48 protein-coding genes and 2 pseudogenes (2 of these 50 running past the window's edge) are annotated in these 57,671 nt (G+C 72.2%); 26 read left to right on the top strand and 24 right to left on the bottom strand.

Going from position 1 to position 57,671, the window contains the following annotated elements; genetic code table 11:
- The 7 genes from ACGFI8_RS06640 to ACGFI8_RS06610 all read right to left on the bottom strand — a co-directional run.
- Window positions 1-1,112, bottom strand: partial view of a biotin carboxylase N-terminal domain-containing protein gene (locus ACGFI8_RS06640; protein WP_392800856.1) — the 5' portion only. 919 nt of this gene lie to the left of the window's left edge; only the first 1,112 of its 2,031 coding nucleotides appear in the window; its start codon is at window positions 1,110-1,112; its stop codon lies beyond the left edge, outside the window.
- Window positions 1,113-1,122: 10 nt separating this feature from the next.
- Window positions 1,123-2,703, bottom strand: a complete 1,581-nt coding sequence (locus ACGFI8_RS06635) for an acyl-CoA carboxylase subunit beta (RefSeq protein ID WP_392800853.1) — start codon at window positions 2,701-2,703, stop codon at window positions 1,123-1,125.
- 3 nt (window positions 2,704-2,706) lie between these two features.
- Window positions 2,707-3,816, bottom strand: coding sequence for an acyl-CoA dehydrogenase family protein (locus ACGFI8_RS06630; protein WP_392800851.1), 1,110 nt, complete (start codon window positions 3,814-3,816; stop codon window positions 2,707-2,709).
- Window positions 3,813-5,540: an acyclic terpene utilization AtuA family protein gene (locus tag ACGFI8_RS06625; protein ID WP_392800849.1), complete on the bottom strand. Its 1,728-nt coding sequence runs from the start codon at window positions 5,538-5,540 to the stop codon at window positions 3,813-3,815. The genes ACGFI8_RS06630 and ACGFI8_RS06625 overlap by 4 nt, the downstream gene beginning before the upstream one ends.
- Window positions 5,537-6,343, bottom strand: a complete 807-nt coding sequence (locus ACGFI8_RS06620; protein WP_392800846.1) for a TIGR03084 family metal-binding protein — start codon at window positions 6,341-6,343, stop codon at window positions 5,537-5,539. The genes ACGFI8_RS06625 and ACGFI8_RS06620 overlap by 4 nt, the downstream gene beginning before the upstream one ends.
- Before the next feature lie 21 nt (window positions 6,344-6,364).
- Window positions 6,365-6,949: a TetR/AcrR family transcriptional regulator gene (locus tag ACGFI8_RS06615; protein WP_392800844.1), complete on the bottom strand. Its 585-nt coding sequence runs from the start codon at window positions 6,947-6,949 to the stop codon at window positions 6,365-6,367.
- A gap of 119 nt (window positions 6,950-7,068) precedes the next feature.
- Window positions 7,069-7,746 carry a Crp/Fnr family transcriptional regulator gene (locus tag ACGFI8_RS06610; RefSeq protein WP_392800841.1) on the bottom strand — a complete coding sequence of 226 codons (678 nt, stop codon included), beginning with the start codon at window positions 7,744-7,746 and terminating at the stop codon, window positions 7,069-7,071.
- 727 nt (window positions 7,747-8,473) lie between these two features.
- On the opposite strand from ACGFI8_RS06610, the gene ACGFI8_RS06605 reads away from it, so the two are divergent.
- The 5 genes from ACGFI8_RS06605 to ACGFI8_RS06585 all read left to right on the top strand — a co-directional run bounded on the left by ACGFI8_RS06605 (window position 8,474) and on the right by ACGFI8_RS06585 (window position 12,926).
- Window positions 8,474-9,673: a CapA family protein gene (locus ACGFI8_RS06605; protein WP_392801262.1), complete on the top strand. Its 1,200-nt coding sequence runs from the start codon at window positions 8,474-8,476 to the stop codon at window positions 9,671-9,673.
- A gap of 110 nt (window positions 9,674-9,783) precedes the next feature.
- A complete protein-coding gene (nth, locus tag ACGFI8_RS06600; protein ID WP_392801261.1) occupies window positions 9,784-10,461 on the top strand; it encodes an endonuclease III in 678 nt (225 codons plus the stop codon).
- The gene (locus ACGFI8_RS06595; RefSeq protein WP_392800838.1) at window positions 10,458-11,078 is read left to right on the top strand and encodes a TlpA family protein disulfide reductase; all 621 of its coding nucleotides are present in this window, start codon (window positions 10,458-10,460) and stop codon (window positions 11,076-11,078) included. Before nth ends, ACGFI8_RS06595 begins: the two co-directional genes overlap by 4 nt.
- Window positions 11,075-11,728, top strand: coding sequence for an NUDIX hydrolase (locus ACGFI8_RS06590; protein ID WP_392800835.1), 654 nt, complete (start codon window positions 11,075-11,077; stop codon window positions 11,726-11,728). Before ACGFI8_RS06595 ends, ACGFI8_RS06590 begins: the two co-directional genes overlap by 4 nt.
- Window positions 11,729-11,732: 4 nt before the next feature.
- Window positions 11,733-12,926 (top strand): MarP family serine protease, encoded by a 1,194-nt coding sequence (locus ACGFI8_RS06585; protein WP_392800832.1) that lies wholly within the window; start codon window positions 11,733-11,735, stop codon window positions 12,924-12,926.
- Between the two features lie 55 nt (window positions 12,927-12,981).
- On the opposite strand, the gene mycP is transcribed toward ACGFI8_RS06585, so the two are convergent.
- Both mycP and eccCa read right to left on the bottom strand, forming a co-directional pair.
- Window positions 12,982-14,292 carry a type VII secretion-associated serine protease mycosin gene (gene mycP / locus ACGFI8_RS06580; protein ID WP_392800829.1) on the bottom strand — a complete coding sequence of 437 codons (1,311 nt, stop codon included), beginning with the start codon at window positions 14,290-14,292 and terminating at the stop codon, window positions 12,982-12,984.
- A 492-nt stretch (window positions 14,293-14,784) separates the two neighbouring features.
- Window positions 14,785-18,801 (bottom strand): type VII secretion protein EccCa, encoded by a 4,017-nt coding sequence (gene eccCa, locus ACGFI8_RS06575; RefSeq protein ID WP_392800827.1) that lies wholly within the window; start codon window positions 18,799-18,801, stop codon window positions 14,785-14,787.
- A 132-nt stretch (window positions 18,802-18,933) separates the two neighbouring features.
- Here eccCa and eccD point away from each other — a divergent pair, with 132 nt between their 5' ends.
- Window positions 18,934-20,271, top strand: coding sequence for a type VII secretion integral membrane protein EccD (eccD, locus tag ACGFI8_RS06570; RefSeq protein WP_392800825.1), 1,338 nt, complete (start codon window positions 18,934-18,936; stop codon window positions 20,269-20,271).
- Between the two features lie 129 nt (window positions 20,272-20,400).
- Here eccD and ACGFI8_RS06565 read toward each other — a convergent pair whose 3' ends face one another.
- Window positions 20,401-20,940: an inorganic diphosphatase gene (locus tag ACGFI8_RS06565; protein WP_345123715.1), complete on the bottom strand. Its 540-nt coding sequence runs from the start codon at window positions 20,938-20,940 to the stop codon at window positions 20,401-20,403.
- A gap of 81 nt (window positions 20,941-21,021) precedes the next feature.
- Between ACGFI8_RS06565 and dacB the strand changes: the two genes are divergently transcribed.
- From dacB to folE, 6 genes and pseudogenes are all read left to right on the top strand, one after another.
- On the top strand, window positions 21,022-22,419 hold the full coding sequence (gene dacB / locus ACGFI8_RS06560; protein ID WP_392800822.1) for a D-alanyl-D-alanine carboxypeptidase/D-alanyl-D-alanine-endopeptidase: 1,398 nt from the start codon (window positions 21,022-21,024) through the stop codon (window positions 22,417-22,419).
- 88 nt (window positions 22,420-22,507) lie between these two features.
- Window positions 22,508-23,548: pseudogene (locus ACGFI8_RS06555) on the top strand (zinc-dependent metalloprotease); the annotation flags it as partial.
- Window positions 23,549-24,524: 976 nt separating this feature from the next.
- Window positions 24,525-25,463: a tRNA lysidine(34) synthetase TilS gene (tilS, locus tag ACGFI8_RS06550; protein ID WP_392800819.1), complete on the top strand. Its 939-nt coding sequence runs from the start codon at window positions 24,525-24,527 to the stop codon at window positions 25,461-25,463.
- 192 nt (window positions 25,464-25,655) lie between these two features.
- Window positions 25,656-26,231, top strand: a complete 576-nt coding sequence (gene hpt, locus ACGFI8_RS06545; RefSeq protein WP_392800816.1) for a hypoxanthine phosphoribosyltransferase — start codon at window positions 25,656-25,658, stop codon at window positions 26,229-26,231.
- 214 nt (window positions 26,232-26,445) lie between these two features.
- Window positions 26,446-28,350 (top strand): annotated as a pseudogene (gene ftsH / locus ACGFI8_RS06540) (ATP-dependent zinc metalloprotease FtsH); the annotation flags it as partial.
- 104 nt (window positions 28,351-28,454) lie between these two features.
- Window positions 28,455-29,138: a GTP cyclohydrolase I FolE gene (gene folE, locus ACGFI8_RS06535; RefSeq protein WP_392801258.1), complete on the top strand. Its 684-nt coding sequence runs from the start codon at window positions 28,455-28,457 to the stop codon at window positions 29,136-29,138.
- Between the two features lie 75 nt (window positions 29,139-29,213).
- Here the strand turns inward: folE and ACGFI8_RS06530 are convergent, their stop codons facing one another.
- Window positions 29,214-31,310 (bottom strand): hypothetical protein, encoded by a 2,097-nt coding sequence (locus ACGFI8_RS06530; RefSeq protein WP_392800813.1) that lies wholly within the window; start codon window positions 31,308-31,310, stop codon window positions 29,214-29,216.
- Window positions 31,311-31,486: 176 nt separating this feature from the next.
- Between ACGFI8_RS06530 and ACGFI8_RS06525 the strand changes: the two genes are divergently transcribed.
- Window positions 31,487-32,116, top strand: coding sequence for a hypothetical protein (locus ACGFI8_RS06525; protein ID WP_392800810.1), 630 nt, complete (start codon window positions 31,487-31,489; stop codon window positions 32,114-32,116).
- Window position 32,117: 1 nt separating this feature from the next.
- Here ACGFI8_RS06525 and ACGFI8_RS06520 read toward each other — a convergent pair whose 3' ends face one another.
- The 7 genes from ACGFI8_RS06520 to ACGFI8_RS06490 all read right to left on the bottom strand — a co-directional run bounded on the left by ACGFI8_RS06520 (window position 32,118) and on the right by ACGFI8_RS06490 (window position 40,507).
- Window positions 32,118-32,741, bottom strand: a complete 624-nt coding sequence (locus tag ACGFI8_RS06520; protein WP_392800808.1) for a hypothetical protein — start codon at window positions 32,739-32,741, stop codon at window positions 32,118-32,120.
- Window positions 32,738-33,883 carry a M23 family metallopeptidase gene (locus ACGFI8_RS06515; RefSeq protein ID WP_392800805.1) on the bottom strand — a complete coding sequence of 382 codons (1,146 nt, stop codon included), beginning with the start codon at window positions 33,881-33,883 and terminating at the stop codon, window positions 32,738-32,740. The genes ACGFI8_RS06520 and ACGFI8_RS06515 overlap by 4 nt, the downstream gene beginning before the upstream one ends.
- Entirely contained in the window at window positions 33,880-34,422 is a 543-nt protein-coding gene (locus ACGFI8_RS06510) for a hypothetical protein (RefSeq protein WP_392800803.1), read from the bottom strand. The genes ACGFI8_RS06515 and ACGFI8_RS06510 overlap by 4 nt, the downstream gene beginning before the upstream one ends.
- 6 nt (window positions 34,423-34,428) lie before the next feature.
- On the bottom strand, window positions 34,429-36,390 hold the full coding sequence (locus tag ACGFI8_RS06505; protein WP_392800800.1) for an MFS transporter: 1,962 nt from the start codon (window positions 36,388-36,390) through the stop codon (window positions 34,429-34,431).
- Window positions 36,387-39,686: an ATP-binding protein gene (locus tag ACGFI8_RS06500; protein WP_392801255.1), complete on the bottom strand. Its 3,300-nt coding sequence runs from the start codon at window positions 39,684-39,686 to the stop codon at window positions 36,387-36,389. Before ACGFI8_RS06500 ends, ACGFI8_RS06505 begins: the two co-directional genes overlap by 4 nt.
- Window positions 39,687-39,808: 122 nt before the next feature.
- Window positions 39,809-40,183, bottom strand: a complete 375-nt coding sequence (locus tag ACGFI8_RS06495) for a hypothetical protein (protein ID WP_350544567.1) — start codon at window positions 40,181-40,183, stop codon at window positions 39,809-39,811.
- A gap of 12 nt (window positions 40,184-40,195) precedes the next feature.
- Window positions 40,196-40,507 (bottom strand): hypothetical protein, encoded by a 312-nt coding sequence (locus tag ACGFI8_RS06490; protein ID WP_392801252.1) that lies wholly within the window; start codon window positions 40,505-40,507, stop codon window positions 40,196-40,198.
- A 330-nt stretch (window positions 40,508-40,837) separates the two neighbouring features.
- Here ACGFI8_RS06490 and folP point away from each other — a divergent pair, with 330 nt between their 5' ends.
- From folP to ACGFI8_RS06455, 7 genes are all read left to right on the top strand, one after another.
- Entirely contained in the window at window positions 40,838-41,665 is an 828-nt protein-coding gene (gene folP / locus ACGFI8_RS06485) for a dihydropteroate synthase (protein ID WP_392801249.1), read from the top strand.
- Entirely contained in the window at window positions 41,662-42,033 is a 372-nt protein-coding gene (folB, locus tag ACGFI8_RS06480) for a dihydroneopterin aldolase (RefSeq protein WP_392800797.1), read from the top strand. Before folP ends, folB begins: the two co-directional genes overlap by 4 nt.
- Before the next feature lie 136 nt (window positions 42,034-42,169).
- Complete coding sequence (gene folK, locus ACGFI8_RS06475) at window positions 42,170-42,691, top strand: 2-amino-4-hydroxy-6-hydroxymethyldihydropteridine diphosphokinase (protein WP_392800794.1); 522 nt, start codon at window positions 42,170-42,172, stop codon at window positions 42,689-42,691.
- A 76-nt stretch (window positions 42,692-42,767) separates the two neighbouring features.
- Window positions 42,768-43,277, top strand: a complete 510-nt coding sequence (locus tag ACGFI8_RS06470; protein WP_392800791.1) for a DUF3180 domain-containing protein — start codon at window positions 42,768-42,770, stop codon at window positions 43,275-43,277.
- A gap of 150 nt (window positions 43,278-43,427) precedes the next feature.
- Window positions 43,428-44,792: an ABC transporter permease gene (locus tag ACGFI8_RS06465; protein WP_392800788.1), complete on the top strand. Its 1,365-nt coding sequence runs from the start codon at window positions 43,428-43,430 to the stop codon at window positions 44,790-44,792.
- A gap of 10 nt (window positions 44,793-44,802) precedes the next feature.
- Window positions 44,803-45,090, top strand: coding sequence for a hypothetical protein (locus ACGFI8_RS06460; protein ID WP_392800785.1), 288 nt, complete (start codon window positions 44,803-44,805; stop codon window positions 45,088-45,090).
- An 81-nt stretch (window positions 45,091-45,171) separates the two neighbouring features.
- A complete protein-coding gene (locus ACGFI8_RS06455) occupies window positions 45,172-45,645 on the top strand; it encodes a hypothetical protein (protein WP_392800782.1) in 474 nt (157 codons plus the stop codon).
- Window positions 45,646-45,710: 65 nt separating this feature from the next.
- On the opposite strand, the gene ACGFI8_RS06450 is transcribed toward ACGFI8_RS06455, so the two are convergent.
- Window positions 45,711-46,706: an ABC transporter ATP-binding protein gene (locus ACGFI8_RS06450; RefSeq protein WP_392800780.1), complete on the bottom strand. Its 996-nt coding sequence runs from the start codon at window positions 46,704-46,706 to the stop codon at window positions 45,711-45,713.
- A 2-nt stretch (window positions 46,707-46,708) separates the two neighbouring features.
- Here ACGFI8_RS06450 and ACGFI8_RS06445 point away from each other — a divergent pair, with 2 nt between their 5' ends.
- The 4 genes from ACGFI8_RS06445 (at window position 46,709) to ACGFI8_RS06430 (ending at window position 51,136) form a co-directional block, all read left to right on the top strand.
- A complete protein-coding gene (locus ACGFI8_RS06445; RefSeq protein WP_392800777.1) occupies window positions 46,709-47,392 on the top strand; it encodes an ABC transporter permease in 684 nt (227 codons plus the stop codon).
- Window positions 47,389-48,075: an ABC transporter permease gene (locus ACGFI8_RS06440; protein WP_392800775.1), complete on the top strand. Its 687-nt coding sequence runs from the start codon at window positions 47,389-47,391 to the stop codon at window positions 48,073-48,075. The genes ACGFI8_RS06445 and ACGFI8_RS06440 overlap by 4 nt, the downstream gene beginning before the upstream one ends.
- A gap of 190 nt (window positions 48,076-48,265) precedes the next feature.
- Window positions 48,266-49,246, top strand: a complete 981-nt coding sequence (locus ACGFI8_RS06435; protein ID WP_392800772.1) for a glycine betaine ABC transporter substrate-binding protein — start codon at window positions 48,266-48,268, stop codon at window positions 49,244-49,246.
- 87 nt (window positions 49,247-49,333) lie between these two features.
- Window positions 49,334-51,136, top strand: coding sequence for a hypothetical protein (locus ACGFI8_RS06430; RefSeq protein WP_392800770.1), 1,803 nt, complete (start codon window positions 49,334-49,336; stop codon window positions 51,134-51,136).
- A 10-nt stretch (window positions 51,137-51,146) separates the two neighbouring features.
- On the opposite strand, the gene ACGFI8_RS06425 is transcribed toward ACGFI8_RS06430, so the two are convergent.
- Genes ACGFI8_RS06425 through ACGFI8_RS06405 form a run of 5 tightly spaced genes read right to left on the bottom strand, consistent with a single transcriptional unit; the run spans window position 51,147 to window position 55,029 of the window.
- Entirely contained in the window at window positions 51,147-52,283 is a 1,137-nt protein-coding gene (locus ACGFI8_RS06425) for an NADH-quinone oxidoreductase subunit D (RefSeq protein WP_392800767.1), read from the bottom strand.
- A gap of 22 nt (window positions 52,284-52,305) precedes the next feature.
- The gene (locus ACGFI8_RS06420) at window positions 52,306-52,596 is read right to left on the bottom strand and encodes a type II toxin-antitoxin system PemK/MazF family toxin (protein ID WP_392800765.1); all 291 of its coding nucleotides are present in this window, start codon (window positions 52,594-52,596) and stop codon (window positions 52,306-52,308) included.
- Complete coding sequence (locus tag ACGFI8_RS06415) at window positions 52,583-52,840, bottom strand: DUF6364 family protein (protein WP_392800762.1); 258 nt, start codon at window positions 52,838-52,840, stop codon at window positions 52,583-52,585. Before ACGFI8_RS06415 ends, ACGFI8_RS06420 begins: the two co-directional genes overlap by 14 nt.
- Window positions 52,841-52,885: 45 nt before the next feature.
- The gene (locus ACGFI8_RS06410; RefSeq protein WP_392801248.1) at window positions 52,886-53,803 is read right to left on the bottom strand and encodes an SAM-dependent methyltransferase; all 918 of its coding nucleotides are present in this window, start codon (window positions 53,801-53,803) and stop codon (window positions 52,886-52,888) included.
- 17 nt (window positions 53,804-53,820) lie between these two features.
- On the bottom strand, window positions 53,821-55,029 hold the full coding sequence (locus ACGFI8_RS06405; RefSeq protein WP_392800759.1) for an amino acid deaminase/aldolase: 1,209 nt from the start codon (window positions 55,027-55,029) through the stop codon (window positions 53,821-53,823).
- A 191-nt stretch (window positions 55,030-55,220) separates the two neighbouring features.
- On the opposite strand from ACGFI8_RS06405, the gene tmk reads away from it, so the two are divergent.
- Both tmk and ACGFI8_RS06395 read left to right on the top strand, forming a co-directional pair.
- Entirely contained in the window at window positions 55,221-57,338 is a 2,118-nt protein-coding gene (tmk, locus tag ACGFI8_RS06400; protein WP_392801245.1) for a dTMP kinase, read from the top strand.
- Window positions 57,335-57,671, top strand: partial view of a DNA polymerase III subunit delta' gene (locus ACGFI8_RS06395; protein WP_392800756.1) — the start only. It continues 863 nt past the right edge of the window; only the first 337 of its 1,200 coding nucleotides appear in the window; the start codon lies at window positions 57,335-57,337; its stop codon lies beyond the right edge, outside the window. Before tmk ends, ACGFI8_RS06395 begins: the two co-directional genes overlap by 4 nt.

The raw sequence follows: 57,671 nt of genomic DNA, 5'->3' as shown, positions 1-57,671 counted from the left end.
GCGACGCCGGAGTCCAGCCGCAGGCCGGGCGCGGGCAGCGGGCCGAACGCGTGCTCGACCCCGGGGACGTCGAAGCGGTGCAGCGTGCCGGTGGAGGGCATCCAGGCGTACGCGGGATCCTCGGCGTACAGGCGGACCTCGATCGCGTGGCCGCGCAGCGGCGGCGGGCCGTTGAACGGCAGCGCGCCGCCCTCGGCCACGACCAGCTGCAGCCGGACCATGTCGACGCCGACCACGCACTCGGTCACCGGGTGCTCGACCTGCAGCCGGGTGTTCATCTCCAGGAAGAAGAACTCACCGCTGGGCGCGAGCAGGAACTCGACGGTCCCGACGCCGACGTAGGAGACCGCGCGGGCGGCCGCGATCGCCGCCTGGCAGAGCCGCTCACGCAGCGCCGCGTCGACCGCCGGCGACGGGGTCTCCTCGACGATCTTCTGGTGCCGCCGCTGGATCGAGCACTCGCGCTCGCCGAGCGGGACCACGTTGCCGTGCGAGTCCGCCATGATCTGGACCTCGATGTGGCGGGCGCGTTCGACGTACCGCTCGCAGAAGACCGTCCCGTCGCCGAACGCCGACGCGGCCTCGCGGCGCGCCGCCGCCACGGCCTCGGCCAGCGACTCCCGGTCGCGCACGATCCGCATGCCCCGGCCGCCGCCGCCTGCGGAGGCCTTGACCAGCACCGGGAAGGTGTCGACGTCCTCGGGCTCGACGGCGGTCGGCAGCATCGGCACCCCGGCCTCGGCCAGCAGCGCCTTGGCCTCCAGCTTCGAGCCCATGATCGCGATCGCCTTCGGCGACGGGCCGACCCAGGTCAGGCCCGCGTCGATCACCGCCCGCGCGAAGTCGGCGTTCTCCGAGAGAAACCCATATCCCGGGTGTACCGCGTCGGCGCCGCACTTGCGGGCCGCCGCGATCAGCAGATCGCCGCGCAGGTAGGTCGCCGCCGGCGAGTTGCCGGGCAGATGCACGGCGTAGTCGGCCTCGGCGACGTGCGGGGAGTCGGCGTCCGCGTCGGAGTGGACGGCGACCGTCTCGACCCCCATCGCCCGGCAGGTGGCGAACACCCGGCGGGCGATCTCGCCGCGGTTGGCTACCAGCAGCCTTCTGATCACTATCGCTCCCCTAGTGCCGGAATACGCCGAATTGGGCGGTTTCGCCGGTGCCCACGAGCGCCAGGCACATGCCCAGCACGGTGCGGGTGTCGCGCGGGTCGATCACGCCGTCGTCGTAGAGGCGGCCGGACAGGAACAGCGCCGCCGACTCCTGCTCCACCTTGTGCTCGACCATGAACCGCATGGTGCGGTCCTGCTCCTCGTCGTAGACCTGCCCCTTGGCCTCGGCCGCCTGCCGGGCCACGATCGACAGCACGCCGGCCAGCTGCTGCGGCCCCATGACCGCGGACTTGGCGTTGGGCCAGGTGAAGAGGAACCGCGGCTCGAAGGCGCGGCCGCACATGCCGTAGTTGCCGGCGCCGTACGACGCGCCGATGTTGATCGTCAGGTGCGGCACCCGCGAGTTCGCCACCGCGTTGATCATCAGTGCGCCGTGCTTGATGATGCCGCCCTGCTCGTACTCGCTGCCGACCATGTACCCGGTGGTGTTCTGCAGGAAGACCAGCGGGGTGCCGCTGCTGTTGGCCAGCTGGATGAACTGGGCGGCCTTCTGCGCCTCGGCGGAGAACAGCACGCCGCGGACATTGGCCAGCACGCCGACGCGGTGGCCGTGGATCGCGCCCCAGCCGGTGCACAACGCCGCACCGTAGGCCGGTTTGAACTCGTCGAACTCGCTGCCGTCGAGGATCCGGGCGAGGATCTCGCGCGGGTCGAACGGCACGCGCAGGTCCGCGCTCGGGATGCCCAGCAGGTCGTCGGCGCCGAACTTCGGTTCGGGGCCATAGGTGCGGCCCGGTCCGAAATTTCGGAAATTTCGGATACAGCCGCGCGCCAGGCGCAGGGCGTCGCGCTCGTCCTCGGCCACGAAGTCGGCCAGGCCCGAGCGCGTCGCGTGCATCGCCGCGCCGCCGAGCGTCTCGTCGTCCACCGTCTCGCCGGTCGCCATCTTCACCAGCGGCGGCCCGGCCAGGAACACCTTCGCCCGGTCGCGCACGAAGATCGTGTAGTCCGACATGCCCGGCACGTACGCGCCGCCCGCCGTCGCGTTGCCGAACACCACCGCGACCGTCGGGATCGCCGCCGCCGACAGCCGGGTCAGGTCCCGGAACGCGGCCCCGCCCGGGATGAAGATCTCCGCCTGCTGCGGCAGGTCCGCGCCGCCCGACTCGACCAGGTTGATCAGCGGCAGCCGGTTCTCCCGGGCGATCTGCCCGGCCCGCTGGGTCTTCTTGAGCGAGAACGGGTTGACCGCGCCACCCCGCACGGTCGGGTCGTTGGCCACGATCACGCAGGGAATGCCCTCGACGACGCCGATGCCGGTCACGACGCTCGCACCGACCGGGTAGTCGGTGCCCCACGCGGCGACCGGGCACAGCTCCAGGAACGGCGAGTCGCGGTCGACCAGCAGCTCGATGCGCTCGCGCGGCAGCAGCTTGCCGCGCGCGTGGTGGCGGGCCACATACTTCTCGCCCCCGCCGCCGCGCGCCTGCCGCAGCGCCGACTCCAGCTCGGTCAGCCGTTCGAGCATCGCCTGGCGATTTTCCTGATAGGCGCTTCCGCGCGGGTCGAGGTTGCTCGTCAACACCGGCATGCCTCAGACCCCCAACTGCTTCGCGATGATCTCGTTCATGATCTCCGTGGTCCCGCCGCCGATGCCCATGATCCGAGCGTCGCGGTAGTGGCGCTCGACCTCGGCGTCGCGCAGGTACCCCAGGCCGCCGTGCAACTGCACGGCCTGGTCGACGACGTGATCGCACGCCGCGACCGCGGTGTTCTTCGCCATCGCCACCTCCGTAACGAGCCGCTCGCCGCTTGCGACACGCATCGCGACGTGGCGGACGTATGCGCGCGCCACGTCGACCTGCCGCGCCATCTCTGCCAGCCGGTGCCGCACGAGCTGCCGGCTCGCCAGCGGACGGCCGAACGTGTGCCGGTCGCGCACCCACGCCAGCGTGAGGTCCAGGCAGCGCTGCGCGGTCGCGTACGCCTGGACCGCCAGCGAGATCCGCTCGGTCGCGAAGTGCGTCATGAGCTCGGCGAACCCGCCCACGACGTGACCCTTCGGCACCCGTACGCCGACGAACGCGAGCTCGGCGGTGTCCGAGCAGTGCCAGCCCATCTTGTCCAGGCGGCGGGTGACGGAGAACCCGCCGTCGACCACGAGCAGCCGGAACCCGGCCTCGGTCCGCACCGCCGTGGTGGCGAAGTCGGCGCGCGCCCCGCTGGTGATGAACGTCTTCGTGCCGTCGACGACGTACTGGTCCCCGTCGAGCACCGCCCGCGTGCGCACGCCGGCCACGTCGGACCCGCCGTCCGGCTCGGTGATCGCCAGGCAGCCGATGCGCTCGCCGCGCAGCGTCGGGCGCACGAACCGCTCGATCAGCGCCGGGTCGCTGGTCGCGACGATGTGCGGCAGCGCGATACCGTGCGTGAACAGCGCCGCGACCAGCCCCGACGACCCGCCGGCCCGGATCAGCTCCTCGGTGACCACGACGCTGTCGAGCAGGTCCCCACCGGACCCGCCGACCTCCTCGGCGAAGCCGATCCCGAGGAGGCCGATCTCCGCGGCGGTACGGTGAAGCTCGCGGGGCACCTCGCCGGCGCGCTCCCACTCGTCGAGATTCGGGCGCACCTCGCGCGTCACGAACGCCCTCGTCAGCTCGCGGAGTCGGCGCCGCTCCTCGGTCTCGAACGGATCGTTCATGGCAGCAGCTCTTCGGGCAGGTCGACCACCCGGGAACGCAGCCACTCGCCGAGCGCCTTGCCCTGCGGATCGAACCGCGTGCTGGCCGCGACCCCCTCGCCGAGGATCCCGTGGATCACGAAGTTGACCGCGCGCAGGTTGGGCAGCTCGTGTCGCTCGGTCCGCAGCGGGCCGGTCTCGGGCAGCAGCTCCTTGAGCCGCTCGACGGTGAGCTCGGCGCGCAGCCACTCGTACGCCCGGTCGGTGCGCGCCCAGACGCCGATGTTGGCGTCACCGCCCTTGTCCCCGGATCTGGCCCCGAACAGCACCCCGAGCGGGGCGCGAATCGTATCTTGCCGGATAAATCCGGACACGTCAGTGTCCGGATCGCTCGCGGGGCCGCTCGTGAGGCCGCTCGTAGCGCTGCTCGCGGCGCCGCTCTCGGGTGGAGGGATGTGCCGCCGGGTCCCGTCCGGTAGCACGGCCACGTGGTCGACCGCGCCCTGCGGGATCGCGTGGCCGGTGAAGACGCCGAACGGGGTGGCGTCGCCCGGCGGAGCGGTCAGCGCCAGCCCCGGGTACGAGGCCAGCGCCAGCTCCACGGCGGCCTGCGAGAACGTCCGCCCGGCGCGCTTGGGGTCGTGGTCCTTCACATGCACCGTGAGCAGGGCGCTCGCGGAAGGCTCGTCGGCGGCGTCGGGGCGGTCGGTGCGGGCCAGCGCGAACTCCAGGCCCTCCGGGCCGAGCGCGTCCTCGAGCTGGGCGCGCACCAGGGCAGCCTTCTCCTCGATCCGCAGGCCGCACAGCACGAACGTCATGGCGTTGCGGAAGCCGCCCAGCGCGTTGACGCCCACCTTGACCGCCTGCGGGGGCGGGGCGCCGCGGACGCCGTCGATGCGGACGCGGTCGGGGCCGTCGGGGGCGAGGCGGATCGTGGCGAAGTCGGCGACGACGTCGGGGCCGGCGTAGGCGGGGGCGCCGATCTCGTACAGCAGCTGCGCCGTCACCGTCTCGACCGTGACCGCGCCGCCGGTGCCGGGGTGCTTGGTGATCACGGCGCTGCCGTCGGCGTGCAGCTCGGCGAGCGGGAAGCCGGGGCGGCGGGCGCCGTCGGGCAGCTCGGTGAAGAACGCGAAGTTGCCGCCGGTGGCCTGTGCCCCGCACTCGAGGACGTGGCCCGCGACCGTGGCGCCGGCCAAGGCGTCGAGGTCGTCGCGGGTCCAGCCGAACCGGGCGATGCCGGGGCCGACGACCAGCGACGCGTCCGTGACCCGGCCGGTGACGACGACGTCTGCGCCGGCGGAGAGGCACTCGGCGATGCCGAACGCGCCGAGGTACGCGTTGGCGGTCAGCGGCAGCCCCAGGCCCAGCTCGGCGGCGCGGTCCTTGACGTCGTCGCCCTCGACGTGGGCGACCGCGACCCGCAGGCCGAGGCGGGCGGCGAGCGCCCGGATCGCGTCGGCCAGCCCGGCCGGGTTGAGCCCGCCGGCGTTGCTCACGAGGCGGACGCCGCGCTCCTGGGCGGTGCCGAGGACGGTCTCGAGCTGGCGCAGGAACGTCTTGGCGTAGCCGGTCGCCGGGTCCTTCACGCGGTCGCGGCCCAGGATGAGCATGGTCAGCTCGGCGAGGTAGTCGCCGGTCAGCACGTCCAGCTCGCCGCCGTCGAGCATCTCGCGCCAGGCCGGGAGGCGGTCGCCGTAGAAGCCGGAGGCGTTGCCGATCCGCAGCGCGGCGCCGGTGCTCATCGCGCCGCCCGGGGCTCGCGGCCGGCGCCGGGCGGGCCGGCGAACGCCTGGGCCAGCGTCAGCCACTCGGCGGCGTCGTCGCCGGTCGCCCGCAGGCCCAGGTCGGCGGGGTGCCGGCGCTGCGTGACCAGCAGGCAGAAGTCCAGGGCCGGACCGGTCACCCGGTTGGGCGCGTCCGGTGGACCGTACACCCAAAGCGCCCCGCCGACCGTGGACAGCTCGACCCGGAACGGCGCGCCCGGGGCCCGCCGGCCGCGGCTCTCGAAGCCGTGGCCGATCGTGCGGTACCCGATATGGGCCACGTGCCGGAGCCGCTGCGTGGGGCGCAGGTGCTCCCGCGCCCGCTCGTCGTCGGGGAACGTCTCGGCGATGTCCCGCCCGTGCGCCCAGGTCTCCATCATCCGGCCGGTCGCGCTGGACAGCGGCGACATCGCGGTACCGAACCAGGGGCGCCTTTCGCCGGGCGGAACGCCCGTCAACGCCCGGGCGAGCGCCGCGCGGCCGGCGCGCCAGCGGGGGAGCAGCTCGTCGGGCGGGGCCACGCCGGCCGCGGCGGCCCGGTCGACGAAGGTGGAGGGGTCCTCGAGCGTCTCGCTGAGCCGGGCGATGAACCCGGCGGGGTCGGCGTTGGCGAGCGTGGCGGCCTCGTCGGTCCAGTGCAGGTGCGAGATCTGGTGCGCGACGGTCCAGCCGGGCGCGGGGGTCGGCCGGCTCCAGTCGTCCGGGCTCAGGCCGCTGACCAGCCGGTCGAGTGCCTCGGACTCCGCGTGCAGGTCGCGTAGTACCTCGTCGAGCAGCACCATCGCTATCTCCCGGTCGATCTGCTAGATGAGCCTTGCCAGCTGCTGCTTCCAGGCCGCGAGGAGCTGGGTGCGGCGCGGGGTGTCGTCGGTGAGCAGGTTGGCGACGCCGAGCCCGCGCAGCAGGTCGAGCGTCGCCTGGACGGCCTCGCGCACGCCCGGCCGCGACTCGTCGGCGCCGAGCAGCTCGACGGTCAGGCGGTGCATCTCGCGGCCGACCCGGGCCTCGATCGGCACGAGCGCGTCGCGCAGCTCGGCGTCGGTGCGCGCGGCGACCCAGACCTCGAGCGCGGCGACGAACAGCGGGCCGGTGAACGCCGACGCGAGCAGCTCGATCACGTGGTCGAGGCGCCGCTCGCGGTCGCCGGTGAGCGCTGCGGCCTCGGTGCGGATCTCCTCCGCCCGCCGCTCGGCGAGGTGCTGCACGACGGCGAGCACCAGGGCGGCGCGCGTCGGGTAGTGGTGCAGCTGGGCGCCCCGGGAGACGCCGGCCCGCTCGGCGATGACCGTGGTGGTCGCGCCGGACCAGCCGAACTCGTAGAGGCACTCGACGGTGGCCTCCAGCAGGCGCCGCTGGGTGACGCGGCTGCGCTCCTGCTGTGCGGTCATTCCTTCAGGGTGTACCGCCGGAAACAAACAGTCAAGACTGATTGTTTTTTGCCGGAAAACTAAGCCGCCCGGTTGGCGGGCGGCTCAGGGGTGTCTGTTGCTGCCGACTGTGCTGGTAACTACACGCGCGCGCGGCGGGCGAGGCGCTCCGGGTCCATGATGATCACGCTCTTGCCGTCGAGCCGCAGCCAGCCGCGCGAGGCGAAGTCGGCGAGGGCCTTGTTCACCGTCTCGCGCGAGGCGCCGACGAGCTGGGCCATCTCCTCCTGCGTGAGGTCGTGGTTGACCCGCAGGACGCCGCCGTCGCGGGTGCCGAAACGACCGGCCATCTGCAGCAGCGTCTTGGCCACGCGGCCGGGCACGTCGGTGAAGATCAGGTCGGCCAGCGCGTCGTTGGTCCGCCGCAGGCGCCGGGCCAGCACGCGCAGCAGCTGCTCGGCGATCTCCGGCCGGTTGTTCAGCCAGGGCCGCAGCGCCTGCTTGCGCAGCCGGGCCAGCCGGGTGTCGAGCACCGCGGTGGCGGTGGCCGTGCGCGGGCCCGGGTCGAACAGCGACAGCTCGCCGACCATGTCGCTGGGGCCCATGACCGCGATCAGGTTCTGCCGCCCGTCGGCCGCGCGGCGGCCAACCTTGATCTTGCCGGACAGCACGATGTACAGACTGTCGCCGGGCTCGCCCTCGCTGAACACGACCTCGCCCTTGCGGACGTCGATCGTCTCCATCTCCTTGGCGAGGGATTCCGCGGCCTCGGCCTCGACCCCTTGGAAAATGCCGCTGCGAGCCAGTACCTCGTCCATCGCGTCCACCTCAATCCGTCGGCGCGTCGTTCGCTTCGAAAGCGACCGCGCGAACGCCAGTTTATGCATACGGGGTCGTGTTCCGAACGATGGGCAGGAGGTCATGATACTCGCCGACCTGCGGCGCGGCTGTCGCACACAAGGGCGGCCCGGGGCTCGCCGGTGTGCGATATCTTCGCGTCGGACTACGATCCGCTCGCGCTCGTCGTGGGCGCGGGGAGTCGCCGAGCGGTGGAGTGAGGAACCCATGACGGTGTACGGCGGACCGTCTCGCTGGCCGGACGAGCAGCCGGAACGGCGCGACGACCGGACCGGGTATGGCACCTCTCCCGCGTCCCCACACGATCAACCGACCGGGCAGGCCGGAGGTTACGACCCCAGTACGGGCCGTTTTGACGGCTTTGCGGCGGGCCGCACCGGCAATGTCTACGGCGGCGGCCAGGCCGGCGGGGGTCAGGGCACCGGGCCGATTTACGGCGGTGGCCAGGGCACCGGGGGTCAGGGCACCGGGCCGATCTACGGCGGCAACCAGGGCACCGGGCCGATTTACGGCGGTGGCCAGGCCGGCGGTGGCCCGGGCACCGGGCCGGTGTACGGCGGCAACCAGGGCACCGGGCCCCTGTACGGGGGCGGCCGCGAGCCGATCCCCGGGCCGACCCGTCCGGAGGATCTGTACTCGGCCAAGGCGTACCAGCCCGAGGAGCGCGCCGGCCGGCGCAAGCTCCCGCTGCCCGGCGATCCCCCGGCCCCGCGCGGCGGCGGGCGGCGGACCGCGATCATCCTCGGCGCCGTAGCGGTGGTGGTCATCGGCGCCGGCACCGCGGGCGCGGCCACGTTCCTCAGCGGCAGCGACAAGCCCGCCGCGGGCCAGGGCCCCACCCAGCAGCAGGCGGTCGGGGGCGGCAGCTCCGGGCCCGCCGGGTCGAAGGCCGCCGCCGGCGCCGTCCCCGGCCCGGCCGACGGCATCACGCTCAGCGCGACCGGCGACATCGTCATGGGCATGGCCCCCGGCGGCCTGCCGCCGAACAACGGCAAGGGCTTCTTCGACCCGGTGAAGCAGTACCTCACCGCCGACTTCCAGATGGGCAACCTCGAGCAGGTGCTGACCGACGACACCGGCGTGGGCAAGTGCTCCGCCGAGAGCGCCGGCAAGACCTGCTTCGCCTTCCGCACCCCGCCCGCGTTCGTGCAAAACCTCAAGGACGCCGGCTTCATGATGATGAACATGGCCAACAACCACGCGTACGACTACGGCGAGGTGGGCTACCAGAACTCGCAGAAGACGCTGGACAACGCGGGGATCAAGTACACCGGCTGGCCGGGCATGATCTCCATCGGCGAGGTCAAGGGCGTGAAGATCGCCGTGGTCGGGTTCGCCTCTTACAAGTGGTCGAACCTCTGCTACGACCTCGACGCCGCCGAGAAGATCGTCAAGGAGGCCGCGACCAAGGCCGACATCGTGGTCGTCCAGGTCCACCAGGGCGCCGAGGGCGCGGACAAGACCCACGTCAAGCCCGGCACGGAGATGTTCCTCGGCGAGAACCGCTGCGACCCGATCGCCTTCGGCCACCGGGTCGTCGACGCCGGCGCCGATCTCGTCGTCGGGCACGGCCCGCACGTCATGCGCGCGATGGAGTTCTACAAGGGCCGGCTGATCGCCTACAGCCTGGGCAACTTCGGGGGATACAAGGCGCTGAGCTACAACGGCACGGTCGGCATCGGCGGCGTGCTCAAGGTCCGATTGCTCGGCGACGGCACGTGGAAGAGCGGCTCACTGACCGCCACGTACATGATCTCGCCCGGGCTGCCCCAGCCCGACCCGAAGAAGCAGGCGATCCCGATGGTGTCCAACCTCACGAAGCAGGACTTCCCGACCACCGGCGCGAAGATCGCCGGGGACGGGACCATCACGCCACCGGCCTCCTAGCCGTTCGGTGGTAGCACGGCGTGGTTGCTCGATCGGGGCCTCGGTCGCGGGCGACGTATTGTCGTTGCGTGACCGAGACCGCGCTGGCGTTGAAGCGACGGGCGCGGCGGATGGGGCGCGCGCTCGCGATCATCCACCCCGATGCGCACTGCGAGCTGGACTTCACCAACCCACTCGAGCTCGCCGTCGCCACGATCCTCTCCGCCCAGTGCACGGACGAGCGGGTCAACCAGGTGACGCCGAAGCTGTTCGCGCGCTACCCGGACGCCGTCGCCTACGCCGCAGCCGACCGCCTGGAGATGCAGGAGCTCATCCGGCCGACCGGCTTCTTCCGCAACAAGACCGACTCGCTGATCCGGCTGGGCCAGGCCCTCGTCGAGCGGCACGACGGCGAGGTGCCCGGCACGCTCGGCGAGCTCGTGGCGCTGCCCGGGGTCGGGCGCAAGACCGCGAACGTGATCCTCGGCAACGCCTTCGACGTGCCCGGGATCACCGTCGACACCCACTTCAGCCGGCTCGTCCAGCGCTGGCGCTGGACGCCCGAGACCGACGAGGTGAAGATCGAGTTCGCCGTGGCCGCCCTCTTCGCGCCGCGTGACTGGACGATGCTCTCGCACCGCGTGATCTTCCACGGCCGCCGTGTCTGCCACGCGCGCAAGCCCGCCTGCGGGGCGTGCACCCTGCGGCGGGACTGCCCGACGTACGGCCTGGGCCCGACCGACGTCGAGGAGGCGGTCAAGCTGCTCAAGGGTCCCCGAGCCGCCGAGCTCGCCGAGCTGGTCCTGTGAGGGGCCGGCTGCTCCTGGTCGGGGCGTTACTGCTCGGGCTCGCGGCCTGCACCGCCGACGTCAAGGCGCCCACCGGCGCGGGCGCCCCGACGGGTCCGCGGTGCATCGAGCGCGCCTCGCCCGCGCCGCCCGAGTCCTCAGGGCCTTCGGCGCCTTCCGGGGGTACCGGGTCCGGGCCCGTGTTGCCCGCTATGGCGCTGCCGTGCTTCTCCGGCGGCCGGTTCACGGACGTCGCCGACCTGGGCGGTCAGCCCACGATCGTCAACCTCTGGGCCTCCTGGTGCACGCCGTGCCGGGTCGAGCTGCCGACGCTGGCGCAGTTCGCCGCGGACGGCGCCGGCCGCGTCCGGGTCGTGGGCGTGGTCACGCGCGACCGCCACGACCAGGCCCAGTCCGTGATCGACGAGATGAAGCTGACCTTCCCGATGCTGGAGGACCAGGGCCAGCAGCTGGCGATCGCGGTGAGTCCGCTGGTGTCGAAGGCGCTGATGTCGGCGCTGCCGGCGACGCTGTTCATCACGCCGGATGGCCGGATCGCGTACGCCTACCAGGGCGAGCCGCTCACCGAGGCGCGGCTGAAGGAGCTGACGCAGCAGTATCTCGGGGTGTCGGTATGAGCGATCTGCCGAATTGGTTCCAACCTTTGCTCACTCGGCTGCGCTCGGCCGAGGCTTCCGACTTCACGCGGCTGCCCACCCCGGACGGCGAGGGGCACCGGCAGAGCGCGGTCCTCGTGCTGTTCGGCGAGGACCCCGCGACCGGACCCGACGTGCTCCTTCTGCAGCGTGCCGCGACCATGCGCAACCACGCCGGCCAGCCCGCCTTCCCCGGCGGGGCGGTCGACCCCGGCGACGCCGACACGATCGCCTGCGCGCTGCGCGAGGCCGAGGAAGAGGTGGGCCTGGACCCCAGCACCGTCGAGGTCGTCGCCATCCTGCCCACGATGTGGATCCCGGTGAGTAACTTCCTCGTCACGCCCGTGCTCGCCTGGTGGCGCGAGCCGCACCCGGTCGGCCCCGCCGACCCGCGCGAGGTGGCCCGCGTCGAGCGCCTGCCGATCCGCGAACTGGCCGATCCGGCGCACCGCCTGCGGCTTCGCCACCCGAGCGGATGGATCGGCCCGGCGTTTCGGATTCACGACATGTTGGTGTGGGGTTTCACCGCTGGCGTGCTGTCTACGCTGCTGGAACTCGGCGGATGGGCGGTGGACTGGCCGACCGGCCGGGTTGAGGAGCTGCCGGCATCTGGTGCGGCACCCGTACATTGAATGCGTGTCTGGCAGCGTGATCGACATCGTCCTCCTGCTCCTCATGGTGATGTTTGCCATCAACGGCTACCGCCAGGGGTTCCTTGTTGGTCTCCTGTCATTCGTCGGCTTCTTCGGCGGCGCGCTGCTCGGCCTGCAGCTCGGGCCGCTGCTCGCCGAGCGCTTCTTCACGTCCGACCCGGCCCGCGTGGTCATCTCGCTCTCCGCCGTGTTCGGCCTGGCCGTGGCCGGTCAGGCGCTGGCCGGCTTCGTGGGCAACCGGCTGCGCAACGCGATCGTGAGCCGCAACGCGCAGGCCGTGGACAACGCCGGCGGCGCCGTGGTCTCGGTGGTCGCGGTTCTGCTCGTAGTGTGGCTGGTCGCCGCACCGCTGAGCGCATCGTCGCTGCCCTGGCTGGCCCGCTCGGTGAGCAACTCGATCATCCTGAACGTGATCGACAGGGCCATGCCCGCGCAGGCCAGCGCGCTGTCGCAGGCGCTGCGCGACACGGTGGACACGCGTGGTTTCCCGAACGTGTTCGACGGCTTATCCCCGACGCGGGTCAAGGAGGTTTCCCCGCCCGACCCCGCGCTCGCCGGCTCCGAGCTCGTCAAGAACTCCAAGAAGTCGGTCGTCAAGATCCTCGGCCAGGCCCCGAGCTGCTCGCGGCGCATCGAGGGCTCCGGGTTCGTCTACGCGCCAAACCGCGTGATGACCAACGCCCACGTCGTCGCCGGCACCAAGACCGTCAACGTGCTCGTCGACGGCTCCTCGCGCCAGCTGCCCGCGACCGTGGTCGCCTACGACCCGCAGCGTGACATCGCGGTGCTGTACGTCAAGAACCTCAACGCCCCGATCATGCAGTTCGCCGCGAAGAAGTCCGAGTCCAACGCCGACGCGATCGTGCTCGGTTATCCGCTCGACGGCCCGTACGACGCACAATCGGCCCGCATCCGCGACTACCGCAACATCACCGGTCCGGACATCTACGACGACGGCAAGGTCACCCGCGAGATCTACACCATCCGAGCGCTGGTCCGCTCCGGAAACTCGGGCGGCCCGCTGCTCTCCACGGACGGCACGGTCCTGGGCGTCATCTTCGCCGCGGCGGCCGACGACCCGCAGACAGGCTTCGCGGTGACGGCGGACGAGGCGTCGGTCGTCGCGGAGGCGGGCAAGGCGCACACGGACCCGACGAGCACCGGTAAGTGCGCATAGCGGATCCGGTACCGGTCCGGCGTCCGCCCGTTCTCAGCGCCTTCTTGGCCGGCTCTTACAGCGTCGGTGGTCCTTTGGCCTGGCGGCGATGGTGCAGCAGGACGCCGGTCGCCCCGCCGACCATGATCAGCAGCATGACCACCAGCCCGGCGACCGCGCTGGCCCCGGCCCGTCCGTCGCCCGCCAGCCGCTCGAGCTCCGGGTCCTCCGTCGAGGTGGACGGCATCGGCGCCGCCCCGCCCGGCCGCATCGGCGGCGCCCCCTCGGCCTGCGCGCTCCCACTCATCACCGGCGACACCCCGGGCTGCATCGGCGCCGGCGTCAGCGGGTTCGTGGCCACCTCGCGCACGCTGTTGCGCAGCGCCGCGACGGGGTCCACCTCGCCGTACCCGAACCGGTCGTCCCGCCCTTTGGGCCCCAGATCCTTCGCCGTCCAGATCAGCCGGTTGATCACGTTGGCCGCGCTCATCCCCGGATACCGCGCCCGCACCAGCGCGGCCACCCCCGCCACCAGCGGCGCGGCGAAGCTCGTGCCCTGCACCTGCCAGTACCCGCCGCCGGGCCGCGCTCCCATGAGGTTCACGGCCGGCGCCGTCAGCACCGTCTCGGGCCCGGTGAGCGACCCCGACCACAGCGTTTCGGCGCCGTTCCCGACCGGGTTCGCCCCGCCTGTGCGCGCCGTCCCCAGCCCGGCGACGGCGACGACCCCCGGCTCCCGGGCCGGGTACCACACCTGGTGAATCGACGGATCGGTGGCGATGTTGCCGGTGCACGCCACGACGACGACGTCGTGCGCCGCCGCGTACCGCAGTGCAGCCGCGATCGCCTCACTGTGCATCGCGCCACCGAGCGACAGGTTGATCACGGTCGCCCCATGGTCCACGCCCCACCGCACGGCCTGCGCCACGACGCCCGGATCGTCGTACTTGTTCTCCTTGTCCAGGACCCGGATCGGCAGGATCTTGGCCCCCGGCGCGATCCCCGCGACCCCGGAGCCGTCCTTGCTGTTCCCCGCGATCAGCGCCGCCACGGTCGTCCCGTGCCCGACGGGATCGTACTTCCCGGCGTCGGTCGCCTCCGGGTCCACGAGATCGATCCCGGGCAGCACCTGCCCCGCAAGATCCGGATGCCCCGCGTCGACCCCGCTGTCGATGACCGCGACGATCACGCCCTTGCCGATCGAAACCTTCCAGGCGTCGCGCACATTGAGCGCCGTCAGCTGCCACTGCTCGCCCCGGACCTGATCGGCCACCGCGACACCCGGCACCGCCCCGACCGCCACCACACAACCGAGCGCCGCCGACAGCCCCATAGCGAGGAGACGACCGGCGGCGCGGGTGATGGCGGTGAGCGCGATGGACCCCATTTTGGACGGTGGTGCCCCGATCTGTCAGGCCGGTATGCCTACCTCACCGAAAGGTGGCAACGAGCAACCTACCGCCCAGCGCCGCCCCGCCCTACCGGTCGCCCATGCCATCCCACTCCCGCGGACCCACCCTCACCCCGTCGACACCTCCCCACCTCTGTCGACACCACCCCCACCCCGGCGACACCTCCCCACCCCGCCGACACAACCCCCGCGACGCAACCCGGCCCGCCTCCCGCCACCCGGCACGAACCTCCGTCGCCCCGTCCCGGCCGCCCTCGACACCGCGGCGAACCTCGCAGCGCCCGCCCCAGCCAGCTCCACCGGCGGCGTGTGTCCGGCCGCCGCGCGTCTCCGGCCTTCCGCACGGCTCGGCCCTGGCGCGTGGCCGCCCGCCGCGCGCCTCCGGCCTTCGGGGCCGGCGTGGGGCCGGTGCCCGCGGCAACGCGTAGGCCCGTCGTGTGTCCGTGCCTGCGGGGAGGTCTGGTCTTGCTACGCCGCGGGGAGGTCGGCGACCTGGATCAGAGTGCCGTTCTCCTTTCTCGTCACGAGGCGGCCGCGGCCCGGCGGAAGCGGCCCGAACTTGACGTCGCCCAGCACCACGCCGTCCTCGCGGTCGCCGGACATGATGAGGCCGGGCGATGCCAGCTCCTTGAGACGCTGGATGACCGGCTCGTAGAGGGCGCGGCCCGCGCCGCCGCTGCGCCGGGTCAGGATCAGGTGCAGGCCGATGTCGCGGGCCTGGGCCAGGTAGGGCAACAGGGGCGACAGCGGGTTGCCGGCGCCGGTCGGGATCAGGTCGTAGTCGTCGACGAGGACGAAGCACTGCGGCCCGGTCCACCAGCCACGGCTGCGCAGCTGCTCCTCGGTCACGTCGGGGCCCGGCAGTCGCCGCTCCATGTAGTCGGCGACCGAGGCGATCAGGTCCTCGGTCTGCTGCGTGCCGGTGCCGTAGCCGATCAGGTGCTCCGTGCGCACCGCGCCGAGCAGGCTCCGGCGGTGGTCGATCAGCACGATCCGCGCCTCCTCCGGCGTGAACCGCGTGCTGATCATGGTCGCGATCACCCGCAGCAGGGTCGACTTGCCCGACTCGGCCCCGCCGAACACCATGAAGTGCGGCTCGCTCGCGAAGTCGACCAGGACCGGGCGCAGGTCGGACTCCGCGATGCCGATCGGCAGGGCGAAGCGGTTCGCCGGGTCGGCGTCGTCGGCGACGGCCGAGTACGGCACGACGGCGGGCAGCAGGCGTACCGGCTGTGCCGGCGCCCCACTCCAGGACGAGGCGATCGCCTTCACCAGCTCGACCGGCTCGCCGTTGGTGAGCTGTGGCTGGACCACCAGCAGGTGCAGGCCCTCCGGCGTGATGCCCCGCCCGGGCGAGTCGGCCGGCACACCGGCGGCTGCCTTGCGGGTGGCCAGCGAGTCGGTCGCGTCTCCGAGCCGCAGCTCGACCCGCGCACCGAACAGGTCGCGGAAGTTGGCGCGGAGGTCCATCCAGCGGGAGGCGGAGACGACCATGTGGATGCCGTACGACAGGCCGCGGGCCGCGATGTCGAACAGGACGGACTCGAGCTCCTCGTAGTCCTTGCGTACGCTCTGCCAGCCGTCGACGACCAGGAACACGTCGCCCCAGCCGTCGCCGGCGCTCCCGTCGCCGCCGGCCGCCCGGCGCTGCCGGTAGGTGGCCATGCCGTCGATCCCGGCCGCCGCGAACTGCTGCTCGCGCGCGGCGAGCAGCGACGCGACCTCGCCGACGGTGCGCCGGACGAGGGCGGTGTCGAGCCGGCCCGCGACCCCGCCGACGTGCGGCATCCCGCGCAGCCCGGCCAGCTGACCGCCGCCGAAGTCCAGGCAGTACACCTGGACCTCCGCCGGCGTGTGCGTCAGCGCGAGGGCGGTGATCAGCGTGCGCAGCGCCACGGACTTGCCGCTGCGCGGGCCGCCGACGACCGCCACGTGCCCCTGCGCGCCGTCCAGCCGGAACCACAGCGCGTCGCGGCGCTGTTCCAGTGGGTTGTCGATGAGCGCGACCGGCACGTGGAGCGCGCCTTGTAGCTGTGGGTTGGTGACGGTCAGCCCCCGTGCGCTGTCGACCGTCGCCGGCCCGAGCAGGTCGTCGAGCGGGGCCGAGCTCGCCAGCGGCGGCAGCCACACCTGGTGCGCCGGAACACCCCGCCCGGCGAGCCGTTCGACGACGATGTCCAGCAGGCTCTCGCCCTCGGGCGCCTCCGCCGGCTCGACCTCGGCCCTGGGCACCGGCGGGACCGGCACGTGCCGGGTGCCGTACCGCATCACCCGCGGCCGCCCACCACCGCCGGGCACGGCCGCGGCCCGCCCGGTGCGCCGCCAGAGCCCGCCCACGTAGGCACCCTTGAACCTCGTCAGCGGCTCGGTGCCGGACTTCAGGATGCCGTGGCCGCCGGGCTTCTTCGGCAGCTCGTACGCGTCGGGCACGCCCAGCACCGTCCGCGACTCGAGCGAGGTGAACGTGCGCAGGCCGATGCGGTACGACAGGTGGGTGTCCAGGCCGCGCAGCCGGCCCTCCTCCAGCCGCTGCGAGGCGAGCAGCAGGTGCATCCCCAGCGATCGGCCGACCCGCCCGATCTGCACGAACAGGTCGATGAAGTCGGGCTTCGCCTCCAGCAACTCGCTGAACTCGTCGCAGACGATCAGCAGGCTCGGCAGCGGCGCGAGCGGTGCGCCACCGGCCCGGGCGCGCTCGTAGTCGCGGACCGAGTCGTAGTCGCCGCAGCGGCGCAGCACCTCCTGGCGGCGGATCACCTCGCCGGTGATCGCGTCGGTCATCCGGTCGACCAGCAGCAGCTCCGAGCGCAGGTTGGAGATGAAGGCGGCCACGTGCGGCAGCCGGTCCATCCGGGCGAACGTCGCGCCGCCCTTGTAGTCGATGAGGACGAAGTTGAGCGTTTCGGACGAGTGCGTGGCGGCCAGGCCGAGCACCAGCGTGCGCAGCAGCTCGGACTTGCCGGAGCCGGTCGCGCCGATGAGCAGGCCGTGCGGCCCCATTCCGTCCTCGGCGGACTCCTTCAGGTCGAGGTCGACGGGCTGGCCCTGCTGCCCGACGCCGATCGCGATCCGCAGCCGGTCGCGGTGCGGGCGCGGCGCCCAGGTCTTCCCGATGTCGAGCGTCTCCGGGTCGCCGATGCCGAGCAGCGTCGGGAAGTCCAGGTCGGCGCCGGGCTCGCGGGCGTCTCCCGCCTGTTGGTCACTGCCGGCGGCGACCGCCAGCCGCAGCGGGGCCAGGCGCCGGGCGACGGCCTCGGCCTCGGCGGGGTCGAGCGCGTCGGCGATCCCGATCGGCGGCTGCGGCTCGGCGAGGTCGCTGTCGGCCGAGATGGTGATGAGCCGGCCGCTTGACGCGTCGAGCACGATCGCGGAGCGGTCGAGCAGCCGCGGCGGCTCCCGGTCGAGGTCGATCAGGGTCACGCCGTCGATGCCGCCGTCGGTGCCCAGGTGGGCGCTGCCGGACAGGTCGCCGCCGTCGAGCACCACGACCAGGTGCGGCGCCGAAGACTTGCCCCGGCCCTGGTCGGCGTCGAACCGGCCGCGGCTGCGCAGCAGGTCGTCGAGGCGCTCCTCGAGCTCCTTCGCGGTGTCGGCGAACAGCCGGACGGGCCCGACGGCGTCGGTCCGCGTGGGGTGGAGGGCGTGCGGCAGCCACTTCGTCCACTCCCACCACTCGCGTCGCTCGGGCGACACGCACACCGCGATCAGCAGGTCGTCGGGGGCGTGGAACACGGCCAGTTGCGCGAGCACGGCCCGTGTAAGCGCCCGGGCCGGGTCGTGCACGCCGGTCAAGCCGGCGCCCGCCCCCGCGCGCGAGCCGTGCCCGCGGCCCGCCCGCAGGTGAATCCGCGCGAAGCTGCGCATCGAGATCGCCACGGGGAGGTCGGGCACCACCGAGTACGCGTCGAGGAACCGGCGCAGCGCCGCGGCGGTCATCGGCTCGAGATCCTCCAGCGGCCGGGTCATCGGCGGTACGAGCGGGGTGGCGAGCGTCTGCGGACCGACCGCGACCCGCACGATGGCGAAGTCGCCGTCGGTCGGCCGCCGCTCCCACAGCCGGAAGCTGTCCACCGCGGACCACAGCGAGTGCGGGTCCGGATGGCGGTAGTGCAGCCCGGTGCGCTGCTTGGCGGCAGTGTCGCGCACGCGGCGGCGCAGCGCCGCCAGGTGCCGCAGATACTCGCGGCGGGCCGTCATCATCTCCGCCTTCTTCGGTGCGCCGGCGCCGGCGGAGCTGAACAGCATGCCGAGCGTGGAGAAGCCGAAGATCGCGCCGATGACATAGGAATACGTGCCGCCGTCGCGCCCCGCGAACAGCAGGGCGGTCGCGATGGTGCCGGTCAGCATCGGTACCACCTGGATCATCTGCTGCCAGCGCGACGCGGGCGCCCGCGGGACCTCCGGGGGTGCCTCCACGATCAGCTCCCCGCTCGGGATCTCCGGAGCGGGGCGCCGAGGTGATCTTTTGACGACGACCGATGTCACGCCGGGGACTCTAGGGCGCGGGTACGACAGTTCGCGGACCCGGTCGATGTTTCGTGACGAGTTCGTCACTGTGTGAAGTCGGCCGCCGTCCGGGGACGACGCGGCGCGGGACAGCGTGGTACGTCTATCTCCATGTCCACCGCCTCGGCCGGTCTGGCCCGCATCACGATCAACGCACCCCAGCGGCGCGTCGATGTCGCGGTGCCCGATGCGGTACCGCTGGCTGAACTCCTGCCCGAGCTCCTGCAGCACGCGGGGACGGGCCTCGCCGACGACGGCGAGCGGCACGGCGGCTGGCTGCTGCGCCGCGCCGACGGCACGACGCTCTCGGCCGCCGCCGGGCTGGCCGGGCAGGGCGTCCACGACGGCGCGGTCCTGCACCTGGTGCCGGCTCGGACGGGCTGGCCCGAGCTCGAGTACGACGACGTGGTCGAGGCGATCGCCGCGGGCGCCCGGCGGCAGGGCGTGCCGTGGAGCCCGGCCGCGACCCGCGCGACCTCGCTGGCGGTCGCCGGCGCCGGCCTCGCGGTCGCGCTGGTGTCGATGGTCCGGGCCGGCCTGCCGCTGGCCGCCGCGGCCGTCGCCGTCGGGCTCGTCCTCATCGGGATCACGGCCTCCCGGGCATACGGTGACGCTCTGGTCGGCGCGGGCCTGGCCGCCTTCGCGCTGCCGTTCGCGGCAGCCGGCGGGTGGCTGGCCGCGCCCGAGCCAGCGACGCCGGCGGGGCGCGCGCTGCTCGGCGCCGTCGCGCTCCTACTGGCCGCGCTGCTCGCCGCGGTCGGCGTCGCGCACCTGCTGCGGGTCTTCGTGGCCGGGGTGACCGCCGGGCTGCTCGGCGCGCTCGGCGGGCTGCTCGCCACCGTCACCCGCCCGGCCGCCGCGGCCGCGGTCGTGCTCGCCGTGCTGGTCGCGGGCGTGGCCGGCGTACCGCTGCTGGCGATCCGGCTCGGGAAGCTGCCCATGCCGATCGTGACGTTGCCCAGCGACCTCGCATCGAGCGGGCGCGGGCTCACCTCGGCGGCGGACCGGTCGCGGATCTTCGCGGCCGTGGCGCGCACCGACGAGATGCTCACCGGGATGCTGCTCGGCCTTGCGATCACCGGCGCCGCCGCGTCGCTGGTGCTGGTCCGATCCGGCGATGTCTCCGGCACGGTGCTGGTCGCGGTCGCCGGCGCGGCGCTGCTGCTGCGGGCGCGGATGTTCCTGACGGTTCGGCAACGCCTGCCGCTCATCGTCGCGGGCGCGGCGGGTTTCGTCCTGATCGCGCTGTTCGTCCGGGTCGACGTTCGTTTCATTGCCGCATCGGTACCGCTGGTCGCGCTGATCGTGGCCGTCGCGGGCGCCCGGTCGGCGGTGGGGCCGGCGTCGCCGTACGCGGGGCGGGCCGCCGATCTGCTCGACACGCTATGCGTGGTCGCGGTCGTACCGCTGGCCTGTGCGGTGCTGGGGCTGTACGGGCTCTTCGCGTAGCCCTGGGCGCGAGGGCCCGAAAACTCGCGGCGCCTCGGGAAGGGGCCTGAAGCAGGCGCCGGGAGGGCCGGAAAACGGCCGAGCGCCCGGCCAAGGCGGTGGCCGGGCGCTCGTGATGCTGCTGAGCGGCTACTCGATCGGGCGAGCGATCGGGGCCACGCCCGGGTCGTGGTACGTGCCGGCGGCGATCGCCTCCTGGTAGCGGCGGCGCGACTCGACGATCTCCGCCTCCGCCTCGACCCGGCCCACCCACGTCGCGCCCTCGACGCTCTTGCCGGGCTCGAGGTCCTTGTAGACCTCGAAGAAGTGCTGGATCTCCAGGCGGTCGAACTCGCCCAGGTGGTGGATGTCCCGCAGGTGCTCGAGGCGGGGGTCGTCGGCCGGGACGCACAGGACCTTGTCGTCGCCGCCCTTCTCGTCCGTCATCCGGAACATGCCGATCGCGCGGGAGCGGATCAGGCAGCCGGGGAACGTCGGGGACTGCACGAGCACGAGCGCGTCCAGCGGGTCCTCGTCCTGGCCGAGCGTGCCCTCGATGTAGCCGTAGTCGGCCGGGTATTGCGTGGAGGTGAACAGCGTCCGGTCGAGCCGAATCCTGCCCGTGGCGTGGTCAACCTCGTACTTGTTGCGCTGACCCTTGGGGATTTCGACCGTGACGTCGAAGTCCATCTGACGACTCCTCACCCTCGCACCGCTGCGCCGACCATTAGTCTCGCGTACAGCACCGTGCAGTGAAACGGGGAGGGTCCGGTGGCGAGGGAAACACCACAGCGCGGCGGGCGCGCCGGTCTGATCGGCGCCGTCGTGGCGCTGGTGGTCGCGCTCGCCCTGGCCGCGACCACCGTGTTCGCGGGCTCGGAGATCGTGGACACGCTCTCGGGCAAACCGAAGGCGCACTGGCGCGCGGGCACGACCCCGCCGGCGCCGCCGCCGGTGCTCGCGGCGATGGACACCCAGGCGCCGCTGCCGACGCAGTCGGGCGTGTCCGCGTCGTTGGCCCCGCTGCTGTCCGCGCAGGCGCTCGGCCCGCACATCACGGCGTCGGTGGTCGACGTGTCCACCGGACAGTCGATCTTCTCGTCGGAGCAGGACGCCGCGATGACCCCGGCGTCGACCACCAAGGTGGTGACGGCGGCGGCGGTGCTGGCGACGCGTGGCCCGGCGTACCGAATCGAGACCCGAGTCGTCGCGGGAGTGCAGCCAGGGGAGGTCGTGATCGTCGCCGGCGGCGACCCGACGCTGGGGGTCTTCCCGACGTCGTACTACCCGGGCGCGGCTCGCATCGACGACCTCGCGGTGCAGGTCAAGAAGACGCTCGGCGACACAGCGCCGACGAAGGTGACCTACGACGTCTCGGTGTTCAGCGGGTCCGGCATCGGGCCGGGCTGGGACCCCGACGCGACGACCGGCGGGTCCGGGGCCGTGATCACGCCGCTGATGACCGAGGGCGGACGGACGAAGTCGACGAAGTACTCCGACCGGTACGCCCAGCCGGACCAGCAGGCCGCACAGGCGTTCGCCAAGGCGCTCGGGGTGCCCGCGAACGCGGTCGCCGCCGGCACCGCGCCGCAGGGCGCGCGGGAGCTGGGGAAGGTCGAGTCGGCGCCGCTGGCCCGGATGGTCGAGTTCATGCTGCAGGAGAGCGACAACGTGCTCGCGGACGCGCTCGCCCGGCAGGTGGCCCTGGCCAAGAACCAACCGGCCTCGTTCGAGGGCGCCACCACGGCCATGAAGACCGTGCTGCAGGACCTCGGGCTGCCGGTCGCGGGGTACGGCCTGGTCGACGGCAGCGGCTTCTCCCGCAACGACCGGCTGTCGCCCGCCCTGCTGACGGGCATCCTGGCGATGGCCGCGCGGGCCGACCGGGGCGAGCTGCACGCGATCTTCAGCGGACTGCCCGTCGCGGCCTACTCGGGCACGCTCTCCACGCGGTACGTCAAGTCGCAGGAGGGCGGATCCGCCGCCGGGCTGGTGCGGGCGAAGACGGGCACGCTCACCGGCGTCAATTCGCTCACCGGGATCGTCGTGGACGCCGACGGGCGGACGCTGGCGTTCGCGTTCATGGCCGACCAGACGACCAACGGGAGCCAGGCCGTCATCGCGCTGGACCGTGTCGCCGCAGCTCTCGCCGCGTGTGGTTGCCGCTGAGCAGGGCCGTGCTCACACAGTGTCGATCAGGGTGTACTCAGGGTTTCCACCCCCCACGCCGCTGGCCCAGCGCGGGTACGGTTGGGTCATGGCGCAGTTCGTCGATTGGGATCTGGCCGCAGCAACCGCAGCGGCGTTGGGCAAGAGCGGCCCCGCCGTGTCCTACGAGGAGGCCGCGACCGCGGTCACCGACCTGCGTGAACTGGCCGATGAGGCGGTCGGGCACGTCACGGATTTCACCGGCCTGAAGGCCATGATCCAAGGGCCCCCGGTGCGTGTCGTCGACCGCCGCGACTGGGCCGCCACCAACATCGACGGCCTCCGGCAGGTCATCCAGCCGCTGGCCGAGCGGCTCGCCGGCGGCAAGGCGCCGGGAGCGATCGTCGGGGCCATCGGCTCGCGGCTCACCGGCGTGCAGGCCGGGACCGTGCTGGCGTACCTGTCGGGCAAGGTCCTCGGTCAGTACGAGGTCTTCTCCACCGATCCGGGGCAGTTGCTGCTCGTCGCGCCCAACATCGTCGAGGCGGAACGCAAGCTCGGCGCCGAGTCCCGTGACTTCCGCCTGTGGGTCTGCCTGCACGAGGTGACCCACCGGGTGCAATTCACCGCCGTGCCCTGGATGCGGGGCTATTTCCTGGGTGAGGTCGGCGCGTTCGTCGACGCCTCCCAGCTCAACCAGGACCAGCTCGCCGAGCGCATTCGCCGCGGCATCGGCGCCCTCGCCGACGTGGTGCGCGACCCCAACAGCCGGGTCTCGGTGCTCGACCTGGTCCAGACGCCGGGGCAGAAGGCCGTGCTCGATCGGCTGACCGCGCTGATGACGGTGCTGGAGGGCCACGCCGAGTTCGTCATGGACGGCGTCGGTCCGGAGGTGATCCCCAGCGTCGAGGAGATTCGCGGCAAGTTCAACCGGCGCCGCGAGGCCGGCAACCCGCTCGACCGGGTCCTGCGCAGGCTCCTCGGCGTCGACGTCAAGCTGCGGCAGTATGCCGAGGGCCGTAAGTTCGTCCACGCCGTTGTCGAGCGGGTCGGCATGGACGGGTTCAACAAGATCTGGCAGTCGCCGCTGACCATCCCGCGCCTCGACGAGCTGACCGACCCCGACGCATGGGTCGTGCGCGTGCTCGGCGCGAGCGCGCTGCACCGCCCCGTCAACGTGCCGGCGGCCCCGATCGCCGCCCAGGCCGCGGTGACGGAGGCCCCGCCGGCCCCGGTGCCGACGGTGCCCGAGCCGGTCGACAGTTCCCCAGCTGAGGCGGGCGTCGCGGAGTCGACCGAGGTGGCCGGCCTGACCCCCGAGGAGACCGCGATCGTTGCGGCCCCGGATTCGGTACCGCACCAGCCCGCCCCAGGCGCGAACGTCACCTCGCCGGCGCAGCCCACTGCCGCGCCCGAGGAGCCGAAGGACGACCCGGCCGAGATCGAGCCCGGCGCCGCGGCATCCACGGCGGGGACCGCCGAGGGCGACCCCGCCGAGGCTCAGACTGGGGCGGCCGAGGGGGTGGCCGAGGTCGTGCACAAGGCCGGGTCCGATGAGCCCGAGGTCGTGCATGACGCGGCGGTCGAGGCGCCCGGGCCGATCGGCGCCTTCGAGCCTGCCGAAGCCGAGGCGGAAAGCGGTAAGGCTGACGGCGGTGAGGCGGACGCTGGCAAGGCAGGGAGCGATGAGGTCGGCGGCGCTGGGCCCGCCAAGCCGGCCAGCAGCAGCGGCTGATCGGGTGGCCGCGCTCGCGCCGGCCGTCGCCGCGGTTCGCAACGCGGTGCGGCGCAGTCTGAGCGGGAACGGACCCGGGTTCGCGGCCGGGCGGTCTCGGACCTCTCCGGGGGCGCCGGTTGTCTGGGTCTCGGAGAGCGCCGAGGCCTGGAAGGGGGGCTCGGTCAGGGCCGAGGCCCCAGCGGATGCCGGAGTCCCCCCGGGCTCGGATGTGTCGATGGGTGCCGAGCTCTCGCCCGGGCCGGGGGGCTCGCTCGGCGGCGGAGTCTCGCCCGAGCCAGAGGCCTTGGTGGGCGCCCGGGGCTCGGTGGGGTCGGAAGCCTCGGCGGAGTGGGGGGTTTCGGCGAGGTCGGGGGTTTCGGCGAGGTCGGGGGTTGCGGCCGGGGACACGGTGCTCGTTGCGTGTTCTGGCGGGGCGGACTCGCTGGCGCTGGCCGTCGCGGCGCGCTTTGTCACGCGGCGGGCGGGGGTGCGCTGCGGGCTGGTGACCGTGGACCACGGGCTGCAGGCCGGCTCTGGCGAGCGGGCGGCGCGACTGGCGGAGTGGGCGCGGGAGCGCGGGTTCGCGCCGGTCGACGTGCGGGCGGTGCGCGTCGACGGGGCGGGCGGGCCGGAGGCGGCTGCGCGGGAGGCGCGGTATGCGGCGCTCGAGGCGGCCGCCCGCGAGCACCGAGCCGCGATGGTGCTACTCGGGCACACCCGCGACGACCAGGCCGAGACGGTGCTGCTCGCGCTCGCGCGCGGGTCGGGGCCGCGCGGGCTGGCCGGGATGCCGGAGCGGCGGGAGCGGCACGGTGTGCTGTTCGTACGGCCGCTGCTCGACGTGAGCCGGGCCGAGACTCGGGCCGCGTGCGAGGTGGACGGGCTGGCGGTGTGGGACGATCCGCACAACGTGGACGCCGCGTACGCCCGGTCGCGCATCCGGCCGCTCGTCGAGGCGCTCGGCGCCGGGGTCGTGGACAACCTGGCGCGGACCGCCCGCCTCGTAGGGGCGGACTCGAACTACCTGGACGAACTGGCCGCCGAGGCGTTGGAGAAGGCGCTCGACGACGGCGGCGGCATCGCGAGCGACGACGGGCCGATCGGGTCCGGTGCGCCGCGGGTGCCAGGGTTGTCGGTCGATGCGCTGGTCCGGCTGCCCGGGCCGATCCGGACCCGGGTGCTGCACGCCTGGGCGCTGCGGCTCGGGGCGCCGGGTAGCGCGCTGTCGCACCGCCACGTCGCGGCGCTGGATGCGCTGGTCGTGAACTGGCACGGGCAGGGGGCGGTCGCGCTGCCGGACAGCTTGTGGGTCGCCCGGGCCGATGGCGTGCTGCGAGCCGAACGCTGACCATCAGCCACTGAGCCGTCGGGCCGCGCAAGGAAGCCACGTAAGAAGCCGCGGAAGAGGTCGTGTGTCGGGATCCGAGCCGCGCGTCGGCGGGGCGGCGCTGGGTTACCGACCGCCGCCGGGATGCGAGATTGGTCTCTCGCGGGGCCACCCGCCGTCGATCCGGGCCGGCCGATAGTGCAGGCTTGTCGCATGGCCGACGGCACCACCTGGCACTCGTCCGACATCGACCACGTGATCGTCAGCGAGGAGCAGATCCGCGACAAGACCGCGGATCTTGCGAAGCAGGTCGCGGCCGATCACGCCGACGCCGAGTCGATTCTGCTGGTCGGCGTGCTCAAGGGCGCGGTCATGTTCATGGCCGACTTCGCCCGGGCGCTGGGGCGGATCGGCCCGCCGGTCGAGATGGAGTTCATGGCCGTCTCGTCGTACGGGCAGGGCACGACCTCGTCCGGCGTGGTGCGCATCCTCAAGGATCTGGACCGGGACATCGCCGGCCGGCACGTGATCGTGGTCGAGGACATCGTCGACTCCGGGCTGACGCTGTCGTGGCTGCTGAAGTACCTGGAGAGCCGCTCGGCGGCGCGGGTCGACGTTGTTGCGCTGCTGCGCAAGCCGGACGCGCTGAAGGTCAACATTCCGGTGCGATATGTCGGATTCGACATTCCCAGCGAGTTCGTGGTCGGATACGGTTTGGACTACGCGGAGCGCTACCGCGACCTGCCGTTTGTCGGCGTGCTCAAGCCGTCGGTGTACGGACGCGGCTGACCTGCGCTTTCCTGAGAGTCTGCTGAGAGCACATCCTCCCCGGCCGACGCCGATCCGCGACTGTCGGTGCCACGGTGTACCGTCAAATGGTCGCAAGCGTCAACTGAGCCCAACCTTTTGGCGGCGCTTTCGGCACCGCGTCGGAATGTGGGTCCGGCGTGGTCGACGGCCTTACGGATGGAGGGGCCGGGCGCCGCGCGCGCCCGACGACAACATGGAACGTACCCGTTTGTTCCGCCGGCCGGTGGTCTGGATCCTTCTGGTGATCATCGGTGCCATCGTGCTCAGTTCCTTCTTCACCTCCGGCCCGAGCTACACGAAGGCGGACACCTCCGTCGTGCTCGGGGAGCTTCGCAGCGGCAACGCGAAGAGGGCTGTGATCCAGGACAAGGAGCAGACGCTGAACCTTGACCTGAAGAACAAGATCCCGGTCAAGGGCACGCAGACGAACAAGATCCAGGGTCAGTTCTCCTCGCAGAGCGCGGACGAGCTGCAGAACGAGCTCAGCACGCTGAAGTCCCAGGGCAAGCTGGACGAGTACAACGTCAACGTCACCCAGGACAACATCTTCATCAGCCTGCTGATCAACCTGCTGCCGATCGCGGTGCTCGTGGTCCTGCTGCTGTTGTTCATGTCGCAGATGCAGGGCGGCGGGTCGCGTGTGCTCAACTTCGGCAAGTCGAAGGCGAAACTGATCTCCAAGGACACCCCGAAGACGACGTTCGCCGATGTCGCGGGCTCTGATGAGGCCGTCGAGGAACTGCACGAGATCAAGGACTTCCTGCAGGCCCCGGCGAAGTACCAGGCGCTCGGCGCGAAGATCCCGAAGGGCGTGCTGCTGTACGGCCCGCCCGGCACCGGTAAGACGCTGCTGGCCCGCGCCGTCGCCGGCGAGGCCGGGGTGCCGTTCTACTCGATCTCCGGTTCGGACTTCGTCGAGATGTTCGTCGGTGTCGGTGCCTCCCGCGTCCGCGACCTGTTCGAGCAGGCCAAGGCCAACGCGCCGGCGATCGTGTTCGTCGACGAGATCGACGCCGTCGGCCGTCACCGCGGCGCCGGCATGGGCGGCGGCCACGACGAGCGCGAGCAGACGCTCAACCAGTTGCTCGTCGAGATGGACGGCTTCGACACCAAGGGCGGCGTCATCCTGATCGCCGCGACCAACCGGCCCGACATCCTCGACCCGGCCCTGCTGCGCCCCGGCCGCTTCGACCGCCAGATCGCCGTCGACCGGCCCGACATGGAGGGCCGCAAGGCGATCCTGCGGGTGCACGCCAAGGGCAAGCCGTTCACGCCCGACGTCGACCTCGACTCGGTGGCCCGGCGCACGCCCGGCTTCACCGGCGCCGACCTGGCCAACGTCATCAACGAGTCCGCGCTGCTGGCCGCCCGCAACGACAAGCGGGCGATCACCAACGACTACCTCGAAGAGGCCATCGACCGGGTCATCGCCGGCCCGGAGCGGCGCACGCGGGTGATGAGCGAGCACGAGAAGAAGGTCACCGCGTACCACGAGGGCGGTCACGCGCTCGTCGCCTGGGCGCTGCCCCACTCAGCGCCCGTGCACAAGGTGACCATCCTGTCCCGCGGCCGTTCGCTCGGTCACACGCTGGTCCTGCCGACCGAGGACAAGTACACGCAGACCCGCTCCGAGATGATCGACACGCTCGCCTACGCGCTGGGCGGCCGGGCCGCCGAGGAGCTCGTCTTCCACGAGCCGACCACCGGCGCCGGCAACGACATCGAGAAGGCCACCGCTCTGGCCCGGTCGATGATCACGGAGTACGGCATGAGCGCCAAGCTGGGCGCCGTCAAGTACGGCACCGGCGACGGCGAGCCGTTCCTCGGCCGCACCATGGGCCACGAGCGCGACTACTCCGAGAGGGTCGCCGCCGAGATCGACGCCGAGATGCGCGCGCTGATCGAGATCGCGCACGACGAGGCCTGGGAGATCCTGGTCGAGTACCGCGACGTCCTCGACAACATCGTCGAGGAGCTCATGGAGAAGGAGACCATCTCGCAGGCGGACATGGCCCGCATTTGCGCCCGGGTGGTCAAGCGGCCGCCGATGGCCCCGTACAGCGGCAACGGCCGCCGTCGGCGCGCGGTGCCCGAGCCCGGCGCCAACGGCTCCGAGGTGGTCCAGCCGGTGAGCCTCGGCGCGGACGATCACATCCGGATCGTCAGCGGTGGCGAGACCCCGGACGGCAACCGCTGAGCGAGATCAGCAGCACCGAGCCCGACACCGACGACGGTGCCGGGCTCGTTGCTGACCGGGAGCTCGACCACGTCGCCGCCCGCCTCGTCAGCGGACGGCTGGGCGGCGTCGAGGTGGAGCGCAACGTCGACCTCAAGCGCATCGAGAGCGCTGTCCGGGAGATCCTCGTCGCCATCGGCGAGGACCCGGACCGCGACGGGCTGCGCAAGACCCCGGCCCGGGTCGCCCGCGCCTACGCGGAGCTGTTCGCCGGCCTGCGGATCGACCCTGCCCAGGTGCTGCTCACCTCGTTCGAGGCCGACCACGAGGAGCTCGTGCTCGTGCGGGACATCGAGGTCATGTCCATGTGCGAGCACCACCTGCTGCCGTTCCACGGGGTGGCGCACATCGGGTACATCCCGGGCGCCGACGGCCGGATCACCGGCCTGTCGAAGCTCGCGCGGCTGGTCGAGGTGTACGCGCGGCGGCCGCAGGTGCAGGAGCGGCTCACGGCGCAGATCGCCGATCTGCTGATGTCGCAGCTCGAGCCGCGGGGCGTCATCGTGGTCGTCGAGTGCGAGCACCTGTGCATGTCGATGCGCGGGATCCAGAAGGGCGGATCGAGGACGATCACGTCCGCGGTCCGCGGGCTGCTCCGCGACGACGCGAAGTCACGGGCCGAGGCGATGTCACTGATCCTGCACGGCTGAGCTTTTTCCCATTTCGTACCCCCTGTGCCGGCTTTTCGGGACAGGGGGTTCTTGCGGCAGGGTCTGTCCGCGGGTTCAGAGCAGCAGGACGCCGCCGAAGACCAGGACCGGGATGAGCGCCAGCAGACTGATGACGAGGCCGAGCACCGGCGTGCGTGACGTGGTCTTGCGTGTCATCGCGCCGATCGTGAGCCAGCCCAGGCCGAAGGCGAAGGCGGGCAGGATCAGGGCACAGGGAAGGGCCAGAAGACCGATCCCGTCGGCCTTCGAGCCCGCGAGCAACGTCGGGATCTGCACGATCGCGGCGAGGAGCGCGAAGCCGAAGTAGATCGAGGCATTCACCCACACCCGCCGGTTCGAAGCTGCCTGCCGCCCTGGCGCCGCGAGGACCGCCTCAGACTGCTTCAGACCGACCGCGGCGATCCGCAGGGCCGTGGACACCCTTCCGGGCACCGAATCCGGTACGGGCGGACTCAGCGGGCTCACGACGCCCGTCCCGACGACGCCGGTCGCGCCGGACACCGGAATGCCGCTGACGCGGTTGGGGACGCCGCTGACCGGCATGCGCGGGATGTTCCCGGTGTGGTGGTGCACGCTGGGCGGCCCGCTGGCCGGCACCCGCGGGATCGAGCCCGTGTTGTGCATGCCCGGCGGCGCGCTGCGCGGCACGACAACCGGGTAGCCGCCGGTTTGGGGCAGGCTCGGCGGTACCGGAGGCTGGGCCGGAGCCGCCCCCGGCCGTGACGCCCCCGCGACGGCCGGTGTCCCGGGCATGGCGGGGGCCGGCGTTCCGGGCATCACCGAGGCGGGAGGGGCGCTCGTCGGGGGCCAGGGCGGGGCGCTCACCGGCGGCGGGCCGCTGCGCTGCCCCTGCTGCCAGCCGCCCGGCGCACCCCCGAACGGTGCCGGGGGAGGCGGCGGGGCCATCGGCGCGCCGCGGCGCGGGTCGGGGGGCTGCGGCCCTGCGGTCAGCGCCGCGTGCGCGGCCCGTGTCTCCTGCCACGACGGTACGAGCTCGATCGGGCGGCCGCCGGCCTCGCCGACCACTTCGTTCAGGTAAGCCTCGTGATGGGCGAGCTTCGCGCGGATCGCCGCGAGATCGTTCTGGGCGGCCTTGAGCGCGGCCTTGTGCTCCGCGACCACCGCGATCACCTCCCGGCGGACCGAGTCCAGCCGCTGGCCGGCGGCGACGTAGTCCAGCCAGGCCTTGCGGCTCGGCTCGCCGACGGGCGCGGGCGGGGCCGTCCACGGGCCGCCGAGCTGCGCGCACACGCGGCGGACGAGTTCGGCGGGCGGGTCGGGGTCGAGGTACACCGGGGCGTTGAGGCGGCTCGGGCCCGTGCCGGTGCCGGAGAACGTGGCGCCGGGCGGGTCGCCCACCCACGCATGCGGGTTGCGGATCGCGATCTGGGTGGCGTGCGGCAGGGGCGCCTGCGTGGTCTCCTGGGTGAGCGGCGGCGGCGGCCAGCCGGCGGCGATCAGATGCAGCCGCCCCGCGGGCCCGGCGTGCGCCAGCCCGGCGATCCGCGCCAGGTCGCGCCCCTCGGTGAGCTCCGGCAGCGATGCGATCACGATCAGCAGCGTCGGCGCCGGCCCGTCCGTGCGCGTCGCGAGCCACCGCTCGCCCTCGTCCAGAACCGCGCGCAGCCCCTCCGCGTCCGTCGCCGGCGGCGGCATGATCGCGTCGATACCGGTGAACCAGCCGAACGTCGCCCCCTCGACCACGGCGTCGATCGTGCGGATCCGCACCGACCCGGGCGGCGACGAGGCCAGCAGCCGCAGGACCAGGCTACGGAGCAGCCCCGCGACCCGGCTGTCCCGCGTGTCGGCGTCGATCGCGATGTGCCCGGCCCGCAGCAGCGGCACGATCACCGGGAACCGCGCGTCGTCGAGCGGGTGCGCCTGCCCGACCCGCACGAACGTCGGCGGCAGCGGCCCACCCAGCGGCGTGGCCGGCGCCAGCGCGTCCAGCTGGCCTCCCAGCCACCCCGGGGCCAGCATCGCCGCGTTGGCCCGAAGCCCCGCGGCGAGGTCGTGCTGTTCGGCGTACTGCTCGGCCGGGGCGGCGTTGGGGGAGTACCCGTCGAGGATCGGCCCGGCGGCGGCGATCAGCGCAGCGGTGTGCCGATGCTGCTCAGCCGCTCGCTCGATCCGTGCCCGCAGGCGTGCCACCGTGCCCCTTCCATCCAAGCCAGATGCGGGAACGGTAACGCAGACTGGGAACCGAGTCAGCAGGTGCACTGGTGCCAGCGTGTTGTCGCAGGTAGCCGCCCCCGCCCCAGGACCCGATCCACGCCGCGCGGCGCGGGAATGTGCCCGGGCGGCGGGCGGCGGCTAGCCTCTGGAGCGTGGACCCATCGAAGCCGAACGACCCGAGCGTGGACCAGAGCCAGCCGATTCCACGCTCCCGCCCAGGCAACGACGAGGTCCTCGAGGGCGAAATCATCGACCGCGGCGTCCCGATCGGCCGCCAGCGGACCACCCCGCCCCCTTCAGCCCCACCGACTCCCCCAAGAACGCGCCCCAGCACCCGCCGAACAGTGTTGCTAGTCCTGGCGGCCGTCGCAGCCTTGGTCTGCCTGGGCGGCTCCCTGACCGCCTACGTCCTGTACGACAAGGCCACGACGCCGGACCGGAGCACGCCCGAGGGTGTCATCGAGCAATATGTGGACGTCAAGTTCAACGTTCGGGATGACCATCGGGCGAGATTGTTCGAATGCCCGTCCGCGGACATTACGGCCGTCAGCAGCACCTTGAACGAAGTGAAGGCCCTGGAGGCGCGATACTCGACGTCGGCCACCGTCAGGCCAGGAAGTTTCGCCGTGTCTGTCAATGGCGACGAGGCTGACGTTGACGGCACGCTCAATATCGTGGTGACCGAATCCTCGGGCGGACAGTCTATTACTGAGCAACGCTGGCGGTTCCATCTGTCCAAGAACCGGACATGGCTACTCTGCAAGGCCACGAAGCTGAGCTGATCTACTCCGCCCACAGTAGGTGGATCGGGACCTCCAGGGTCTTCGGTGCCTGGCCGCTCCACGCCCACCGATACCAGTCGACCTCCCGGCAGACGCGTACGCAGATGTCGCCCTCGACGCCGCTGTACGCGTCCGTGACCGCTCGCAGGTCCCGCTGGTCCTTCCCCGTCTTGTCCTCAGGCCCCGGCACCCGGACCACCCGAAGCCCGGTGACCGCCCGCACGTCCAGCGCCCGCCGCGGCGCCCGGGGCGGCGGCGCGTCGAGCGACACCAGCCGGAGGTCGGCCGTGCCGTCAGACGGCGTGACGGCGGTCGAGACCCGTTCGACCCACACCCGCTCCAGCGGTACGAGTGGAGCGAAAACCTCGGTCTGCTCGGCCTCGGCCCGGTACCACTCCTGCTCGGGAAGTGTCGGCACGTACGTCCGGCTCGCCTGCACCACGGCGTCGTCGATGCGCAGGTCGCCGCGCCACCCCAGGCCCGGCAGTCCGACGACCGCCCGGCGTCCCCGCAGGTCGCGCAGGCTCGAGGCGGGCACGAGCTCGATCCCGGCCGGTGTGCGTTCGGTACCGCCGGCAAGCAGATCCCAGTCGGGAAAGTCCTCGCCGCCGGGCAGGTCGCTCACGCCTTGACCCCCAAGGGTGCCCCCATCCGCTGCATGAACGGCACGGGGTCGATGGCGCCGTTGTTGCTCGGATCGCTGTTGATGTGGACCTCGAAGTGCAGGTGCGGCCCGGACGAGTGCCCGGTCGTCCCGGAGAACCCTATCTCCTGACCCGGCGCCACGTGCTGCCCCAGGACGACGCTCGGCTGCTTCACCATGTGGCAGTACCGCGTGAGGAGCCCGTTCGCATGCTGAATCTCTACGTACCAGCCGCACCCGAGCACCGACGGCGACCCGTCCCGCCAGCAGCCCCAGTCGGTGCCGTTGGCCAGGTGGGCCTGGCAGCGCACCTTCACGACCAGCCCGCCGGCGGCGGCCCGGATCGGCGTGCCCCGCGGCACGATCAGGTCGACGCCCTGGTGGGTCGGGCGCGACGCGGTACGGAACCCGGAGCCGACCTCGCCGTTGACCGGCGCCGTCCAGCCCGACGCGGCGATCTGGTCGCCGCTGACGCACTGCAGCTTCGTGGAGTCGCCGGCAGCGCGCGCCGCCCCGCCCGTCAGCGAGTTGACCACGGTGCTCGCCAGCTGTTCATGCTTGGCGTACGCGTTGGGGTACGCGCTACGCTGCACGCGCTGGGCGGCCTGGGTCAGGCTCATCCGCTCCCACCCCGGCACCGTCAGCAGCCGTTCGTAGAACTTCCGCGAGGCGTACTGCGGATCCATGATCTGCGCCGGCGTACCCCACCCGGTGCTCGGCCGCTGCTGAAACAGCCCGAGCGAGTCGTGATCGTTGCGCGCCCCGAGATCCGGCAGGTTGTGCAGGCTGGACTCCTGCATCGCGGTGGCCACGGCGATCACCCATCCGCGCGGCGGCACGTTCATGTCCTGCCCGACACGCACAATGATCGCGGCGTTGCGGACCTGCTCCTCGGACAGCTCGTGGTGGCTCGGCATCTTCGCGGCGGCGTCGACGAGCTGCCCGTTGCCGCACCCGGCGTCGTAGTTTTGCGTGTTACGCGCCGCGTCGAGGAAGAAGGCCACGACACCGCCGCCACAACACAACAGGAGCAGGACGGTGCAGAAGGCCGCGAGGAGCGCCGGCCGGATCCGCTTTTTCCCGGTTTGTACCTCGAGATCGTCGTCTTCCCCGAGAACGCTCACGCCGCCTCCCAGTCCAGCGAGGTGACCTGCCACCGCCCGTCGAAGACCTGCAGCTCCAGCACGATCGTGCCGCCCTCGGCCGGGAACTTGGCCACGGTCGCCGGCCCGACGCTCTGCAACTGAACCGCCCCGGTGATCGTCGCCGTCGGCACGTCGGCGGGGTCGGTGTCGGCGAGATCGACCATCAGCTCCGCCGAAGCGTCCGGCTTCAGCTCCGCCCGCCACTGCTCCCCGGTGATCCCAGGCTTACGCAGCCACGCCTTGACAAACCGATTGGCCACGGTCGAAACGTCCGCGGCCCCCTTGCTCAGCGAGGGTGACGCCACCGGCGTCTCGTCGACCCCGTCGTCCCCGAGCGAGCTGTACGGGTCCGGCGAAGTGGGCACAGGGGCCACGGTCGGCCCGAGCGCGTCGTTCGCCGACCGCCCACCCCCGTCGTCGAGCACGGTCCGCCCGACCCCCACGATCACGAGCACGACGACAACCAACACCAACGCGATGCCGTACCGCGTACCAAGCAGCCGCAGGACCGTACGCATGGCCGCCTACCCCGGAAGACTCGCCGACTCCGGCCGCCGAGCAGGCGGCCGATCGGCGGCGGACCGATCCGATTCGGGCCGGTAAATCGAGTAGGAGGGCGCATTCTCAGCGGGAACGTCGGGCTCCTCCCACCCCGGCTCCCGCCGCCGCCGAGGCTGCTGCGGCGTCCCTTCACGCGACGACCGCCCAGTCTCCGGCCGCTCAACAGGAACCGCGTCCCCACCGCCAGCCGAAGCGGCATCCTCACTCCGAGCCTCAGGCCGCTGCGACGTCTGCAGCTCCCCACCACCCCGCTGCGACCCGGGTTCCTTGGTCCCCCCGGCCTCAACAACCTTGAGTGCCGCCGCCTGCCGCACGTCACGCATGAAGAGCCGGTGCCAACTCCCAGCCGAGGTAATGGCCCGCGTCGAGTCCTTCCCGCCAAGCTGCGTGATCCGCCGGTAAGGCCGCAGCAACAGCCACCCCACAACCCCGGTAAGCCAGATGAGCAACACCTGCAACCAGGGAGCAAGCGAGCCCGTCTTCAAAATCAACGTAACGGCGAACAAATAAATCGCCGACCCAGTCCCAAATATGATGATGTTGAAGATCGCCGCAATGACCGCGTTACCGAGCCGCCGGAGCCCCGCATTCGCGGGCCGCAGCAACCCGAACGTCCCAAGAATCGGAGCCGCGATGACGGCCCAGCGGAAAATTAGGAAGCCCAAGATGACAAGCACCGATGCCGTGATATCAAACAACGCGAAGAACAGGGCAGAAATGATCGCCAAGAATCCGGAGCCAATTCGGTCCATGCCTCGGCTGCCTTGTAGGTGTTCGTAGGCCTCCGGATCTTCCGTGCGGATCTGCTCTGCGATCTTCATCCACCGTTGTTGTTTTTGCTCGGTGAGAATTCTCCGTTCGTTCGACTCGATCGGCGGTCCTGGGCGGTGCTCCCGGATTCGTTTGTCTTCCCCGTCGCGCGCGCGCTGTTCCGATGCCCGGATTCTTTGAATCTCATCCCAGCTGAAGGACTTCGCGTCGTACAGGGCTGGACCATACTTTTCGGCAGTCTGACTGTCCGCCGAGCCAAGGGTCCCACGCAGCCAGTTGCGATAGAGTAGTCCATCGACAACCGTGTCACTAGCACGTACCGCAGGAGGGCGGGTGTCGTTGCAGGCATTCGGGTCGAGATTCCGGCACTCGCTCGGGGGGATGCTCTGATCCGGCGGTCCTACTGCCCCGTGGATGGCGCCCAAGCTAGTGATCAGGGTTTGATCCGCGAGACCCGCTGACCAACTGGGCCATCTCGCAATTGCGGTGATCAGAATCATGATGAAGATTGCCCAGCCGGCCGTGGTTACCGCATTCGACAGGTCCGACTGCCTTGAGCGCCAGAGCAGGTAAAGGCCGACGATTACCAAGGTCACCGCACCGAAGGCAGTGAACACTTTTGAGTAGACCGCTTTGGTCGCGGTGTTGACCAACGGGTCGGCCCAGCCCCACATGTAGGATGGGTCCCACGCGCGTTCGCGAAGCGCGTTCGAGGCGCCAAGTACGCCGGTCGCGATCAGGAATTCGCCGTTTGCGACGGTGTTTTCGAACTCAGCGCTGGGGTTGGTCACCACCGATGCGCATTTGAGGTCATATGTCGTGAAGTCGTACCCGGCGTATCCGTATTCGCTGTAACGGAACAATAGTCGAGATCCGCGATCCGGCTCCGGTTGCTGGGCGAACCAGCCGGCCATGCCAGAGTCTGGGGCGCTCGGCGTTGGCGCATCCAGGCAGCTCACCTTCCCCTGAATGTCGACCTGCAGGCGGTCCGCGCAATTCTGGAAATTGCTAGGAGCACGCCACTCTTCGACTGTGCAGAGGGGGTCGCCTGGGGCGTGGGTTGGTGAGGCCGTGGCTGGGGGAGTGGGGGGGCCGAACAGTGTGGCCAGGGCCGTTACGAGGACCACGGCCACGTACACGGGCAGGCGTCTCACCGATCATCCTCCGGGTCCTCGTCGTGGACGTCCACGACCTCGCCGCCGACGGTGCCGGCGGTTGGAACACCCCCCGGTGTTGTGTCCAGGTAGCGCAGCAGGTCGGGGACGTACGACACGTCCACCCGGACCTTTTGCACGCGGCCGTCCACGTCGCGCATCACGAACTCGCGGAAGCCCAGTCGCGACGAGGAACTCGTGTCGACCTGGGAGAGAGCGGCCAGTGTCTGCTCGTAGCCCACGTCCGTCGGTACGCGCAGGAGGCGGAGCGCCTCCGCGGCGATCTCGGTGTCCTCGGCGATGCGGCCGACGAAGACGGTGGAGACGAGGTTCTGCACGTCCAGGCCGAGGATGTCCTTGGGGTTCTGCGAGGCGACGAGGGCGGCGAGGTTCCACTTGCGCGAGTCGCGGGCCAGGCGGACCAGGAAGGAACGGCCGGAGCGCCAGCCCTCCATGAAGTGCGCCTCGTCCAGGCCGACGAGCTTGCGCGCGGTCATGTCGCCGCCGTAGCAGCGGCGTACGGCCAGGCGGTGGGCGGTGTGGAGCATGGGCAGGGCGAGGGACTCCTCGGCCGACCAGTACTCGCGCTCGATCTTGAGGTCGGGGAGGCGGAGGCCGGCCATGGTGATGACCGTGAGGGCGGCGTCGGCGCCGAGGAGGCCGGGGGGTGGGGAGCCGAAGAAGAGCATGGCGAGCGGCATCTCGGCGGTGTCGAGCAGGAGGTTGCCGAGCTCGGCGGCGTCGTGGTCGCCGGTTTCGCGCAGGGAGCGGATCACGTCCTCGAGGGCTGAGGACTCTTCGGCCGGGACCTGGCGGACCGCGTGGCGCAGCATCGTGGCGGTCGAGGCCTCCCGGGCCACCTGCGGCGGTACGAGCATCATGCAGATGTCCTGCACGAGCATGCGGCGCTCGGCGCGTGCGTTGGAGATCGCGATCTCGAACTCGCGGTCGCCGGTCGGGCCGGGCGCGTAGTGGGATCGCTGCGGGGTGGGGATCAGGGAGTAGGGGGCGAGGGTGCCCTGCTCGGAGCCGGTCAGGTTGAGCACGCGGGCGTAGGGGGCCAGCTCGGGCATGCTGCACAGCCGCGCGAGCGGGCCGGACGGGTCGAGGAGGGTCACCTGTACCCCGCGCCGCGCGGCCAGGTAGCCCAGCGCGCCCATGAGGGTCGACTTGCCACCGCCCGGCTCGGCCACGAAGACCGCCAGGCCCGAGCGCTCGCGCACCTCCATCGGGAAGTGCAGGTCGAGGAAGACCGGGCGGCGGGACGTGCCGGCGGTACGGCCGATGAGGTCGCCGCGGCGGTCGCCGACGGTGGAGGCGGCCTGCGGCAGGGCGGCCGCGAAGAGCTTGACCGGCATCCGGCGCACGTAGCCGGTGTTGGCCAGCGGCTCGCCCGGGATGAACTCGCGGGCCAGCCAGTCCTGGTTCTTCGGGTGCTGCAGCGCGACGCGCATCTCGCGCGAGTACATCTGCGTGACCCGCCGCGCCCGCTCGAGGCACTCCTCGCGGGTGCGCCCGCCGACCGCGATGCGGTGCCAGCCGTGCGCGCGGGACGAGTCGACCGGCAGGCCGGTGCTGATCTCGTCGCCGATGGTGAGCGCGCGCCTGGCGAGGCGCTCGAGCTCCGGCGGCGCGTCGATGCCGTGCTCGGAGTAGTCGGCCTGCTGGGAACGGATCAGGCGCAGGCGGTGCTCGAGGTTGCGGAACGAGTCGCCGGGGCCCAGGATGTCGATCCGCGACGAGAGCTCCATCGGCCACGGCAGGCGCTCGTGGAAGTGCAGCCACGGCTCGTGCCGCTCGGGGATCTCCAGCGGCTCCATCCGGCCGACGGTGAGCACGGCGACGTGCCGCTCCTCGCCGCTGACCCGGTTGACCAGCTTCACCGTCGACCCGTACGGCGTGCGGTAGCGCTCCACCGCCTCGGTCAGGGCCAGCAGGTCGCCGGAGTCCCACGAGCCGTCGAGGGTGGTGATGGGCCCTGGCGGCGACATGCACAGCGCGACCGAGCGGTACAGCAGCCACTCGAGCTCGAAGGCGGTGACCCGCCGGCCACGCATGCCGAAGGCGCCGAGTACCTCGTCGAACTGCTCGACGGTGCGCGCCATCCGGCGCCGCTCGGCGTCGGCGACCCCGCGCTTGAACAGCGCCCCGATGCGCTCGGCGAAGGTGTCGCCCAGCGTGCGGCGGGCGAAGGCGATCCCGAGGTACGTCTGGCCCTCGGCATGATTGATCGACAACAGGTGCTTCTGCGCGGCGACCAGGTGGTCGGCCCACGTCGGGCCGCCGGCGGCGGGTAGCGGGCGCGGCGTGTTGCCGTCGACCACGCGCGCCCACTGGTCGGCCGGGAACGGCCTGGTCGTGCGGCGCAGGTGCAGCCGGAACCCGGCCAGGCCGGCGTACTGCTCGGAGATCGCCGACAGCAGTGCCTCCCGCTCGGCGTCGGCCCGGAACGACCAGCGCACCTCGGGCAGCCAGTACCACGCGGTGACCGTGTTGGGGGTGAACGTCAGGTGCCCAGCGATCTCGGTGATCGCCAGGTCGATCGCCGCACTGCGGTCCTTGTGCTGCGGCCTGGGCGTGCGGTCGAGCGGCGTCTTCCGGCCGCGCTGGGGCGGCGGCTGCATGCGCGGCGGGCGGGGCGGCTGCTGCGCCGGCACCCCGCGGTCGGGCGGGGTGCGCCGCGCCGGGGGCGGCGGCGCGGTGGTGACCGCCGCCGAGGGTTTCCGGGTTGTACCGCCGGTGCCCGCACCGGCCGTCCGTCCGCCCGGCTGGCCCACTCGTTCGGGGGCGCGGGCCGGGGACCGCTCGACCGGCTGGCCGAGCCGCTCGGGCGCCCGGGACTGGGACCGCTCGGCCTGGGTGAGCCGCTCCGGCGCGCGGGACTGGGACCGGTCGACCGGCTGGGCCGGCCGCTCTGTCGCCCGCGAGCCCAGCGCGGGCCGGGTGGCCAGGCGCTCGCCGTTGGTGCGCGCCGGCTCCGTGCCGCCGGCGGGGTTGCGCGGGACGGCCCGCTTCGGCGCGCGCAGGTCCTCGGGGGCCCGCGGCGCGCCCGAGGACGGCGCGGCGGAGATCGGGATGCCGGAGATCGGCTGGACGCGCTCGACCCGGCCGGGGCTCGGCTCAAGCGCCCGGAGCCGGTCGCGCGGGTGGCTGCCCGGCGGGTCGTCGAAGAGGCCCAGGAACGGCGAGTCGACGTCGGGCGCCGGCTGCGCGCTCACCGGCCGCTCGGCGCCTACCGGCCGCTCCGTGCCGCCGCGGCCGTGCGCCCCGGGCTGGCCGCCGGTGCCCTGGAACATCGCGACGCGGCCGCCCTCGGCCACCGCGCGCAGCCCGCCATCGTAATCGGTTGAATGCGCAGCGTCGTCGTCAAAGTCCGAGCGGTCCTGATGTCCCCCGGTTCTCCGGGGTGGCGGATTGGTCATACGAGATCACCGGTGAGTTCCGGGCGGATGCGCACCTTCGAGGCGACCAGGCGGGCGTCGCGCAGCTCGGAGCTGGGCTCGCGGGTGTGACGCCAGTCGGTCAGGGCGGTGCGGACCACCATGCGGGCGGGTCGATCGGGGTCGACGTAACGGAAGATCAGCGACGTCGCCACGATCGCGAGTGCGATCTCGTAGGCGGGGAAGTAGTCGACGTGCAGCGTGATCAGGTAGCGGATGAACATGAACAGCGGCACCAGGAGCGCGAACACGCCGTACTGCGCGTATGGCAGCTGGATCGGCAGCGTGTAACCGGGCGGCCCGAGGTAGACCAGGCGGGCCCGGTAGATGTCGTCGTCGGTGCGCAGGCGCATGGTCGGTCAGGCCTATTTGAAGATCAGGCTGACCAGCGAGTCGCCGAAGAAGAACAGCGACGCGGCGCCGGCGACGAAGGCCAGGCCGATGATCGCGATCGCCGAGCTGGTGAGAACACGCGACACCTCGCCCTTGCTCGCCCGGCCGATGAAGATCACCCCGAGCGCCGCGAGCAGGATCGGCACGATCTTGGTGGTGAAGAAGGTCAGGATGCCATCGGTGTTGATCGTCTTCGGCTCGGGTGACGGCGGAGCGAGGGCGATCGCATCCACGGCGCGTGCGGCGGAGCCCCACATCGCCTGGCCGATCTCCATCAACATCATCAGACCTCCCCGGAGGCGCGACGGGCGAGGTGCACGCCGCGCGTTAAGCCTCGCCGAAAAGACGACCCGGTGGTACAACCCCGGCTGCTGTGTCGCTCTCCAGCGGAACCTTATCCGGGTGTTTGCCCTGCTAAATGCCCATTGTCGGGTTTAACGGTCCGAATAACGTTCACTTGCAGAGAGTACGTTGCGGCCCTCTTTCCAACAAGCTGACCGGTCCGTGGTCGGTGTGCACAGTGTGACTCCTGTGGCGCCCGGCCGCGGCCCCAGCAGGGTTGTCGCAGGTCGCCACCGAGCGCCTCCGTTGAGTTGAGTACCTTCATTCAAGTGATGGTCTTGCGACGTCCCTCCCCCGTGGTGATGGGTGTGCTCAACGTGACCCCGGACAGCTTCTCCGACGGCGGTCGCTACGCGGACCTGGACGCGGCCGTGGAGCACGCGCGGCAGATGTGCGACGAGGGCGCCGACGTCATCGACGTGGGCGGCGAGAGCACCCGGCCGGGCGCCGACCGGGTCGACGCGCCGACCGAGCTGGCCCGGGTGCTGCCGGTGATCCGGGCGCTGGCCGGCGAGGGCGTCACGATGAGCATCGACACGACCCGTGCCGCCGTCGCCGCGGCCGCGATCGAGGCCGGCGTCGAGCTGGTCAACGACGTCTCCGGCGGGCTCGCCGATGCGGACATGGCCCGGGTGGTCGCCGACGCAGGCTGCCCGTGGGTGCTCATGCACTGGCGCGGGCACTCCCGCCGGATGTCCGACCTGGCCGTTTACGACGACGTGGTCAAGGAGGTCTCCGCCGAGCTGCTGGAGCGGGTCGACGCGGCGGTCGCCGCCGGCGTGGCACCCGACCGGCTGATCCTCGACCCCGGCCTCGGCTTCGCTAAGAAGCCGGAGCACACCTGGCGGCTCGCCGCCCACCTGCCCGACCTCATCGGGCTGGGCCATCCGGTCCTGGTCGGATCGAGCCGGAAGTCGCACCTGGGCCGGCTGCTCGCCGACGCCGAGGGCCGCGACCGCCCGACCGGGGAACGGGAGGCCGCGACCATCGCCACCACGGTGTTGTCGGTCGCCGCCGGCGCGTGGGGCGTGCGCGTGCACGAGGTCCGTGGCAACGTGGATGCGATCAAGGTCTGGCAGGCGACGAAGGCGGCGCGATGACATCTTCCACGGACCGCATCGCCCTGAGCGGGCTCAAGGTCCGGGGCTACCACGGCGTGTTCGACTTCGAGCGCCGCGAGGGCCAGGACTTCGTCATCGACGTGGTCCTGGAGCTCGACCTGCGCCCGGCCGCGGCCTCCGACGACGTCGCCGACACCGTGCACTACGGCGAGCTGGCCGAGCGGCTGGCGGCGGTGGTGTCGGGCGAGCCGGTCGACCTGATCGAGACGCTCGCCGGGCGCCTGGCCGACGTCTGCCTGGCCGACGTCCGGGTCGGCGCGGCGACCGTGACCGTGCACAAGCCCCAGGCGCCAATCCCGCTGGAGTTCGCCGACGTCGCCGTCGTGATCCGCCGGGAGAGGCTATGACCGGTCCGGAGCGAAGCGTCGCCTGGTCTGGGTCGATCTTTGCGAAGCCTCATCGAGCCAGACTGGGCGTAGGGGCCGGTCATCATGGGCTCAGGTCCAAGTCATGCCGCGGCCGGAGCGAAGCGGAGGTTTCGGCATGACCCGGGCGGTGCTGGCGTTGGGCAGTAACCTGGGCGACCGGGAGGCACACCTGCGTGCCGCCGTCGCCGGGCTGGGGGACTCGGTCGTGGTGGTCTCCGGGGTGTACGAGACCCCGCCGTGGGGCGACCCCGACCAGCCGCACTACCTCAACGCGGTGCTGCTCGCGACCGACCCGGGGGCGGCCCCGAAGGACTGGCTCGCGACCGCCCACCGGCTCGAGGAGGCGGCCGGTCGCGTGCGAGACCCCGGGCGCAGGTTCGGCCCGCGTACCCTTGACGTTGACGTGATTGCCGTGTGGAACGACGACGGGGAGCCGGTGACCTCCGACGATCCCGAGTTGACGCTGCCGCATCCGCGCGCCCATCTGCGGGCCTTCGTGCTCCGGCCGTGGATCGACATCCAGCCTTATGCCTGGCTGCCCGGGCGGGGCTGGGTCAATGACCTGCTCCGCGACGACGCGGTCGCAGGTGACCTCGCCGACCTGCGCCCAAGAGTTGACGTCCACCTCGATTCGTGATCTGGAGCGGAAGCCGATGGCCACGCCGTCACCCGAAGAGCCCAACGGAAGCGGACCGGGCGGTCCCAAGGGCCGGATGGAGCCGACCCGTCCGGCCACGCTGGTCGTCGCGGCGCTCGCCACGACCGCGCTGGCCTGGATCGCCATCAGCAACTTCTGGAACAGCCTCCCCACCCTGCCCTGGCTGCCACCGCTGACGCTCATCGGCCTGGCGATATTCGAGGGCATCGAGGCGTACTCCACGCGCAACCGGATCCTGCGCAAGGAGGGCGCCGGGCCGCTGCGGCCGCTCGTGATCGCCCGCTACGCGGTGCTCGGCAAGGCGTCGGCGCTGGTCGCCGCGCTGTTCGGGGGCGTATACGTGGGGCTGGCGTCCTGGCTGCTCACGCAGCGTGGCGTGCTGGCGAAGGTCTCCGAGAACCTGCCGCAGGCCCTGCTCGGCGTGGCCGGCTCCATCGTGCTGATCGCCGCCGCGCTCTGGCTCGAGCGCTCCTGCCGGGTGCCCCCCAAGGGCCGCGACAAGGATCTGCCCAGGCAGAGCCGCCAGGACGGGGCGGACCGGGCCCCGGACGACCAGATCGCCTGAGAGCGCTCGGCCGCACACGGCAGGCGGGTCCCGGCCGTTCGGCGCAGGATCGTACAAAGACCTGCGGTTTGGTACGCCAGGGGCTGTCGCTGGTCACAATCCGCGGTTACTGTGCGACCCGTACCGGTCGGTTGGCAGGAGGCGCGCGCCATGGCGTACGACGACTCGCGGTTCCGTGGTGAGCCCGGGTTCCGGGAAGAGCCCGACTTTCGCAGCGGAGGCGTGCCCGAGGACGCGCCCACGCTGGGCGTGTCTAACCAGTCGGTCTACACGCCCGGCAGCTACCCGGTCTCGCCCGCCTACGGCGCGCCCAGCGAGAGCACGCTCGGGCTGAGCGCCAGCCGGCGCCGGACCCCCACCGCGCAGCAGCTCGGCGACGTGTTCGACGACCCCGAGCACGGCGAGCCCGGCCGCGACCGGCTGGCCGTGCACGCGCTGTGGGAGATGGTCCTGCTGCTCGCCGCGGCCGCCCTGCTGTACCTGCTGCACGACGCCAGCCCAGCCGCGCTGCGCGGCACCGAGTTGCAGTCGCTGCTGCTCTCCGGGGCCGAGCTGGGCCTGGTCGCGATGGCCGTGGGCCTCACGCTGCGGGCCGGCGCGCCCAACCTTGCCGTCGGCCCGATCGCCTTCGCCGCGGCGCTGTTCTTCGCCAGCAACTCCGACCGTGGCCTGGCCATGACGGCCGCCATCACCGGGCTGATCTCCGTCGGCGTCGGTGTCGTGATCGCCGTGCTGGTCGTCGCGTTCCACGTGCCCGGCTGGGCGGCCAGCTTCGGCGTCGCACTCGCGCTGGTGTCCTGGATCGCCGACCAGCGGGACCAGAAGATCGTCACCGGCGCCTACGACCCGCACCACCACGCGCTGTGGTGGGCGCTCGCCGTGCTGGTCGTCGCGGTCGGCGGCGCCGCGCTGGGGCTGATCCGGTCCGTGCGCCGCTCGGTGGGCCGGTTCCGGCCCGTGCACGACCCGGCCGACCGGCGCGGCGGCGGCGCGGCCACCGTCACGGGCCTCTCGATCGCCGGGTCGGCGCTGCTGGCCGCGATGGCCGGGGTGCTCATCGCGCTCGACGAGCGCAGCGTCGCCGCCGCGGACGGCTCGGCGTCGATCGGCGGGCTCACGCTCACCGGCCTGGCGCTCGGCGCGGCGCTCGCGGGCGGCACGTCCGCCTACGGCCGCCGCGGCGGGCTGTTCGGCACGATCCTCGCCGTCGCGGTGATCACGCTGCTGCTGCGCTACACGGCCGCCGAGGGCTGGAGCCTCCCACCGTTCGCCCTGGGCGCCGGCGCGATCGCGCTCGGCCTCGTGGTGACCCGCCTCGTGGAGACGTTCGGCCGGCCGCGTATCACGCCGGACGACGCCGGCGAGGACAGCTGGACGCCGCCGTCGATCACGGCCCAGGCCGAGCCGGACAACGACTGGTCGCCGCCGTCCAGCCACACCGGGAGCTGGCCCTCGTCGCCGGGCGGCGGCGCGGACGGAGGCTGGGGCGTCGAGGAGCGCTGGGGCACCCGATAACCTTGTCCCCATGACCGAAGCCACGCTGGCCCAGCTCGACGCGCTGCCGACGGACGAGCTCAGGGACCGCGCGTTCACCCTCGCTCGGCAGCGTCGTGACATCAAGTTCTTCTGGGACCTGTTCACGCACGTGACCTACAGCGACGACGACACGCAGGACGGCTGGATCGGCTCGCTCGACGCGACCATCGACGACGCGGTCGCCCTGTGGCGTGAGGTCACCGGCCACCACTACGGCGACGCCGAGCCGCTGGTCCGGGCCGCGTTCATCGACTACATCCTGCAGCACAGCAAGTAGCACGAACGCCGGCAAACATCAGCAAAGCCGGCCATTTACGCGGGCGGTTTAGGTTTCGCGGCCGGCGGGCCTAATCCGGGCATGGCAATCACGCGATCCCGTTACCGCACCGCGACGAGCGCCGGTACACTCTTCGCCTTCCTGCTGGTGCTGATCTTCGGCAGCCCCTGGTACGTCGACTGGGCCCGGTCGGCCGACCGGGGGATCTTCCTGGAGACGCTGGCCTGGCCGGCGTGGAGCTTCGACTCCGACGCCTCCGTGCGCGACCTGCTCGGGGCCGACCTCAAGGCCATCCTGCTGGTCGTCTTCACGGCGCTGTTCCTCACGCTGCTCGTCGGCGCGCAGCTCGCCAGCGCGCGCGGCACCCTCTCGGCGATCCTCACCGGCTGGGCCGCATACATGTTCGCCGCGGCGCTCGCCGCCTTCATCACGTCGTTCCTGCTGCCGCACGCCTCGCTCGGCCAGGCCACCGTGAACGCGGCCGCCGGCGCGGGCTACGGCCTGATCGTCGGCTGGATCATCGGCCTGGCGACGATGGCCGGGCGGCGGCCGTAGCCCCACGCGGTACCGGCTGGGCAACGCCGTACCGGATCGGTCCGGCGGAGGACCGCCGCGCAAGATCAGGCAGACGAATCCACCGCCGCGGACGCCAGGGCGACCTGGACGTCGGCGGCGGTGAGCGCGCCGAGCGGCGAGTCGCCGTCGCGCACGACCACGGCGCCGCGGCCCGCGGCGAGCATCGCCCCGAACGCCTCCCGCAGCGTCGCGCCGGCCGTCACCACCGGCGCGCCGGCGCCCGCCTCGGCGACCGGTCGCAGCCCGTCGGACGGGATCGGCGTCACCGACAGCCGCATGATGCCGCGGTCCTCGCCGACGAACCGCTCCACGAAGTCGTTGCCCGGCCGGGCCAGCAGCTCCGCCGGCGTGGCGTACTGCTGCAACTGCGCGTGGTCGGACAGCACCGCGATGCGGTCGCCGAGCTTGATCGCCTCCTGCAGGTCGTGCGTGACCAGGATCGTGGTCGTGCGCACCGCCTCCCGCAGGCGGAGGAACTCGTCCTGCAGCCGGCCCCGGTTGATCGGATCGACGGCCGAGAACGGCTCGTCCATGAGCAGCACCCGCGGGTCGGCGGCGAGCGCGCGGGCAAACCCGACCCGCTGGCGCTGCCCGCCGGACAGCTCGTGCGGGTAGCGGCCCGCGTATCGCCCCGGCTCCAGGCCGACCAGCTCCAGCAGCTCGTCGGTGCGCTCGTCGATGCGCCGGCGGTCCCAGCCGAGCATCCGCGGCACCGTGCCCACATTGGCGCGCACGGTCTGGTGGGGGAAGAGCCCGACGTTCTGGATGACGTACCCGATGGTCCGGCGCAGCCGCACGGGGTCGGCGGTGGTCACGTCGGCGCCGTCGATGAGGATCCGGCCGTCGGTGGGCTCGATCAGCCGGTTGACCATCCGCAGGACGGTCGACTTGCCGCAGCCGGAGGGGCCGATGAGGACGGTGACCTCGCCGCTGCCGATCTCGAGGCTCAGCTCGCCGACCGCCACCGTGCCGTCCGGATACACCTTGCGCAGCCGATCGAGCGTGATCGGCGCGGCATCGTGCTTCGCGGTAACGTCCACGCATGTCCTTCCTGGCCCGTGGTGAGGCGGGCAATCCCTGGTTCTCCTGGTCGTATGTCCGGGACAACTACGACACGCTCCGGGATGCGCTCCTCGACCACGTCGTGATCACGGTGTGGTCGGTGGCCATCGCAGTGGTCATCGCGATTCCGCTGGCGGTGCTGGCGTACTGGGTGCGCCCGCTCGCCACGCCGATTCTGACATCAGCCGGCGTGCTTTACACGATTCCGTCGCTGGCCCTGCTGGCCTTCCTGGCCCCGTTCATGGGCACGGGACGGTCCCCGGTGATCGTGGCGCTGACGTCGTACGCCCTGATCGTGCTCATCCGCAACGCCCTCACCGGCCTGCTGCAGGTGCCCGAGGACGTGCGTGAGGCGGCCACCGCGATGGGGTACACCAGGCTGGCCCAGCTCTGGCGGGTCGAACTGCCGCTCGCCCTGCCGGGCATCCTCACCGGGCTGCGGCTGGCGACCGTCTCGACAGTGGCGTTGGTCACCGTCGGCGCGATCGTGGGCTCCCAGGGTGGGCTCGGCGGGCTGATCCTGGCCGGCTTCCGCAACAACTTCTACAAGGCGGAGATCGCCACCGCGGCGGTCGCGTGCGTCGCCCTGGCGCTGGTCTTCGACCTGGTGCTGATCCTGGTGAGCCGCCTCCTCACGCCCTGGACGAGGAGGCGTAGCGCGTGAATGTCATCAATGAGGCGATCGTCTGGTTCAACGACCCGCTGAACTGGACCAACCCCGGCGGCATCCTGGATCGGCTGCAGGAGCACATCGAGATCTCCGTCATGGCGGTCCTGCTCGGCTGCGCGGTCGCCTGGCCGCTGGGCATCACGCTCGGCCGCCGCGGCGCCGCCGCCGGGCTCATCGTGCTGCTGTCCAACCTTACCCAGGCCGTGCCGGTGGTGGCGCTGCTGACGATCCTCACCCTCACCCCGCTGGGTCTGGGCAAGCCCGCCGTCGTCATCGCGCTGGCCGTGTTCGCGGTGCCGTCGCTGCTGGCCAACGCCTACACCGGGATGCGCGAGATCGACCCCGAGGTCCGCGACGCGGCCCGCGGCATGGGCATGACCTCCGCGCAGCGGCTGTTCCGGGTGGAGCTGCCGCTGGCGGTACCGTTCCTGGCCACCGGCCTGCGGATCGCGACCACCACCGTGGTGGCCACCGCGACCCTGGCCACCGCGGTCAACGGCGGCGGCCTCGGGATGATTATCTCGGCCGGCTTCGGGTTAGGGCCCGGCCACGGCGGGCAGATTCTTGCCGGAGCGATCCTCGTCGCGGGCCTGGCCCTGCTCATCGACGGGGTGATGGCGCTCATAGAGCGCAAGATCACACCACGGGTGCTGCGGCGGGCCGCGGGCCGGTCGTGAGCGCTGCCATAAGGGTTTCGTAACCGGTCGTTACGAAAACGTGCCTGGTTGCGGTTGCCGAATTTCCATCGCCGGAGTTGCCTATTTGGAAGCGGGCGGGCTTCATTGCCGATAGCGCCGCCCGTCGGACACGCGGCCGGTCACAGTGATCGCGCCGGGACACGGAAGGCGGGCCATTTTGCGAACAGCCATGCGCGCCACGCTCGGGATAGTCCTCAGTCTTGCCGCCCTGGGCCTCACCGCCTGCGGCAAGGAGGGCTCCTCGGGCACCCAGGCGCCGGCCAGCGTCAGCGGGGCGGGATGCGCTCCGGTCGCCGGGGACAAGCTTGTCGTCCTCGACGACGACAAGAAGCTCCAGCAGGCGGACAACGTCATCCCGGCGATCAACACGAAGGTCGCCGATCCGGCCCTCGTCGCCGCGCTCGACAAGGTCTCCGACGCGTTGACCCCCGAGAAGCTCATCGCGCTCAACAAGGCGGTCGACGTCGACCGCAAGACCTCCAAGGTCGCGGCGGAGGACTTCGCCAAGGCCGAGAACCTCACCACCGGCATCGAGAAGGGCAAGGGCGGTGCGATCAAGATCGGCGCCGCGAACTTCTCGGAGAGCGCCACGCTGGGCGCCCTCTACGAGATCGTCCTCGACGCCGCCGGCTACGACGCCTCGGTCCAGACCATCGGTCAGCGCGAGGTGTACTACGGCCAGCTCACCAAGGGCGACATCCAGGTCGTGCCGGAGTACGCCGCGACCCTGACCGAGTTCATCAACCAGTCGGTCAACGGCAAGGACGCGGCGCCGCTCGCCTCGGGCGACGTCGACAAGACCGTGGCCGCGCTGAAGGACCTCGGCGGCAAGCAGGGCCTGTCGTTCGGCAAGGCGTCCACGGCGACCGACGGCAACGCGTTCGCGGTGACGTCGGACTTTGCCACCAAGCACGGCCTGAAGACGCTCAGCGACTTCGCCGCGAAGTGCTCGGGCCAGGCCACGGTCCTGGGCGGCCCGCCGGAGTGCCCGCAGCGGCCGTTCTGCCAGCCGGGTCTGCAGAAGACGTACGGCATCCAGTTCGGCAAGGTGCTGAGCCTGGACGCCGGCGGCCCGCAGAGCAAGGACGCGCTCAAGAAGGGCACCGCGTCGATAGTGCTCGTGTTCTCGTCCGACGGCTCGCTCGGCTAGCCCCTCCGTTTGTCCCTCGTACCGCTTCGCCGAGGCGGTACGAGGGGACATTTCGTTTGTGCTGAAGACGGGGTAAGTTCTCTGCTCATGCCGGCCGCGGAGACCACCGGAACCCCCGGGGTAAAGCGGAGCACCAAGCTGCTCCAGCTGCTCTTCTGGGGTGGGGTCGGCATTTCGCCGCTGGCCGCCCTGCTGCTGCTCGTGGGCAGCGGGTTCGTCCTGCAGGTCGCGGCGGTGCTGGCCGTCCTCGTCGTGCTGCTCATCGGGCTGTCGATCGCGCTGCGTCCCGGCGGCGACACGGTGCGCGGCGAGGTCGAGGAGCTGGTGTACGAGGAGATCGACACCCTGCGCGAGGACATCCGCGGCGACATCACGCACGCGGCCCGCGCCACCCACGGTCAGCTGATGGAGCGCATCGGCACGCTGCACGAGACCGTCGACGCGCTGCGCAACCAGGTCGACATGATGCGCGGGCAGCTCGAGCGCGCCGCGGCGCAGCCGCCGCACCCGACGCACCCCGCCGGCTCGGCGTCGGTGCCACAGGGCGTTCTGCGGCACACCGAGACCGTTCAGGTCACCACCAAGACGATGGTGGTCGACCCCACCGAGTCCCGCTCCGGCACCGTCTACGGCGCCCCGCCCGCGCCGCGGGCGGACATTCCGCAGCAGCGCCGCCCGGACCGCTCCGAGCGGGTGTCCGAGCGCGCCTCGGGCCGCCCCGACCCGCGGCAGGACCGGCCCGACCAGTGGGCCGACCCTCGCCTGGAGCACCGGCAGGAGCAGCGGCCGCACCCCGACCGGGGCTTCGATCGCCCCGAGCGGGTCGGCCGGTCCGAGTGGACCGAGCGCAGCGAACGCTCCGAGCGCAGTGAGTGGATCGAGCGCGGCGACCCCCGCCGTGACGAGCGGGGGCGTGACGAGCGGGGGCGTGACGAGCGCGGTCGTAACGACTCGCGCGAACAGCCCTGGCGTGAGGAGTCCCGCGAGCAGTCTCGTGAACAGTCTCGTGAACAGTCGTGGACCGAGCAGCTGCTGCACGAGCGCATGGCCCAGGCCGACAGCGGGGACTGGCCGCAGACCCAGCCCCGCGGCGAGGTCGAGCGGCGCGGCGGGCGGCGCCGGGCGCCGGACCCGGACGACGAGGGCAACGTCACCGGCGTGCGTACGACCGACCGCTGGGCCTCCGTGCACAGCGACGAGCGCGGCGGCCGGGAGCTGCGCATGGGCGAGCGGCGGGCCGCCGTCCACGCCGACGAGACCGGCACCCACGTGCGCATCGAGGACCGCTGGGCGAGCGTGCGGCACGAGGAGTACTACCCGGAAGAACCGCGCACCGGCGGGCACCGGGCCGCGATCGAGGACGACCGCGACGACGACCGCGGCAGCGGGCGGCACGGCGGCTCGCGCCACGACGAGCGGGACGACGACCACGACTCGCGGTACGACGCCCGCTACGACTCCGGCACCGAGAGTCCGCGCCGCTCCGAGGCCCGCCGCGAACGCGAGCGCGACCGGGCCGCGCACGAACCGGAGCGCGGCGGCCGCCGGCGCGCCGAGGCGCACTGGTCGGACAGCAGCTACGAGGAGGCCCGCCGCGACGAGAGCGGCGCGACGCGCTGGTCGGAGGTGCGCCGCGACCGGCCCGACCGGCCCGCTCTAGGCGGCTCGCCGGCGGCGCTGCCCGCCTCGCCAGCCGAGCCCGCGTCGCGGTGGACCCCGGGCCCGGGCGGCCTTTCCGGGGCCGAACGCGACGAGGAGCGCGTCTCGCGGCGCGCGCGGCCGGCGGACGATGACGAGGAGTACGGCTGGAACGGCGCCCGCGACGAGCAGCGCGGCCGGGCCGCCCGGCAGATCGTCGACTTCGAGGGCAGCGACGACCGCTGGCGCTAGGCGCCCACCGCTACTTGTCGATGTCGCCCACGACGAAGAACATCGAGCCCAGAATCGCGATGAGGTCTGGCACGAGCGTGCCCGGCAGCAGCGTCGACAGCGCCTGGACGTTGGCGTAGGACGCGGTGCGCAGCTTGAGCCGCCACGGCGTCTTCTCGCCGCGGGAGACCAGGTAGTAGCCGTTCACGCCGAGCGGGTTCTCGGTCCAGGCGTACGTGTGGCCCTCCGGCGCCTTGACCACCTTCGGCAGCCGGACGTTGACCGGCCCGGTGAGCCGGTCGACCCGGTCCAGGCACTCCTGGGCGAGGTCGAGGGAGACGTACACCTGGTCGAGCATCACCTCGAAGCGCGCATGGCAGTCGCCCCCGGTGCGCGTCACCACCGGCACCGACAGCTCGCCGTAGGCGAGGTACGGCTCGTCCCGGCGCAGGTCGATGTCCAGCCCGGAGGCGCGGGCGACCGGGCCCGACGCGCCGTAGGCGGCCGCCTGGGCCGCGGTGAGCACCCCGACGCCGACCGTGCGGGCCAGGAAGATCTCGTTGCGCCGGATCAGGTTGTCGAGGTCCGGCATCCGCCGGCGGACCTGGTCGATCGCGGCCCGCGCCCGCCCGGTCCAGCCGGCCGGGACCTCCTCCTTGAGCCCGCCGACGCGGTTGTACATGTAGTGCATGCGCCCGCCCGAGGCCTCCTCGAGCACCGCCTGGATCGTCTCGCGCTCGCGGAAGGCGTAGAAGACCGGCGTGATCGCTCCGATCTCCAGCGGATACGACCCGAGGAACATCAGGTGGTTGAGCACTCGGTTGAGCTCGGCGAGCGCGGTGCGCAGCCACACGGCGCGCTCGGGGACCTCGATGCCCATCAGGCGCTCGACCGCGAGCACGACCCCCAGTTCGTTGCAGAACGCCGAGAGCCAGTCGTGGCGGTTGGCCAGCATGATGATCTGCCGGTAGTCGCGCACCTCGAAGAGCTTCTCCGCGCCCCGGTGCATGTAGCCGATGATCGGCTCGGCGCTGACCACGCGCTCGCCGTCCAGCACCAGCCGCAGGCGCAGCACGCCGTGCGTGGAGGGGTGCTGCGGCCCGATGTTGAGCACCATGTCGGCGGTGTCGAGGCCCGCACCGGTCCCGACCGTCAGCTCGGACGTCATGCGGTAAGCCTAGAACGCCCGCCTAGAGGTCCTGCAAGATCCGCAGCGCTCGCGACACGTTGTGCATGGTGCTGGTGTCCGCCACCGCCACGCGCTCGGTGAACCAGCGCTTCAGCGGCGAGGAGAGCCGGTCGGGCATCACCACGAGGTCGTCGAGCTCGACCGCGAGCGGCGAGTCGCGCAGCTCCTCGGCATCGGTGACCTCGGCGACGATGACCACGGGAACGTCGGTGCTGTTGAACACGTCCGAGCTGATGATCAGACCGAGCCGCTCACGGGCACCTTTGATGAGCCACACTTCACCGCGACGCACGCCGTCCACGGTATAGCTCGGCGTTCACGAGCGCGATCTCCTCCTCGTCGGCGAGTGCGGCGGCGTCGAGATCGATCTTCGCGCGGCGCACCGCCTCGGCGTGGGCGGAGAAGATCTCGCGCAGGGCGCGTTCCTGGGCGGCGCGGTCGATCCACGCGCTCAGCGACACGCCGTCGCGCTCGGCCCAGCGGCGCGCGTCGGCGATGGTCTGGTCGGAGAAGGAGAGTGTCACCTTCGTCGTCATAGCAGATATGGTACCAGCAGGTCATCCAATCGGTATGACCATCGGTCATACCCAGTGCATGACCCAGTGGTGGCCCCCCAGGCCCTCCGGGTCGGTGAGCTCCGCCGCCGCGGAGGAGCGCGAGAGCGCGCGCACGTATCCGGCCGGGTCCGAGGAGGCGAGGCTCAGCGGCGGGCGGGCGCCGTCGACGCCGAGCAGCCGGAGGGCGTCGCGCTGCAGCAGCGTGGGGGAGCCGAGCGAGTCCAGGGCCACCGAGACGGTGAGGTCGCAGGAGCCGTCGGGCACGGGCGGCACCTCGCGGCCGGCGCGGAAGCCGGTCAGCGTGCCGAAGAGCGGCCGGGCGCCGGCGAAGTGGCCGTAGTCGACGGCGAGGGCCAGGCCGTGCTCGACCGCGGCCGTCGCGCCCGCCCAGGCCTCGTCCCGGGGCGCGCCGATCTCCGCCCGGGCGCCCGGCGGGGCGTTGTCGAGGGGCCACCACCGGTCCAGCCAGGCCGCGTCGGCGTCGCGCAGCGGCGCGTCGCCGAGCGACTCCGTGCCGTCGGCGGAGATCTCGACGTACCGCGGCCGAAAATGCGCGTCGAGCTCGACGATGTCGACCGGGACGTTGTCCAGCCATTCGGTGGCGACCAGGAGCCCGGCGACGCCGGAGGGCAGGGCCGAGGTCCACCCGATCGTGGACGGCAGTTCACCCGGTCGGGGCGCCTTCTCGACCCCGACGGCGCGGACCCGCTCGCGCACCTCGGCCGGCAGCGCGGCCAGCACGCCGGTGAGCAGCTCGCCCCGGCCGGCGCCGACGTCGACCAGGTCGAGGCGCGCCGGGTTGTCCAGCGCGTCGTCGATGCGGCGCAGCAGGGTGGCGATCGCGCCGGCGAACAGGGGCGACGCGTGCGCGCTGGTGCGGAAGTGGTCCGCGGGGCGGGAGCGGACGAAGAAGCCCTCGGGGCCGTAGAGTGCCGCCTCCATCGCCTGTCGCCAGCGCCTCACAGGAACACTCTGCCCTCGCCCCGGTAGGTCGGCACCACGTCCACGATCCTCTCGCCCTGCACGAGGTGTACCTCGTTGACGTGCTCACACAGCTCGCCGGCCTTGGAGTGGCGGAAGTACACCCGGTCGCCCACCCGCAGGCCGGCGGCGCCCGGGCCGACGAGGGGCGTCTGGACCTCGCCGGCGCCCTCGGTCCCGATGAGCCTGAGGCCCTCCGGCAGCCAGGGCCGGGGCTGGCGGGTCGGCGAGGTCTCGCCGGAGGCGATCCAGCCGCCGCCGAGGGCGGTCGCGGTGGTGGCGTCGGGCCGGCGCACCACGGCGAGGGCGAAGAACGCGGCGGGCTCGGGGCGCCATGTGCGGTACCCGTCGAAGAGCCACGGCCCGAAGAGCCCGGAGCCGGCGGCGACCTCGGTCACGGCCGGGTCGGCGGCGGTCGCGGCGACGCTGCCGGTGCCGCCGCCGTTGACGAACTCGAGGTCGGCGTGGCGGCGCACCTCGGCCACGACCGCGGCCCGGCGGGCCAGCAGCTCCGCCATCGAGCGCGTCTGGATCGCGCGGATGAGCGCGCCGCGCACGGGCCGCCCGGGCGGGGCGTCGCCGAGGCCGGCGATCTGTGCCTCGTACGACATCAGGCCGACCAGCTGGAAGCCCGGCCGGGCGGCGACGGCGGCGGCCAGCGCACCGGCCTGGCCCGGGCTGTGCACGGGCGAGCGCCGCACGCCGATGTGGACGCCGGACACCGGGCGCCAGGACGCGTCGAGGTCGATGCAGACGCGCACCGGCGCGGCGCGGCGTGTGGCGGGCACCAGGGCGTCGACGAGGTCGAGCTGGTCGGTGCCGTCGACCATGACGGTGATCGTGCGGGCCAGCTGCTCGTCGGTGGCGAGCCGGCGCAGCGCGGCCCGGTCGGCGGTGGGGTAGGCGACCAGGACGTCGCCGGCGGTGTCGTGCCCGGCCAGCCAGATCGCCTCCGGAAGGGTGAATGCCATGATGCCGCGCCAGCCGGGGTGCGCCAGGGTGCGGTCGATGAGCGCGCGGACCCGCACGGACTTGCTCGGCACGCGCAGCGGCTTGCCGGCCGCCCGGGCGACGAGGGCCGCGCTGTTGGCGTCGAAGGCATCGAGGTCCACGATCGCGAACGGCGGATCAAGATCGGCGGTGGCCCGGTCGTAACGGGTCCGCCGAGCGGCACGGGAGCTGGGCACGCCTCACCGTACCGAGACGGCAGAGAATATGAAAGAACCTCGCGTAAGCGGCGGCGCTTCCGGAATTGTCGGGGGTGACCTGTAGCGTGAGACCGGAGAAAGGGGGTGCCGCCATCGCCAGCAGCGATCTCTCCGGTGTCGGCGGACTTCAGGCCGTACTGCGCATCCGGGCCTTCCGCCGGCTCTGGGCGGTGCTGGGCCTGTCGTCCCTCGGCGACTGGCTCGGCCTGCTCGCCGCCTCGACGTTCGCCGCCTCGCAGGTGTCCAACGACGCGGCGAAGGGCCTGGCGTTCGGCTCAGTCATCGCCGTGCGCCTGCTCCCCGCGCTGATCCTCGGCCCGGTGGCCGGCGTCTTCGCCGACCGGTTCGACCGGCGCTACACGATGGTCGTCTGCGACCTCCTGCGCTTCACATTTTTCGCCTCCATCCCGGCCGCCGCGCTGATCATCAGCGACGGGGCGCTGGTCGTGGCCTGGACCGCGGTCGCCACGTTCGTCATCGAGACCGTCGCGATGATCTGGACGCCGGCGAAGGAGGCGGCGGTGCCCAACCTGCTGCCCCGCGCCCGGCTGGAGACGGCCAACCAGCTCACGCTGGCCACGACGTATGGCATCACCCCGGTCGCCGCCGCGCTGGTGCTCATCGGCCTGCAGTGGCTGGTGCTGGGGGTGTTCGGCCACGACGAGCCGGCGTGGGCCGCGCCGAGCACCGTGGCGCTGTGGTTCAACGCGCTGACGTTCCTGGCCACCGCGCTCACCGTGTTCTTCGGCATCCGGGAGATCAGCGGCCGGCGCACCGCGAGCGTGGAGCGCAAGCCCGGCATGATCCGCGAGTTCGTCCAGGGCTGGGCGTTCGTCAGCAAGACCCCGCTGGTCCGCGGCCTGGTGCTGGGCATCTTCGGCGCCTTCGCCGGCGGCGGCGTGGTCGTCGGCACCGCGAGCTTCTACGCAGTGTCGCTCAGCGCCGGCAACGCCGCGTTCTACCTGCTCTTCGCCGTGCTGTTCCTCGGCCTCGGCCTCGGCATCGCGGCCGGGCCGCGCCTGGTCGGCGAGCTGTCGCGGCGCCGCTGGTTCGGCCTGTCGATCATCCTGGCCGCCGGCTCCGTGATCATCCTGGCCCTGGCCACCCACCTCTCGATCGCCGTGGGCGGGGGGCTCCTGGTCGGCGTCGGCGCCGGCATGGCATTCCTGTCCGGCACCACGCTGCTCGGCGGCGAGGTCGCCGACGACATGCGCGGCCGCGCCTTCGCCTTCGTCCAGATGGGCACCCGCGTGGTGCTCATGCTCACCATCTCCCTTTCCAGCGTCATCGTGGGCGCCGGCGGCACCCGCAAGATCGACCTGGGCTTCTACGACTTCGAGGTCTCCAGCACCCGGCCGCTGCTCGCGATCGCCGGCATCCTGGGAGTGTTCGCCGGCAGCTTCGCGCTGCGCCAGATGGACGACAAGAAGGGTGTGCCGATCCTCGCCGACCTCATCGGCTCGGTCCGCGGCCGCCCGCTCAGCCCCGCCGAGCCCAAGGCGGCGCAGGGCCTTTTCATCGTCTTCGAGGGCGGCGAGGGTGTCGGCAAGTCGACGCAGGTCGCCCGGCTCGCCGAGGCGCTGCGCCGGATCGGCCGCGACGTCGTGGTCACCCACGAGCCCGGCGCCACCCCGGTCGGCTCGAACATCCGCAGCCTGGTGCTGGACCGCCCGGACGACGGCGGCGAGGTGGTGACGCCGCGGGCCGAGGCGCTGCTCTACGCGGCCGACCGCGCGCACCACGTGGCCTCCGTTGTGCGGCCGGCGCTGGCCCGCGGCGCGGTGGTCATCAGCGACCGGTACGTCGACTCGTCCCTCGCCTACCAGGGCGCCGGCCGCACCCTGCCGGTCGACGAGGTCTCCTGGCTGTCGAAGTGGGCGACCGGCGGCCTCAAGCCCGACCTGGTCGTGCTGCTCGACCTGGACCCGGCGGTCGGCCTGTCCCGGGCCGGCAAGCGCGGCGACGCGGACCGGCTGGAGAGCGAGTCGCTCGCGTTCCACGAGCGGGTGCGGTATGCGTTCCTCGACCTGGCGTCGGCGGATCCGAGCCGCTACCTGGTGCTCGACGCCACCAACCCGATCGACGCGCTGGCGGCCGGCATCCTGCAGCGGGTGCGCCACCTGATCCCGGAGGCCGAGTCGTCGATCGATTCGGTACTGCACGACGCCGCCGAGGTCGCCACCGCCCTCACCGGCGACGACGTCCCGAACGGCAAGGCGTCCGGCGGGTCCGGTCAGTCCGACTTACCTGACATGTCCGGGTCGTCCGACAAGGGCTCGCGGGTATGACCCCGCCGATCTTCGACGAGCTGATCGGGCAGCCCGACGCCGTCGCCACGCTGTCGCGCGCCGTGGAGGCCGCCGACGCGATCGTGCGCGGCGAGGTGCCCGACGCGTCGGGGCAGCAGGCGATGACCCACGCGTGGCTGTTCACCGGGCCGCCGGGGTCCGGCCGATCGGTCGCCGCCCGCACGTTCGCGGCGGCGCTGCAGTGCCCCGACGGCGGCTGCGGCACCTGCCAGGCCTGTCACACGGCGCTCGCCGGCACCCACGCCGACGTGCGGTTCGTGGTGCCGGAGGGGCTGTCCATCGCCGTTGGTGAGATGCGCGCGCTGGTGCTGC

The organism is Dactylosporangium sp. NPDC048998 (assembly GCF_043197855.1).
Classification (GTDB): Bacteria; Actinomycetota; Actinomycetes; order Mycobacteriales; family Micromonosporaceae; genus Dactylosporangium.
This window is presented reverse-complemented; position numbering and strand designations above follow the sequence as displayed.

Coding starts and splice junctions, on each gene's coding strand:
- ACGFI8_RS06635 (WP_392800853.1), bottom strand. CDS start 2,703: ATGCCGGTGTTGACGAGCAACCTCGACCCGCGCGGAAGCGCCTATCAG.
- ACGFI8_RS06630 (WP_392800851.1), bottom strand. CDS start 3,816: ATGAACGATCCGTTCGAGACCGAGGAGCGGCGCCGACTCCGCGAGCTG.
- ACGFI8_RS06625 (WP_392800849.1), bottom strand. CDS start 5,540: ATGAGCACCGGCGCCGCGCTGCGGATCGGCAACGCCTCCGGCTTCTAC.
- ACGFI8_RS06620 (WP_392800846.1), bottom strand. CDS start 6,343: ATGGTGCTGCTCGACGAGGTACTACGCGACCTGCACGCGGAGTCCGAG.
- ACGFI8_RS06615 (WP_392800844.1), bottom strand. CDS start 6,949: ATGACCGCACAGCAGGAGCGCAGCCGCGTCACCCAGCGGCGCCTGCTG.
- ACGFI8_RS06610 (WP_392800841.1), bottom strand. CDS start 7,746: ATGGACGAGGTACTGGCTCGCAGCGGCATTTTCCAAGGGGTCGAGGCC.
- nth (WP_392801261.1), top strand. CDS start 9,784: ATGGGGCGCGCGCTCGCGATCATCCACCCCGATGCGCACTGCGAGCTG.
- ACGFI8_RS06590 (WP_392800835.1), top strand. CDS start 11,075: ATGAGCGATCTGCCGAATTGGTTCCAACCTTTGCTCACTCGGCTGCGC.
- mycP (WP_392800829.1), bottom strand. CDS start 14,292: ATGGGGTCCATCGCGCTCACCGCCATCACCCGCGCCGCCGGTCGTCTC.
- eccD (WP_392800825.1), top strand. CDS start 18,934: ATGTCCACCGCCTCGGCCGGTCTGGCCCGCATCACGATCAACGCACCC.
- ACGFI8_RS06565 (WP_345123715.1), bottom strand. CDS start 20,940: ATGGACTTCGACGTCACGGTCGAAATCCCCAAGGGTCAGCGCAACAAG.
- hpt (WP_392800816.1), top strand. CDS start 25,656: ATGGCCGACGGCACCACCTGGCACTCGTCCGACATCGACCACGTGATC.
- ACGFI8_RS06510 (WP_392800803.1), bottom strand. CDS start 34,422: ATGCGTACGGTCCTGCGGCTGCTTGGTACGCGGTACGGCATCGCGTTG.
- ACGFI8_RS06500 (WP_392801255.1), bottom strand. CDS start 39,686: ATGTTCCAGGGCACCGGCGGCCAGCCCGGGGCGCACGGCCGCGGCGGC.
- ACGFI8_RS06495 (WP_350544567.1), bottom strand. CDS start 40,183: ATGCGCCTGCGCACCGACGACGACATCTACCGGGCCCGCCTGGTCTAC.
- ACGFI8_RS06490 (WP_392801252.1), bottom strand. CDS start 40,507: ATGATGTTGATGGAGATCGGCCAGGCGATGTGGGGCTCCGCCGCACGC.
- folP (WP_392801249.1), top strand. CDS start 40,838: ATGGTCTTGCGACGTCCCTCCCCCGTGGTGATGGGTGTGCTCAACGTG.
- folB (WP_392800797.1), top strand. CDS start 41,662: ATGACATCTTCCACGGACCGCATCGCCCTGAGCGGGCTCAAGGTCCGG.
- folK (WP_392800794.1), top strand. CDS start 42,170: ATGACCCGGGCGGTGCTGGCGTTGGGCAGTAACCTGGGCGACCGGGAG.
- ACGFI8_RS06470 (WP_392800791.1), top strand. CDS start 42,768: ATGGAGCCGACCCGTCCGGCCACGCTGGTCGTCGCGGCGCTCGCCACG.
- ACGFI8_RS06465 (WP_392800788.1), top strand. CDS start 43,428: ATGGCGTACGACGACTCGCGGTTCCGTGGTGAGCCCGGGTTCCGGGAA.
- ACGFI8_RS06460 (WP_392800785.1), top strand. CDS start 44,803: ATGACCGAAGCCACGCTGGCCCAGCTCGACGCGCTGCCGACGGACGAG.
- ACGFI8_RS06455 (WP_392800782.1), top strand. CDS start 45,172: ATGGCAATCACGCGATCCCGTTACCGCACCGCGACGAGCGCCGGTACA.
- ACGFI8_RS06445 (WP_392800777.1), top strand. CDS start 46,709: ATGTCCTTCCTGGCCCGTGGTGAGGCGGGCAATCCCTGGTTCTCCTGG.
- ACGFI8_RS06435 (WP_392800772.1), top strand. CDS start 48,266: ATGCGCGCCACGCTCGGGATAGTCCTCAGTCTTGCCGCCCTGGGCCTC.
- ACGFI8_RS06430 (WP_392800770.1), top strand. CDS start 49,334: ATGCCGGCCGCGGAGACCACCGGAACCCCCGGGGTAAAGCGGAGCACC.
- ACGFI8_RS06425 (WP_392800767.1), bottom strand. CDS start 52,283: ATGACGTCCGAGCTGACGGTCGGGACCGGTGCGGGCCTCGACACCGCC.
- ACGFI8_RS06415 (WP_392800762.1), bottom strand. CDS start 52,840: ATGACGACGAAGGTGACACTCTCCTTCTCCGACCAGACCATCGCCGAC.
- ACGFI8_RS06410 (WP_392801248.1), bottom strand. CDS start 53,803: ATGGAGGCGGCACTCTACGGCCCCGAGGGCTTCTTCGTCCGCTCCCGC.